General features: G+C 40.7%; 61 protein-coding genes, 1 tRNA gene and 1 pseudogene (1 of these 63 only partly in view). 31 read left to right on the forward strand and 32 right to left on the reverse strand.

The window, feature by feature from the left end:
- The 11 genes from LX73_RS00555 to LX73_RS00605 form a co-directional block, all read left to right on the forward strand.
- Positions 1-14: the end of a phosphosulfolactate synthase gene (locus tag LX73_RS00555; RefSeq protein ID WP_148897519.1), read on the forward strand. Its footprint begins 811 nt before the window's first position; the window shows 14 of its 825 coding nt (coding positions 812-825); its start codon lies beyond the left edge, outside the window; its stop codon occupies positions 12-14.
- Between the two features lie 80 nt (positions 15-94).
- Positions 95-451: a DUF488 domain-containing protein gene (locus LX73_RS00560; protein WP_148897520.1), complete on the forward strand. Its 357-nt coding sequence runs from the start codon at positions 95-97 to the stop codon at positions 449-451.
- A gap of 19 nt (positions 452-470) precedes the next feature.
- Complete coding sequence (locus tag LX73_RS00565; protein WP_148897521.1) at positions 471-1229, forward strand: DUF2249 domain-containing protein; 759 nt, start codon at positions 471-473, stop codon at positions 1227-1229.
- 3 nt (positions 1230-1232) lie between these two features.
- Entirely contained in the window at positions 1233-1982 is a 750-nt protein-coding gene (locus LX73_RS00570) for a Crp/Fnr family transcriptional regulator (RefSeq protein WP_148897522.1), read from the forward strand.
- A gap of 130 nt (positions 1983-2112) precedes the next feature.
- Positions 2113-2715, forward strand: a complete 603-nt coding sequence (locus LX73_RS00575) for a DUF6448 family protein (RefSeq protein WP_148897523.1) — start codon at positions 2113-2115, stop codon at positions 2713-2715.
- 93 nt (positions 2716-2808) lie between these two features.
- Entirely contained in the window at positions 2809-3033 is a 225-nt protein-coding gene (locus LX73_RS00580; protein ID WP_148897524.1) for a heavy-metal-associated domain-containing protein, read from the forward strand.
- Positions 3034-3045: 12 nt separating this feature from the next.
- Complete coding sequence (locus tag LX73_RS00585) at positions 3046-4998, forward strand: heavy metal translocating P-type ATPase (protein WP_148898337.1); 1953 nt, start codon at positions 3046-3048, stop codon at positions 4996-4998.
- A gap of 195 nt (positions 4999-5193) precedes the next feature.
- Positions 5194-5493, forward strand: coding sequence for a hypothetical protein (locus LX73_RS00590; protein ID WP_148897525.1), 300 nt, complete (start codon positions 5194-5196; stop codon positions 5491-5493).
- A gap of 170 nt (positions 5494-5663) precedes the next feature.
- Positions 5664-6752, forward strand: coding sequence for a copper-containing nitrite reductase (gene nirK / locus LX73_RS00595; protein ID WP_148897526.1), 1089 nt, complete (start codon positions 5664-5666; stop codon positions 6750-6752).
- A 44-nt stretch (positions 6753-6796) separates the two neighbouring features.
- Positions 6797-7267 carry a plastocyanin/azurin family copper-binding protein gene (locus LX73_RS00600; RefSeq protein WP_148897527.1) on the forward strand — a complete coding sequence of 157 codons (471 nt, stop codon included), beginning with the start codon at positions 6797-6799 and terminating at the stop codon, positions 7265-7267.
- Between the two features lie 95 nt (positions 7268-7362).
- Positions 7363-8622, forward strand: coding sequence for an alginate export family protein (locus tag LX73_RS00605; RefSeq protein WP_148897528.1), 1260 nt, complete (start codon positions 7363-7365; stop codon positions 8620-8622).
- On the opposite strand, the gene LX73_RS00610 is transcribed toward LX73_RS00605, so the two are convergent.
- Positions 8600-9187, reverse strand: coding sequence for a Dph6-related ATP pyrophosphatase (locus LX73_RS00610; RefSeq protein ID WP_148897529.1), 588 nt, complete (start codon positions 9185-9187; stop codon positions 8600-8602). The two genes, LX73_RS00605 and LX73_RS00610, sit on opposite strands and share 23 nt — an antisense overlap.
- 155 nt (positions 9188-9342) lie before the next feature.
- Between LX73_RS00610 and LX73_RS00615 the strand changes: the two genes are divergently transcribed.
- The 3 genes from LX73_RS00615 to LX73_RS00625 are packed head-to-tail and all read left to right on the forward strand — an operon-like array spanning position 9343 to position 11484.
- On the forward strand, positions 9343-10554 hold the full coding sequence (locus LX73_RS00615; RefSeq protein WP_148897530.1) for a 2'-deoxycytidine 5'-triphosphate deaminase: 1212 nt from the start codon (positions 9343-9345) through the stop codon (positions 10552-10554).
- Between the two features lies 1 nt (position 10555).
- Complete coding sequence (locus LX73_RS00620; RefSeq protein WP_148897531.1) at positions 10556-10768, forward strand: (2Fe-2S)-binding protein; 213 nt, start codon at positions 10556-10558, stop codon at positions 10766-10768.
- Between the two features lie 11 nt (positions 10769-10779).
- Positions 10780-11484, forward strand: coding sequence for an RsmE family RNA methyltransferase (locus tag LX73_RS00625; RefSeq protein ID WP_148897532.1), 705 nt, complete (start codon positions 10780-10782; stop codon positions 11482-11484).
- A gap of 166 nt (positions 11485-11650) precedes the next feature.
- Here the strand turns inward: LX73_RS00625 and LX73_RS00630 are convergent, their stop codons facing one another.
- The 8 genes from LX73_RS00630 to LX73_RS00665 all read right to left on the reverse strand — a co-directional run bounded on the left by LX73_RS00630 (position 11651) and on the right by LX73_RS00665 (position 20711).
- Positions 11651-13543 (reverse strand): S41 family peptidase, encoded by a 1893-nt coding sequence (locus LX73_RS00630; RefSeq protein ID WP_148897533.1) that lies wholly within the window; start codon positions 13541-13543, stop codon positions 11651-11653.
- Positions 13544-13645: 102 nt separating this feature from the next.
- The gene (gene hslU / locus LX73_RS00635; protein WP_148897534.1) at positions 13646-15082 is read right to left on the reverse strand and encodes an ATP-dependent protease ATPase subunit HslU; all 1437 of its coding nucleotides are present in this window, start codon (positions 15080-15082) and stop codon (positions 13646-13648) included.
- Positions 15082-15630, reverse strand: a complete 549-nt coding sequence (gene hslV, locus LX73_RS00640) for an ATP-dependent protease subunit HslV (protein ID WP_148897535.1) — start codon at positions 15628-15630, stop codon at positions 15082-15084. Before hslV ends, hslU begins: the two co-directional genes overlap by 1 nt.
- 214 nt (positions 15631-15844) lie before the next feature.
- Positions 15845-17569 (reverse strand): Rne/Rng family ribonuclease, encoded by a 1725-nt coding sequence (locus tag LX73_RS00645; protein WP_148897536.1) that lies wholly within the window; start codon positions 17567-17569, stop codon positions 15845-15847.
- 524 nt (positions 17570-18093) lie between these two features.
- Positions 18094-19365, reverse strand: a complete 1272-nt coding sequence (gene murA / locus LX73_RS00650) for a UDP-N-acetylglucosamine 1-carboxyvinyltransferase (protein WP_148897537.1) — start codon at positions 19363-19365, stop codon at positions 18094-18096.
- Positions 19358-19867, reverse strand: a complete 510-nt coding sequence (locus LX73_RS00655; RefSeq protein WP_148897538.1) for an acyl-CoA carboxylase biotin carboxyl carrier protein subunit — start codon at positions 19865-19867, stop codon at positions 19358-19360. The genes murA and LX73_RS00655 overlap by 8 nt, the downstream gene beginning before the upstream one ends.
- Positions 19868-19870: 3 nt before the next feature.
- Complete coding sequence (locus LX73_RS00660) at positions 19871-20140, reverse strand: hypothetical protein (RefSeq protein WP_148897539.1); 270 nt, start codon at positions 20138-20140, stop codon at positions 19871-19873.
- Between the two features lie 52 nt (positions 20141-20192).
- Positions 20193-20711 (reverse strand): hypothetical protein, encoded by a 519-nt coding sequence (locus LX73_RS00665; protein ID WP_148897540.1) that lies wholly within the window; start codon positions 20709-20711, stop codon positions 20193-20195.
- A gap of 83 nt (positions 20712-20794) precedes the next feature.
- Between LX73_RS00665 and LX73_RS00670 the strand changes: the two genes are divergently transcribed.
- The 3 genes from LX73_RS00670 to LX73_RS00680 all read left to right on the forward strand — a co-directional run bounded on the left by LX73_RS00670 (position 20795) and on the right by LX73_RS00680 (position 23451).
- Positions 20795-21628: a DUF3108 domain-containing protein gene (locus LX73_RS00670; protein WP_148897541.1), complete on the forward strand. Its 834-nt coding sequence runs from the start codon at positions 20795-20797 to the stop codon at positions 21626-21628.
- Positions 21625-22068 (forward strand): dUTP diphosphatase, encoded by a 444-nt coding sequence (gene dut, locus LX73_RS00675; protein WP_148897542.1) that lies wholly within the window; start codon positions 21625-21627, stop codon positions 22066-22068. The genes LX73_RS00670 and dut overlap by 4 nt, the downstream gene beginning before the upstream one ends.
- Before the next feature lie 96 nt (positions 22069-22164).
- A complete protein-coding gene (locus LX73_RS00680) occupies positions 22165-23451 on the forward strand; it encodes an MFS transporter (RefSeq protein WP_148897543.1) in 1287 nt (428 codons plus the stop codon).
- 47 nt (positions 23452-23498) lie between these two features.
- Here LX73_RS00680 and LX73_RS00685 read toward each other — a convergent pair whose 3' ends face one another.
- Positions 23499-24026 carry a PH domain-containing protein gene (locus LX73_RS00685; RefSeq protein ID WP_148897544.1) on the reverse strand — a complete coding sequence of 176 codons (528 nt, stop codon included), beginning with the start codon at positions 24024-24026 and terminating at the stop codon, positions 23499-23501.
- Between the two features lie 162 nt (positions 24027-24188).
- Between LX73_RS00685 and ccsA the strand changes: the two genes are divergently transcribed.
- From ccsA to LX73_RS00720, 7 genes are all read left to right on the forward strand, one after another.
- Complete coding sequence (ccsA, locus tag LX73_RS00690) at positions 24189-24851, forward strand: cytochrome c biogenesis protein CcsA (RefSeq protein WP_246138139.1); 663 nt, start codon at positions 24189-24191, stop codon at positions 24849-24851.
- A complete protein-coding gene (locus LX73_RS00695) occupies positions 24848-25114 on the forward strand; it encodes a hypothetical protein (RefSeq protein ID WP_148897545.1) in 267 nt (88 codons plus the stop codon). The genes ccsA and LX73_RS00695 overlap by 4 nt, the downstream gene beginning before the upstream one ends.
- A gap of 2 nt (positions 25115-25116) precedes the next feature.
- The gene (locus LX73_RS00700; protein WP_148897546.1) at positions 25117-25521 is read left to right on the forward strand and encodes a cytochrome c maturation protein CcmE domain-containing protein; all 405 of its coding nucleotides are present in this window, start codon (positions 25117-25119) and stop codon (positions 25519-25521) included.
- Positions 25522-25524: 3 nt separating this feature from the next.
- Positions 25525-28014, forward strand: a complete 2490-nt coding sequence (locus tag LX73_RS00705) for a heme lyase CcmF/NrfE family subunit (protein WP_148897547.1) — start codon at positions 25525-25527, stop codon at positions 28012-28014.
- Positions 28015-28207: 193 nt separating this feature from the next.
- A complete protein-coding gene (locus LX73_RS00710; RefSeq protein WP_148897548.1) occupies positions 28208-28867 on the forward strand; it encodes a hypothetical protein in 660 nt (219 codons plus the stop codon).
- Positions 28868-28869: 2 nt separating this feature from the next.
- Entirely contained in the window at positions 28870-29619 is a 750-nt protein-coding gene (truA, locus tag LX73_RS00715; RefSeq protein WP_148897549.1) for a tRNA pseudouridine(38-40) synthase TruA, read from the forward strand.
- Positions 29620-29680: 61 nt separating this feature from the next.
- Positions 29681-29755 (forward strand) — tRNA-Asn (locus tag LX73_RS00720).
- 560 nt (positions 29756-30315) lie between these two features.
- On the opposite strand, the pseudogene LX73_RS13245 reads toward LX73_RS00720, so the two are convergent.
- The 17 genes and pseudogenes from LX73_RS13245 to LX73_RS00810 all read right to left on the reverse strand — a co-directional run.
- Positions 30316-31377 (reverse strand): annotated as a pseudogene (locus LX73_RS13245) (recombinase family protein); the annotation flags it as partial.
- Positions 31378-31492: 115 nt separating this feature from the next.
- A complete protein-coding gene (locus LX73_RS00735) occupies positions 31493-32578 on the reverse strand; it encodes a hypothetical protein (RefSeq protein WP_211359333.1) in 1086 nt (361 codons plus the stop codon).
- A gap of 1 nt (position 32579) precedes the next feature.
- Positions 32580-35327, reverse strand: coding sequence for a hypothetical protein (locus tag LX73_RS00740; protein WP_148897550.1), 2748 nt, complete (start codon positions 35325-35327; stop codon positions 32580-32582).
- On the reverse strand, positions 35320-36303 hold the full coding sequence (locus LX73_RS00745) for an SIR2 family protein (RefSeq protein WP_148897551.1): 984 nt from the start codon (positions 36301-36303) through the stop codon (positions 35320-35322). The genes LX73_RS00740 and LX73_RS00745 overlap by 8 nt, the downstream gene beginning before the upstream one ends.
- A 5-nt stretch (positions 36304-36308) precedes the next feature.
- Positions 36309-40151, reverse strand: coding sequence for a type IIG restriction enzyme/methyltransferase (locus LX73_RS00750; protein ID WP_148897552.1), 3843 nt, complete (start codon positions 40149-40151; stop codon positions 36309-36311).
- Between the two features lie 215 nt (positions 40152-40366).
- Complete coding sequence (locus LX73_RS00755) at positions 40367-40558, reverse strand: histone H1 (RefSeq protein ID WP_148897553.1); 192 nt, start codon at positions 40556-40558, stop codon at positions 40367-40369.
- Between the two features lie 171 nt (positions 40559-40729).
- The gene (locus LX73_RS00760; RefSeq protein WP_170245537.1) at positions 40730-41155 is read right to left on the reverse strand and encodes a JAB domain-containing protein; all 426 of its coding nucleotides are present in this window, start codon (positions 41153-41155) and stop codon (positions 40730-40732) included.
- A gap of 86 nt (positions 41156-41241) precedes the next feature.
- On the reverse strand, positions 41242-41724 hold the full coding sequence (locus tag LX73_RS00765) for a YbjN domain-containing protein (RefSeq protein WP_170245538.1): 483 nt from the start codon (positions 41722-41724) through the stop codon (positions 41242-41244).
- A gap of 72 nt (positions 41725-41796) precedes the next feature.
- Positions 41797-42234, reverse strand: a complete 438-nt coding sequence (locus LX73_RS00770; RefSeq protein ID WP_148897556.1) for a phage replication initiation protein, NGO0469 family — start codon at positions 42232-42234, stop codon at positions 41797-41799.
- Positions 42235-42244: 10 nt separating this feature from the next.
- Positions 42245-43198: a YqaJ viral recombinase family nuclease gene (locus LX73_RS00775; RefSeq protein ID WP_148897557.1), complete on the reverse strand. Its 954-nt coding sequence runs from the start codon at positions 43196-43198 to the stop codon at positions 42245-42247.
- Positions 43199-43222: 24 nt separating this feature from the next.
- Positions 43223-43960 (reverse strand): DUF932 domain-containing protein, encoded by a 738-nt coding sequence (locus LX73_RS00780; RefSeq protein WP_148897558.1) that lies wholly within the window; start codon positions 43958-43960, stop codon positions 43223-43225.
- A 385-nt stretch (positions 43961-44345) separates the two neighbouring features.
- Positions 44346-44870, reverse strand: coding sequence for a hypothetical protein (locus tag LX73_RS00785; protein ID WP_148897559.1), 525 nt, complete (start codon positions 44868-44870; stop codon positions 44346-44348).
- A 111-nt stretch (positions 44871-44981) separates the two neighbouring features.
- Positions 44982-45398, reverse strand: a complete 417-nt coding sequence (locus LX73_RS00790; protein ID WP_148897560.1) for a hypothetical protein — start codon at positions 45396-45398, stop codon at positions 44982-44984.
- Positions 45399-45999: 601 nt separating this feature from the next.
- The gene (locus tag LX73_RS00795; RefSeq protein WP_170245539.1) at positions 46000-46404 is read right to left on the reverse strand and encodes a hypothetical protein; all 405 of its coding nucleotides are present in this window, start codon (positions 46402-46404) and stop codon (positions 46000-46002) included.
- A gap of 93 nt (positions 46405-46497) precedes the next feature.
- Entirely contained in the window at positions 46498-46782 is a 285-nt protein-coding gene (locus LX73_RS00800) for a hypothetical protein (protein WP_148897562.1), read from the reverse strand.
- 152 nt (positions 46783-46934) lie between these two features.
- Positions 46935-47645, reverse strand: a complete 711-nt coding sequence (locus LX73_RS00805) for a hypothetical protein (RefSeq protein WP_148897563.1) — start codon at positions 47643-47645, stop codon at positions 46935-46937.
- Positions 47646-47786: 141 nt separating this feature from the next.
- Entirely contained in the window at positions 47787-48635 is an 849-nt protein-coding gene (locus tag LX73_RS00810) for a hypothetical protein (RefSeq protein ID WP_148897564.1), read from the reverse strand.
- Positions 48636-48897: 262 nt separating this feature from the next.
- Here LX73_RS00810 and LX73_RS00815 point away from each other — a divergent pair, with 262 nt between their 5' ends.
- A complete protein-coding gene (locus tag LX73_RS00815) occupies positions 48898-49785 on the forward strand; it encodes a P63C domain-containing protein (protein ID WP_148897565.1) in 888 nt (295 codons plus the stop codon).
- Positions 49786-49956: 171 nt separating this feature from the next.
- Here the strand turns inward: LX73_RS00815 and LX73_RS00820 are convergent, their stop codons facing one another.
- The 5 genes from LX73_RS00820 to LX73_RS00840 all read right to left on the reverse strand — a co-directional run bounded on the left by LX73_RS00820 (position 49957) and on the right by LX73_RS00840 (position 53366).
- Positions 49957-50238, reverse strand: coding sequence for a helix-turn-helix domain-containing protein (locus tag LX73_RS00820; protein ID WP_170245540.1), 282 nt, complete (start codon positions 50236-50238; stop codon positions 49957-49959).
- Between the two features lie 154 nt (positions 50239-50392).
- Complete coding sequence (locus LX73_RS00825; RefSeq protein ID WP_148897567.1) at positions 50393-51208, reverse strand: DUF2971 domain-containing protein; 816 nt, start codon at positions 51206-51208, stop codon at positions 50393-50395.
- A gap of 39 nt (positions 51209-51247) precedes the next feature.
- Positions 51248-52195 (reverse strand): hypothetical protein, encoded by a 948-nt coding sequence (locus LX73_RS00830; protein ID WP_148897568.1) that lies wholly within the window; start codon positions 52193-52195, stop codon positions 51248-51250.
- A gap of 369 nt (positions 52196-52564) precedes the next feature.
- On the reverse strand, positions 52565-52816 hold the full coding sequence (locus LX73_RS00835; RefSeq protein WP_148897569.1) for a GIY-YIG nuclease family protein: 252 nt from the start codon (positions 52814-52816) through the stop codon (positions 52565-52567).
- Between the two features lie 193 nt (positions 52817-53009).
- The gene (locus LX73_RS00840; protein WP_148897570.1) at positions 53010-53366 is read right to left on the reverse strand and encodes a helix-turn-helix domain-containing protein; all 357 of its coding nucleotides are present in this window, start codon (positions 53364-53366) and stop codon (positions 53010-53012) included.
- A gap of 641 nt (positions 53367-54007) precedes the next feature.
- Between LX73_RS00840 and LX73_RS12870 the strand changes: the two genes are divergently transcribed.
- The 6 genes from LX73_RS12870 to LX73_RS00865 all read left to right on the forward strand — a co-directional run bounded on the left by LX73_RS12870 (position 54008) and on the right by LX73_RS00865 (position 57634).
- Positions 54008-54160 carry a hypothetical protein gene (locus LX73_RS12870; protein WP_170245541.1) on the forward strand — a complete coding sequence of 51 codons (153 nt, stop codon included), beginning with the start codon at positions 54008-54010 and terminating at the stop codon, positions 54158-54160.
- Positions 54161-54243: 83 nt separating this feature from the next.
- On the forward strand, positions 54244-55113 hold the full coding sequence (locus LX73_RS00845; RefSeq protein WP_148897571.1) for a nucleoside triphosphate pyrophosphohydrolase family protein: 870 nt from the start codon (positions 54244-54246) through the stop codon (positions 55111-55113).
- Positions 55114-55143: 30 nt separating this feature from the next.
- Entirely contained in the window at positions 55144-55623 is a 480-nt protein-coding gene (locus LX73_RS00850; RefSeq protein ID WP_148897572.1) for a TIR domain-containing protein, read from the forward strand.
- Entirely contained in the window at positions 55623-56240 is a 618-nt protein-coding gene (locus LX73_RS00855) for an Nmad2 family putative nucleotide modification protein (RefSeq protein ID WP_148897573.1), read from the forward strand. Before LX73_RS00850 ends, LX73_RS00855 begins: the two co-directional genes overlap by 1 nt.
- Positions 56241-56256: 16 nt before the next feature.
- The gene (locus LX73_RS00860) at positions 56257-56760 is read left to right on the forward strand and encodes a TIR domain-containing protein (RefSeq protein WP_148897574.1); all 504 of its coding nucleotides are present in this window, start codon (positions 56257-56259) and stop codon (positions 56758-56760) included.
- A gap of 1 nt (position 56761) precedes the next feature.
- A complete protein-coding gene (locus LX73_RS00865; protein ID WP_148897575.1) occupies positions 56762-57634 on the forward strand; it encodes a DUF4231 domain-containing protein in 873 nt (290 codons plus the stop codon).
- Positions 57635-57671 lie beyond the last annotated feature (37 nt).

The raw sequence follows: 57671 nt of genomic DNA on the forward strand, positions 1-57671 counted from the left end.
CATATAAGGACTAAGATAGTTTAGATGATTCTATTTTACAGGCATGGTTCACCGATACGGTGGACTATGCCTACCTAATTATTCGTTAGAAATTATGGGTAATCAACTGAAAACAAAGCGAATCTATGAGGATTATTCCAAGGATGACGGCTTTCGCCTGTTGGTAGACCGGCTTTGGCCGCGGGGTGTTTCCAAAGAGGAAGCTCGACTTGACAAATGGATCAAGGATATAGCTCCCTCAACCGAACTGAGAAAATGGTTTGACCATGATCCTGATAAATTTGATGAGTTCTCGAAGCGGTATAAAGGTGAATTAACCAATAGGGATAAAACGGTTAATTATTTGCTTGAAAAGGCAGAACAGAAGAAAATAACATTGCTATATGCTGCTAGAGATAAGGACTACAATCATGCAAATGTGTTAAAAGAATTTTTAGAAAAAAAGCTCTAATAAAATATTAAATAAAAATATGCAACAAACTGAAAAAGAACTGGATGTACGTTCACTGATACCAATTAAACGACATGAAAAACTACTGAATCTTTTTAAAGAACTGCCGGCTGGAGATAGCTTTGTATTTATCAATGACCACGATCCTAAGCCGCTCTATTACGAATTCCGATCGATATATGGTGATGTAGTGGGCTGGGAGTACCTGCAGCGTGGCGGACAGGAATGGAAAGTTCGGGTAACACGTACCGAAGCATCACAAGGACGTGAATTCGAAGATGTCTCTACTCTGATGGATCTCCGGGAAGCTGATCCAAAAGACTGGAAATATGTTGTTTTCCACCGTTATGGGATGATGTTAAAAGGAGATACAATGGAAATAATATCTGAAAAAGATCCGGAAGAAATCCGCAATATTTTTAAGAAAAAATTTGATGGTGAATATACGTGGACTTACAAAAAAGACATGCCGGGCGAATACGTTATTCATGTGACCAAAAAAAAAGAAACCGATCCTGCTCTTGAAGATGTTTCAATCGTGAATTCATTTGACGTGCGTTCCCATCCACCCGCCAAGCGCCATGATATGATCTTTGAGGCTTTTGATGAGCTGGATCCTGACGAAGCATTTGTCTTTATTAATGATCACGATCCTAAGCCGCTCTACTATCAGATGGAGGCAGAAAGCGATGAGCCGTTTGAGTGGGAATACCTGGAAACTATGCCCAAAGAATGGAAGGTAAAAATCACTAAGAAAACTGAGCTTAATAACCATTAATATATGCCAGACAAAAGAGAAACCCCGCTTAGCATCCCGTCTTTAGAAGGGCATCATTGTACTGTTGATCTGCGTCTGGAGAAACTGGGTATGGTGCCTTTTTTTGAAGATCTGTCCGAGGAGCAGCTCCGCCAAGTGAATAAAAAATTTACGGCTAATCATTTTGCTAAAGGAGAAGTCATTTATCGGCAGGGTAATACGTCAACCATGTTAAGGGTAGTAGTAGCGGGAAATGTAAAGTTAGTCGCCCATACGTTAGAGGGAGAAGGCGTACTATTGGATATGTTACAACCGGGCGACTTTTTCGGTAATCTCACGGCTGGTAGCAAAGAGGTCTATAATGAAACAGCAGAGACTCAGACAGATGCTTGTATCCTGGCAATTAGGCTTCCTGACTTTCGGGAGATCATGAATCGTTGTCCCTCTGTTGCGATGTCAGTGTTGGATATTACGACCGATCGGCTCAATGAATCCCGACAACGAATTCAACATCTTTCTACATTGCCGGTAACAAAGCGTATAGCTCATATTCTCGTTACCTTAGGCAACAAGTTCGGTGAAGAAAATCGTTACGGACTGCTAATTCAACTTCCTCTTTCTCGCAAAGATCTTGCTGATATGGCCGGCACATCTACTGCAACCACCAGCAGAGTTATGAGTCAATTCCAAGATGATGATCTTATCACATCCGGTCGCCAGTGGGTAGCTATTAAGGACAAGCCGGAACTGTTGCGAATTTCGGCTGAAGATTAAGTTTCCCGCCTCTTTTCTCTCTGTTTTTAAATCCATTTGTACTTAGTTGACCTAGCTCATTTTAGTGCTGTGGCTTGCCTTGTACCTTTTGACTGAACCAAATACACAAACCAAACAAAAGGTACTTGTTATGAAATACTCATCATCATTTTTAAAAATCGCATTAACTTCAATTTTGATCTTCGTATTTATGCTTGGCTTTTCTTCAATCAGTCAGGCACATTGCGATCGCGTCAACGGGCCAGTAGCTGTAGCAGCGAAGCAGGCATTGGAAACGGGCGATGTTTCTAAAGTTCTGATCTGGGTTGGAGAGCAACAGGCCGAAGAACTTCAAACTAAGTTCAAACAGAGCCTAAAAGTCTATAATAGTGGAAAAGAATCCCAGAAACTTGCCGAGCAGTATTTTATGGAGACGACCGTACGGTTGCATCGGGAAGCGGAAGGCATGCCCTATACCGGACTGAAACCCGCCCAACCAAGCTCTGAGGATATTCAAACCGCGGAGAAAGCTCTCGAATCCGGTAATTTGTCACCGGTTACTGATCTACTGGCTGAAGAGATTCAGAAGAAAACGGATGAGCTATATCAACATGCCATGGAGATGGAAGAGAAGAAAGGGCAAAGCGTGGAAGCCGGTCGCCAATGGGTAGACGCATATGTAAAATATATCGTATATGTCCACAAACTGTATCAAAACATCCAGGCCGGACCGGTCCATGGCATTGGGGAATAATAAATATTGACCAAGCGCCTGTCAGGTTTTGATGACCTGGCAGGTGCTTAATAACAGGCAAGTAAAACTTAAAACCTAACAGAGGTAGTTCTTATGACAACGACAAAAACAATATTACGAAGTGATGAGCTAAGTTGCCCTTCATGCGTAAACAATATCGAATCGAACCTGAATCAGACAGAAGGCATTTCTAAAGCTAAGGTTCATTTTAATACTGGACGTATCGAAGTAGAACACGATCCCGATATAGCATCCGAAGAGAAACTGATCGAGGTTGTCCGGCGGTCAGGCTACGAAGCTCATATCTCTCAGTTTTAAATTCATACGATGATGAAATCACTCCAAAAACAGTTACAAAATGCAACAAAACGGAAGAAAGCACTACTAGTCCTCAGCGGTCTGCTTATCACTGCCGGATGGACCGTCGATATCTTTTGGGCTTCGGGTTGGTCGTTTAATGTCTTGATGTTGTTGGCAACAATAACGGCCGGATTTGAGATCGCCCGCCGGGCATGGCAGGGGCTATGGAACGGACATACCAATATTGAACTATTGGTGACTATCGCTGCAACGGGTGGGCTCTTTATCGGTGTGTTCTGGGAGGCCGCAGCTGTTACCTTTCTGTTTCTGCTTGGCGGCTGGCTGGAAGCTCGGACGATGAGCAAGACTCGAGATACCCTGAAAGAGCTCATTAATATGGCTCCGGAAATGGCCATAATTGTGGGTGATGAAGGACGCAGGGAAATTCCAGCCCGTCAGGTCGAAGATGAGATGCAGGTACTAGTTAAACCCGGGTCAAAAATTCCGGTTGATGGTATTGTGGAATCCGGCGTCACAACAGTTGATGAAAGTGCCATTACCGGAGAGCCCATTCCTGCCGAAAAGGAATCCGGCTCAGAAGTGTATGCCGGAACGATTAATAAAAATGGCCGTATTTATATACGCGCCACTAAATCAGGGGCCGATACCACGCTGGCGAAAATAATACGGCGCGTAGAGGAAGCCCAGGAAGAGAAGGCTCCTACGCAGCGTTTCATCGAACGATTTGCAAGCTGGTACACGCCTGGTATTGTGGGATTGAGTATCATCTCCTACCTGTTTACGTGGAATCTAGAACTTGGGCTCACACTGCTGGTGATAGGTTGTCCCGGTGCCTTGGTCATTTCGACGCCCATATCGATTATATCCGGTATAGGCAATGCAGCCAAGAAAGGCATCCTCATAAAAGGGGGCGAATACTTGGAAAATGCCGGGAAGGTGTCGGCGGTAGCATTGGATAAAACGGGTACCCTGACCACCGGTAAACCGAGTGTAACTGAGCTCATTTACTTTTCACAGGAAACTGCTTTAGCCGGTGTAAGTCAGGAGGAAAGTCTTGCGGAAGTACATACGGCTTCTTTGGTGAATGGAAATAATGGGTCGCTACCCTCAGAAGGTGAAGAACTTCTCTATTGGACTGCCATAGCCGAATCAGCCTCCGAACATCCCTTGGCGGAGGCCATTATAGCAGAGACAAACGAAATGACGGATCTCCCGGAACCCGACCAGTTTGAATCTCATACCGGACAAGGAATTGAGGCGGTGTTAGGTGACAATCATATTTATGTGGGGAAGGCCGACTTTCTGAAAGAAAAAGGGATATCCATTGGTGAAGGCATTAATAAAGAGATTCAAAACCTTACGAATAGAGGACGTACCGTGGTATTTACAGCAAGAAATAACAAACTAGTTGGAGCTATCGGGATAGCTGACCCAATGCGCACGGAAACGACGGAAATGATATCCAAGCTTCGTGAAAATGGAATTGAACGTATTGCAATGCTTACCGGTGATGCAAAATCTACGGCTAACGCCATTGCCGGGGAAAGCGGTATCACAGAGGTACATGCGGGGATTCTTCCAGAAGACAAAAACGATATCATCCTTGCAATGCAAGAGGAAGGGTATCAGGTGGCGATGGTCGGAGATGGTATTAATGATGCCCCGGCATTGGCTACCGCTGATATTGGCATTGCAATGGGCGCGGCCGGTACTGATGTAGCCATAGAAACAGCCGATATTGCCCTGATGACAGACAAGCTCATGAATATTCCGGAGGCTTTAAGGATATCAAAACTGACGTTACGGAATATTCACCAGAATGTTGTCATTGCTTTGGTTACGGTAGGTGCATTACTTGCTGGTGTATTTGCAGGATCGGTACATATGGCAGCAGGTATGCTTATTCACGAACTATCGGTTATGCTTGTGATATTTAACGGCATGCGCCTGCGATGGAAGTAGTAATTATACGGAATGACTAGCGAGTGGATTGCAATATTAATAAAAAAGATAAAATAGTATTAAATCTTTATAATATCTTCACATTCAGAATATATACTCAAGTAGAAATTCAGAAAGGCAATTTTTATGAGGAGAACTTATTCAGTCATATTACTTTTTTCATTCTTGGTTGGGGTTGTCCAACCGATTTTGCCTATGATTGAATATCAGTTCTATGAGGGCTGTATATCAGAATTCGTAGCCGAGCAGGAGAATGGAATATCAGTTGATAAACCTGATACAAATACTTCTCAAGATGAATATTCAACTTGGGATAGGTCGGCACATGATCTGCCGCTTCTTAATAACAGTTTTTATCCAGTGGGTATTCATATGGGGTTAACACCCGAGTTGAATACCTTTCCCAATATTAATCGTATACACATCTTTCTTGTTCAGCATCACCTTCATTCGGCCTTTGGGCCTGATCCACCACCTCCGAGGGTTGTTGATTAGAAATACGTAAAACCTTTATCATTTTGTAAAGGTTACTATAGTTGATTTATTGAATACGAGATAGGTGTTGCTAAATTTCAATCAAACCAATTTGTGTACAACCTAGTCAGAGGTATATTGACTACGGCCGATAAAATTATATTTAATAAAGAAATAATGAGGTATTTATTATGAGTTCTGACAAAACAGATAACGGATTTTCTCGAAAACAGTTCATGAAAAACATGGGCGGAGCTATGCTCTCGGGTGGTTTTTTGGCTGGAGCTTTACCGTTTGGTGCTCAAGCAAAAGAGCAGAAGAATAAGCCCAACCTAAAGCCTGCAGCTGTTGAAGCTGACAGGGTGGCTGCTGATCCCACTAATATTCCGGGTCCTATAAAGCGGTCATCGCCTAAAACACATGAAATTGAACTGGAAACTACAGAAGTAGTTGCAGAAATAGAAGATGGTGTGCAGTTTCGCTACATGACGTATGGGGATCAGGTTCCGGGTCCGATGATACGGGTTCGACAAGGCGATACGGTTATTTTAACGCTCAAAGCTTCTGAAAATAACGCGATGCTTCATAATGTTGATTTCCATGCCGTTTATGGTACGGGAGGAGGAGCTAATGCTACGTTTGTGACACCCGGACAATCGAAAACAATAAAGTTCAAAGCAATGTATCCGGGTGCTTATATTTATCACTGTGCTGTACCGCGGTTAGATTATCACATCAGCAGTGGGATGTACGGGATGATTTTCGTAGAGCCCAAGGAAGGATTGCCTGAAGTAGATCATGAGTTATATTTTGGACAAAATGAAGTATATACCCAACAATCAATTGGGGCACAGGGCATGCATGAGTTTGATCACGAAGCAATGCGCGATGAGATTTCGACTTATGTATTGTTAAATGGCGAGAAAAAGGCTATTACTGCTGATCGGCGCGGACCGGTAAAGGTAAAAAAGGGGGAAACCGCTCGCTTATTTTTCGTTAACGGTGGACCAAACCTGTCTTCCAGTTTTCACCCTATTGGTAATGTGTGGACCAAGGCTTGGCGCGAAGGTGCTATTGCCAGTAATCCGGAACGATACGTACAAACCACAGAGATACCACCGGGCAGTTGCGGAATTTTTGAGATGGATTTTCCCGTACCGTCAACTATCCACTTGGTGGATCACGCCTTAAGTCGCGTAGCCAGTAAGGGCATGATGGGTGATATCGTTGTTGAAGGCAAAGATGAACCGGATATTTTCGATCCTAACTATAGTTCATAAAAGTAATTTTACCTTAATTAATTAGAAACTAATCATACAATATCATGTATTTAATCAATAAACTTTTTGCTTCTGTTATCATCGTTATAACAGCTCTTTCACTAACGGCTCCTTCAGCATTAGCACAGGATGCCAAGGTTATAAAGATGAAAGGAACAGATAAATTAAAATTTAGCAAGACAGAGATTACCGCTAAACCGGGCCAGGAAGTGACCGTAAAACTTACAACGGTTAGTAACTTACCGGCCAATGCCATGTCGCATAACTTTGTGTTGCTAACAGCCGGTGCGGATGCAACTAATGTATCACAGACATCAGCTAAGTTTGCCGATAATGAATACATCGCTCCTGAGATGGAAGATAAAATCATTGCTTACACCGATATGGCCGGCGGTGGAGAAACGGTAGAGGTAACATTTACTGCTCCTGAAAACCCAGGGGAATATACTTATGTCTGTACATTTCCCGGGCACTATCTGGCCGGTATGAAAGGTACATTAACAGTTAAGGAATAAGCAGCGAGCCATCCAATACCATTTTGGGAGAAAAGGCTTGTTGTCCTTTTCTCCCAAATCTTTTTAAAATATTCTCATCTAAACAGCGGTTAACTATGTGTTTTTCTTCTATCGACTATTACGGCATTGTGTTTGTGTTATTATTGATGTTGCCCACCACCGTATTGTCTCAGGTTACAATTGAAGGGGAATTCCGTCCGAGAACGGAGTACCGAAATGGGTATCGACAGCTGCGAACTACGGCTACGGAACCTGCCTTTTTTACCTCGCAGCGTACTCGGCTATCGCTACAGTATCAGTCCGAAAATTATAAGGTCAAAGTTGCGGGACAGGACGTCCGCGTTTGGGGAGAAGTCAATCAGCTTCAGGATAATTCAAATGTTAATATTCATGAGGCGTGGGCACGCATTAATTTGTCTGAAATGATACAGCTTAAAATGGGTCGCCAAGAGTTGGTGTATGGTAGTCAGCGTTTGTTGGGCAGTGTTAACTGGACGCAGCAGGCCCGCAGTCACGACGCACTTGTACTTAAGTTTCAACAGCCGCAAGCTCATTTCAGCGTCGATATTGGTGGGGCTTACAACCAAGAGGCTGAAAACGTGTTTGGTAATACATACGGGCTTAACAACTATAAAATTTTATCTTACGCCTGGCTGCAGAAAGGGTTTGGAAGCTGGAATATGTCGGCCTTGTTTCTGACGGATGGATTTGAGCCGCAGCCTGATGCAACCAATTTCCGCTATACCACTGGTGGACATCTTGCCTATGGTAACCAGCCATGGAAGTTTTCCGGTTCGGCATACTATCAGAGTGGGGATGACTTGACACGTAACAATATCTCAGCTTATATGTTTGAGTTCAAGGGTTCCTATTCTTGGGCGTCGTTTCGCTTGGAGGGGGGATACGATTATCTTTCAGGCGGGAAGGCCAGTGATACTAATCCGGCCCGGCACACATTTAATACCTTATACGCTACCAATCACAAATTTTACGGGCATATGGATTATTTCCTCAATATTCCTACTGACACCCAGGGAGGAGGTCTGCAAGATCTGCATTTGGGTACCAATTATGAAATGACCAATAAAGCAGATTTGGGATTAACGTATCACTATTTTGCCTTGGCAAATGAGTTACCGAATTTCCAGAATTCAGGCCAATCGACAGAACAGTATCTCGGATCGGAATTTGATCTGTCGTTTGCTTATCAATTTTCGGAAGATATAAGCTTTAAATTAGGATATTCGATGATGTTGTCAACTTCTTCCATGGATAGGCTGCAGGGTCGTAATGGAAAAGAAAGTCAGCAGTGGGGGTGGGTAATGCTGCAAATTAGTCCGGATTTTGAAAAATAACTTTGGTATGAAATTCTCCATTTTCACCCATAGGGTCGATATTTTCTGATAGATGTTGTAATTGCGTAATAAAACCCTGGTTATATATTTCTCCAACGCTAATTAGGTGGCGGAGATTTTCCCGAACAGCACTAATTTCAATCTTTATGGGGTTGAGAAATAATATTGGCAGCAGTTCATGGATATCTTCTTTCCAGATAGGGAATTGACAGTTTAATCCCATTTGCCCAAAGACTTCTTCGCGCCAGTCTCTGATGTCTTGCAGGTACCAATCACCAAAAACGAGATTTCTAATTTCACTTTCTAATGTATTAAACTCTTCTTGAAGCCGACTCAAGTAGATATCATTTGAACATTTGGGAGGAAGGGCAACGGTAATGAGATCCACGCCTAAATGATCAGCCTGCTTCTTTATATGAGAGAGTCTAATTTGCTGATGGGGGACAACTTGGTTGGTTTCATCAAATGTAGTAAGTAATTGGATAGTGGAATCGGGGTGCATATCGCGATAAAATTGCAGTGCCAGGTAGGCATCTTTGCCGCCGCTCCAAAAAAGAATATCCATATATTAATATTCAGTATATCGAATTCGGTAATCAGAATTAATCCGAGATCGATTCTGAATTCTGATTCCTGAATTCCTATATTAAGCCACTCAATTGAGAAGTAAGGTATTAAAATTCTTTTACAAAAATATCGTCAAATTGTAGAATAAACTTCATGAGCACCAATATTCAAAAAGTTCACTTGCGTACCAAAGGCATCCTGCCCGTCCAAAAATTACGCGTCTTGGCCGAGGCGGGCATCATATCTCATGCGGACGGATATCCGTTGGAAGAAAATCAGTTTCAGCCCAACTCCATTGATCTGCGGCTGGGTGAGAAGGCCTATCGCGTACGATGTAGTTTTTTGCCCGAAGATGAGTCAGTAGATCAAAAAATTGAAAAGCTTAGTCAGTACGATTTTTCGATTACCGACGGAGCCATCTTGGAACCTAACTGCGTGTATATTATTCCGCTCTTGGAAGAGCTGCATCTGCCGTCGCATATTTCTCCGCAAAAAACACTTTTTAACGGGAGTGATAATGGCGTAGGCTATGAGATCATTTCCGGCGAACATCTTTCCGCTAAAGCTAATCCCAAAAGTACTACCGGGCGACTGGATGTGTTTACGCGGGTGATTACTGATCATTCACACCGGTTCGAGGAAATTCAATCGGGATATACCGGTAGAATGTACCTCGAAGTAGTACCTAAGTCATTTCCAATCAGAGTCAAAACAGGTCACCAATTAAATCAGCTACGCATACGCCACGGTCATACAGTGCTTTCTGATCAGGATATTCTGCGCAAACACAGTTCGGCGCCGTTATTATTTAAAGAAGATGGAAATCCAGTGCCAGTGGATGATGTAAAAGTAAATAACGGATTGTTTTTGAGCGTAAATCTGAGCGGCAAAAAAGGAGAAGTAGTAGGATATAAAGCCAAAAATCATCGCGATTATATTGATCTCGATAATATCAATTACTATGAAGTATCGGAGTACTGGGAGCCTATTTATGCTCAGCAAGATGATCATCTGATTTTGGAACCTGAGGCTTTTTATATTTTTGCATCCAAAGAACGGTGCCGTATTCCCAAAGATCTTGCTGCGGAAATGATTGCTTATGACACCGGATCGGGAGAGCTGCGTACGCACTATGCCGGTTTTTTTGACAGCGGTTTCGGCGGTAGGATAGAAGACAAGGGAGCGCGGGCCGTGCTTGAAGTACGTTCACACGATGTTCCGTTTTTGATTGAAGATGGACAAACATTTTGCAGCATGAAGTTTGAGCCCAACACACAAATTCCACCCTATGTATATGGTGACGATATCGAGAGTAATTACCAGGGACAAGAATTAAGACTGGGCAAACACTTTAAACAGGGTTAAGATGAGTTCTCAGAAAGTTACCAAGTGTATTTGTCATGATCAGAGTTTTGAGACGATAAAAGAGTATGCCCGGGAGAAGAATCTTTCTACGATAGATGGGCTGCAGAAGCATGATTTTTGCAGCAATGGCTGTCAACTTTGTTCTCCTTATGTAGAAGCACTGCTTGAAACAGGGCAAACCGAGTTTTTGCCCGGCGAACCTTTTGGGAAGTAAGTAATTAGCCAATGAATATATATTACGCTCCGCCTTCGCAGGTACATTCCCAATTTGTAGAGCTTACCGGCCAGGAAGCTAAGCATGCGTCAAAAGTGATGCGAGCGCGCGAAGGGGATAAGCTTACCGTTGTTGATGGAGAGGGCGGACGGTATGATGGAACTATAGCCCGAATTTTGGATGAGAGCATCCAGATTAATGTCAAAGAATCCGATCGGACTAGCTACCCCCACCCCGAAATCGTACTGGGGTTAGGGATTATTAAAAAGAGAGATCGCCTGGAATTTGCGGTTGAAAAAGCCGTGGAGCTGGGAGCGGCCGAGATTGGTCTTTTTCGGTGTGAGCGGACAGTAAAAGAAAATGTGCGCATGGAACGGTTGCAGTCAAAAGCCCTTTCTGCAATGAAACAGAGCCTCCGCGCCTGGCTTCCCGATATACGATTATTTGATTCGCCAGGACAGCTGGTAGATCATTACCCTGATAGTAATATCTATGTGGCTCATGAAAAGATTAATCCAGATGATCCTGAAAATAGGGCTGATGGTATCAGTACAAAATCACCTCAAAAAATGTTACTGATGATTGGTCCGGAAGGCGGATTTTCTGTTTCTGAGGTCAAAGAGATGAAGGACAGGGGAGCAAAAGTAGTATCCTTAGGGCCAAATCGGCTGCGAGCAGAAACAGCAGCCATAGCTTTTCTGAGTCAGTTTTTATAAATCAAAAAAATCTCTTCTCTCTGAAGACAGATAGCAAATTTGTGCTGGGCGAAATGGTCACTCAGCGATAGACTTATGGTCTCAATTGCCATTCTTTATGTACAGGAGGGGACGGATACAATTAATATTTTTCATTTTTGTTGCCCTGCGTCGGTATAGTATTCCGTTATTTCTGCTTTCCTGGATTAACACTGGCAGAAGCACCATTTTTAAGTTTGGCAATTTCGTCCCACATTGTCATCGCCTCTTTAAGCATGTTGTCAAATACATCATTAATCACGGGATAGTACTTCTTGAGTCCCCAGACCTGTCGTGCGAGCCGAGCTTTAGTAGCACCGCGAACCATCCACTCAACCTGCTGAAAATGATTTTGTGGGATATACAAGGTATCAGACTTAAAATCAGGTTCAGAAAGAGTGTCAGCATTGCTAACAACCATATTACTGTCTTTTAGCATGCTGTACATTTGTTGTACATCTTTATCTTTCCATTCAAACTCATCGCGAAATCGTTGATAGTTGTTTTCCCATTCATTGCGAAATTGATCACCGTTGTGATCAAGATAATTCCGCACAAAGTTAAAGCCGATGCGTTTTCTACGCATATAATTTAAGACAGCTGCTGATTGAGAAGTATCTTCCTGAACGATTTTGTCAGGCACAATACCCCCTCCGCCATAGACAGTTCTTCCACCATCAGTTTTATATTTTAGTGAGTCGGGTACATGTGAAATAAATTCCTCAATATCGCTTTTTGCATTTTGTTCGCGACGATAAATTTCATAGGCATAACTTTTACCGCTTTTCTTACGGTATGGTTTTTGAATGAGCCTGCCTGATGGAGTGTAGTACTTCGAGATAGTTACCCGTATTTTACTTGAGTCAACAAGCTGATACTGTTGTTGTACTAAGCCCTTGCCAAAAGTACGTTGACCCACAATGTATCCGCGATCGTGGTCCTGAATTGCACCACTGACAATTTCACTGGCCGAAGCAGACCCCTCATTTACAAGAACAATTACTGAGGTATTTTTGAATTGTCCATCGCGTCGAGAAAAGTAAGAGCTGGTAAATCGCTTATGCCGGCTTTTCGTAGATACAATTTGTGTTCCGCTGGGAAAGAATTCTTCTGAAATAGCAATAGCCTGTTTCAAGTATCCGCCCGGATTGCCTCGTAAGTCAAGGACAACGCGCTCCATGCCTTCTGCTTTCAGATCGCTCATAGCCGACATGAATTCGCGGTGTGTGGTTTGGATGAAGCGATCCAGTTTAACATATCCGGTTTTGTCATCGAGCATGTACGAAGCTCCCAACGAATACAAGGGGATATCATCCCGTGTTATCGTAAAGTCAATGGGTTCGCTAACATGTGGCCGTTTAATCGTTACGTCAACTTTTGATCCTTTGGGGCCTCGCAGCGTACTTCGAACATCTTCGTTGGTAAATCCAATAGCACTGCTGTCATCAATAGCAATAATACGATCGCCAGACTGAATACCGAGCTCGTCACTGGGTCCGCCGGCGATAGCGGTAATAACAGTTATCGTGTCTTGTATAACATTAAATTGTACACCAATGCCCTGGAACTTACCGGCAAACTGTTCATCTTGTAACTTCCCCATTTGGGGTGAGATATATACCGAGTGTGGATCAAGTTCATCAAACATATGCGAAAGCGCATCCTCGGTGCGCTTGGTCATATTCTCATCGGGGAAAGTATTAGAAATATACAGGTACGCTTCCTCAAACTTTCTTGTTGATTCACTTAAATCGTTAATAGACACATTTTTAAATGTCGTATCAGCCGGCGTACCTTTCAGGTTGGCGGTACTGTCGGAAAGGTTCAGTATGAGTCCCCGAAGGCTATTTTTGTAGAGCGACGAAAGTTTTACCTGGTCCACATAATTATCCAAAATGCGCCGTTGGGTTTGAACGTATTTTTTTAGATTCTTTTGGTGATCATCATCACCTTTCACAATATTTTCTACACCTGCAAACCAAAAAAGCGATAAGAAGAGGAGGATTGCTATATTGGGAGCTATAAATTTTTTAGCGCTCATAATATTCAATTATTGCTAATTACAGTGTACGTTATAACGTAGTGTTATGATGGTATTATTGCTCTCTGTTTCGGAGAATATTTTTTTGTTCGTGGCCACTCCTTACAGAATATAATGACTTAAATCTTTGTCTTTAACAAGATCATCAAGCTGTTTGTTTACATACTCTTTGTCAATAGTGATATCACTGTTGCTAATATCGTCAGGGATAGCAAACAACAGTTCATCCAGCAGCGAAGATAAAATAGTGTGCAACCGGCGCGCCCCAATATTTTCGACCTGCTCATTTACCTGGGCGGCAATAGCTGCTACTTCTTTAAGAGCATTTTCCGTAAACTCTACCGCAACATCTTCTGATGCCAGCATGGCTTGATATTGTTTAGTGAGTGCATTTTTAGGTTGCGTTAGGATATCATAAAAATCTTGCTCTGTGAGTGAGTTAAGCTCAACACGGATCGGGAATCTACCTTGCAGTTCAGGGATCAGGTCAGATGGTTTAGAAACATGGAAGGCGCCCGATCCAATAAATAAAATATGGTCAGTCTTAACCATACCATGTTTGGTTGAAATATTGCTGCCTTCGACGATAGGGAGCATGTCGCGCTGCACACCCTGACGACTTACATCAGGACCGCCACCGCCTTTGTTACTGTCACTTGAAGATTCAGCAACTTTGTCAATTTCATCAATAAATACGATTCCCTGCTTTTGTACGCGCTGGAGTGCTTCTTGCACCGCTGACTCGTGATCAATGAGTTTTTCTGCTTCTTCTTCCAGCAGAATTTTGCGTGCTTCTTCAATAGTGACAGTGCGCTTAGTTTTTTGTTGGCCGCCCATGTTACCCATCATACTTTGCAGATCAATACCCATTTCTTCCATGCCGCCCTGGGGACCAAATACCTGCATCATGGGGGACTTGCCGGATTTTTGCACTTCGATTTCAATTTCACGGTCTTCCAGTTCACCGTCACGTAATTTTTTCCGAAACTTTTTACGCGTACGCTCATTCAGCTCTTTATTTGAAGCTTGGTCAGGATTAAAATCTTGATCATTCGCTTGAAACCCACTGGTGCTATTCCCCGAATCATTTTGAGTAACAGGAGGGATAAGAATATCCAAAATACGTTCTTCGACTATCTCTTTGGCTTCCTCTTTTACGCGATCCTGCATTTCAGTTTTTACCATCTCAATGGCGATATCAGTAAGGTCGCGGATCATGGATTCCACATCCCGGCCTTTGTATCCCACTTCGGTAAACTTGCTGGCTTCAACTTTGATAAAAGGGGCATCGGCCAGAGTAGCGAGCCGTCGTGCAATTTCCGTTTTACCAACTCCGGTAGGTCCGATGAGCAAAATGTTGTTAGGCATAATCTCATCGCGAATTTCCTCATCTGCATTCATACGACGCCAGCGATTACGCAGGGCAATAGCAACAGAGCGCTTAGCTTCGTTTTGTCCCACAATATAATTGTTTAGGGCATCAACGACCTGCTGAGGAGTTAGATTCTTTTGGGTAACAGTTGGTTGTAAAGTGCTCATCAATCTTCCAGTTCTAAAATACTCAAATTATGATTCGTATAAATACAGATATCAGCGGCAATATCCAGTGACTTTTCAACAATTTCGCGGGCAGAGAGGTTCGGTGCATTTTCTTTAAGCGCACGTGCTGCAGACAGGGCAAATGAGCCGCCGCTGCCTATAGAAAGTATTTGATCGTCAGGCTCAATAACATCGCCCTGACCAGAAATAAGCAGTGCTTCTTCCTTACTCATTACTACCAGCAGAGCCTCAAGCTTTCGCAGAAATTTGTCATTACGCCATTCCTTAGCCATTTCTACGGCTGCCCGCTGCAGATTGCCATTATACTGCTTTAGCTTTTCTTCGTATTTTTCGAAGAGGGTAAAAGCATCGGCCGTAGATCCTGCAAAGCCGGCCGCTATTTTTCCATCATATAGCGTACGGACCTTGTTTACAGTGGCTTTCATTACGGTGTCGTCCATCGTGGCCTGTCCGTCGCCGCCGATAGCTGCCTCTCCATTATGGATGATGCCTAATACCGTTGTAGCTTTTAAGTCTGATATACTCATGTAGTTGTCGGGTCGTTCAAATTCAATTCAATCTTATGAAGGTCTGGAAAATATCCAATCGTGTTATTCTATTTGCCGGCTGGGATCAGAACTTTACATCTTTCAAAGAATATCTTACAACGAAAATCCTGAGTGAATATTGAGCCAAACTCAGGACTATAACCCAAGATGACAAGTTAAGCTTTACCAGCCTTGTATATCCCGGGGCTCGGGATTAGTTATAATATTTAGACTTTGATTTATCTTCGGATGGCGATGGTCGCGGCTTACGCGAATCGCGTTCCTCACGGTCGTCATTTTTATAAATCTCTGCCCGACTGCCAACGCCATTACTTCGTTCGTTGGCAATGAGCGCATCAATATCATTTTCTTGCATAACCACATCTGTAATATCAATATCAGAGCCGGCAATGGTCGCTTTGTATTCATTAAGGGAAACCGTGTCGTCAGCAATAAGCGTAATCTTTAGCCAGTAGCGGAACATCCATTTGCGGCGCAGGCTAAAGAATCCTTTTTCGAGATACGCTTTCAAATATGGATTAATGTAAATATCTACTGCACGATAATCAGTCGTCGTGCGGAATTTGCTGAGCCAGGCATCAAGATCTTCAATGATTGTATTCTTCGTAACGACATCTCCTGATCCGCCGCAGGTAGGACAGACATTAGATACCGAATTCACTACGCTGGGACGAATGCGCTGGCGTGTAATTTGGACGAGTCCAAAATCGCTCATCCCAATAACATTGGTTTTAGCGGGATCTTTTTTGAACTCTTTCTTGAGCTCGTCATAAATTTTCTTGCGATTTTTGTTCTTTCTAAGATCAATAAAATCAATGACAATAATACCGCCGATGTCGCGCAGCCGAAGCTGTTTGGCCACTTCGCGTGCCGCTTCCAGGTTCGTCTTCAGAGAATTATCTTCTTGATTGTCTTTTGCGGCATACGGGCCGGAGTTGACATCCACCACGTACATGGCTTCGGTCTGTTCAAAAATGAGATATCCGCCAGAGGGCATACGAACGCGGGGACTAAAAATAGAATCGACATCTTTGGCAATTTTCATGTAGTCAAAAATGTGTTCGCGGCCATTGTATAATTCCACATTGGGAATCATCTGCGGGGCTACTTCGCTGACGTATGACTTGATATTATCGAACGTTTCTTCATCGTCAACCAGTACGCGATCATACTGTTTCGCAAACAGGTCGCGAACCAAGCTTTCAGTCATATCCAGATCTTTATACAAAAGCTGTGGTGGTTCAGCCGTTTCAAGGCGTTCTAAAATGTTCTCCCATTTTTTGAGCACATTCCGCATATCATCTTCGATGGCACCTTTATCTTTACCGCGAGCTACTGTGCGGATAATAACGCCGAACCCGTCTGGCAACATAGATCCCACCAAGCTTTTAAGGCGGTGCCGTTCTTTGTTGCTTTTTATTTTTCGGGATACTGCAATGTATTCGCCCATCGGGATAAGTACAAGAAACCGGCCTGCAACGGTAATATCAGTAGAAATGCGAGGCCCCTTAGAACCTATAGGTTCTTTGACAATTTGTACCAACAGCTTATGGCCGGGCTGCAGAATCTTGCCGGCCCAGTTTTGTTTCTCGTAGTTAGATATGTTCTCAAAATTAGTTTTCTCAAGCTTCTTACGGACGTTTTTTTGAATGGCGTTACGTCCATTAAGCATTTGGACATACTCTTTAAGATGATCGCCTGCATCAGAGAAGTGCAAAAAGGCATCTTTCGGCGTACCCATATCAATAAAGGCTGCCCGAATGCCGCTCATTACCTTGTGAACGTTAGCTACATAAATGTTACCTACAGTACGTTCATTTTGGTCAGATTCTATAAAAAGTTGGGCAAGTTCGTTATTTTCCAGCAGTGCAATACGCGTCTGCTTGCCCGAAGCGTGAATTATAATTTGGTTTTCCATTACAATAATCCTTCACGCAGATGCTGTCCTCCGGATTTTCATCCTTGTCATCAATGATTCAAAAAAGTCTTACAATATGGCAATCTGTAAAATACATCTTAGCGGAGGTTCAGCACCCGCTACATTAAAATTCCTGTTAGGAGAAAATTTGATCAAAAAATGTCAGGGTATTCAGCGAAGGAAGGGGAAACAGTAGATTATTTCAACAGCATGGCGAACGTCGAGCGTTCGATTTAAAGATCAAAAACCAAGTTCCTAAAAAAGAATATTAAAAAATTGAAATAATACTGCTGAAAACATCTAAAACTACACAAAAACTTTAAATCCTTCGTACACTGAATATCATCAATAAATACCACACAAATATACAAGTAGTTTTACTATTATGTAAACGGTAATCTGCCGGCTGTGATACGATTAATGGTTTTAAGTAAACTATTCGGAGAATTGGTTGTTTTCTCAGCTTATCGTATACCTTATGATATTATGTATGCGTGAATGTATACTGCCCCCTTATCTTCTTGTTATTCCTCTTGTGTAGCCCGTGTGATGTTAGCTCCTACATTGGTAAGTTTTTGCTCCAAATCTTCATAGCCACGATCAAGGTGGTAGATACGCAGTACATCCGTCTTTCCTTCGGCAACCATGCCTGCCAGCACCAGACTTACACTGGCCCGCAGATCGGTACTCATAACGGAAGCACCTTTAAGCGTGGTTTTACCGTTAATCCGTACCGTATTTTCTTTTACATTCATTTCAGCGCCCAGCCGTACAACTTCGGGCACGTAACTAAATCGATCATAATAAACTGTATCAGTAACCGATGATTGACCGTCAGCTTGCGTCATCATGGTAGCCCACTGGGCCTGTAAATCGGTAGGGAAGCCCGGATATATTGCCGTTTCTATAGAGGTAGGATTAATTTTTTCAGGCGCTTTAATATGAATGGAATCTCCGTTGATATCCATATCGACGCCCGTCTTGCGAAAGGTCTCAGGAAAATGACCCAAGTCGTCAACATCTACATTTTCTAATGTTACATTTGATTGCGGATGCATAGCGGCACCAATCATAAAAGTACCGGTCTCAATACGATCGGATGCATTGCGGATATGAGCTCCCTTGAGACTGTCAACGCCACGGATAGTGAGCGTGCTAGTGCCGATGCCTTCGATATTGGCCCCCATTTCGGACAGTTTTTTGCACAACAGCACAACGTCAGGCTCTTTGGCGGCGTTTTCAATGGTAAACTCTTTTGCTCTGAGTACTGAGGCCAGCACAAGGTTCACTGTTGCACCGACACTGCTGGGTTCCAGCTTAAAACGGCCGCCTTCCATCATCTCAGGAGCATTGGCCAGTACATATCCTTCTTCAAGATCGATTTCGGCACCCATGGCGCGCATGCCGTCGAGGTGCAGGTCAACGGGACGCGGTCCCCACGCACAGCCGCCGGGTAGTGATACTTTTGCTTCTCCATATTTACCCAGTAGGGCACCCAGCATATAAAAAGAGGCGCGCATCTTACGGACCAGCTCGTAGGGCGCTTCCAGGTGCGTCAGATTTTTGGGATCGATAGTAAGTCTCCCATCATCTTCATCAAAATCTACGCGGCAGCCGGTGACCCGAATTACGTTATTAAACGTATAAATGTCGCGCAGTTTGGGAATATTTGTAATGGTGGTCGGCGAATCGCCGAGAATAGCTGCTGCCATTAGTGGCAGGGCAGCATTTTTAGATCCGCTGATTGGAATAGTGCCTTGCAGGGGAGTAGGTCCTTCTATAACAAATTTATCCACTTGCTTCTATCTCTAAAATTAGTGCGTCTTTTTCTAATGAATCTCCTTCAGCTATGTTGATAGATACTACTTTGCCATCGATGGGCGCTTTTAGCTCATTTTCCATTTTCATGGCTTCGAGGATGGCTACGGGCTGTCCAAGTTCTACTTCGTCGCCTTCAGATACCAAGACTTCCAGAATCTTACCCGGCATGGGAGCGTTTAGCTCACCTTCACCAATTTCTCCGGCCGTTTTAAAACCTAGCCTGTCAAGCAATAGGTCTTGCTCATCTCGTACCGTAACTGAATGCCAGTTGCCATTGAGCGTAAACGTTACCGTATGCTTGTCGTATGATACATTATCAATTTGGTACAGTTTTGTTCCCATCCGTAGTAGGTAACGCCCATTCTTTTGCCGGCTGAACTGATAAGATTGGTGCTGGTCACCGAATACTGCTGTATTATCGTCTTCCAGCAGTTCCAGTTTGGTTACTTTGTCATCGAAGGTTGCTTCAAATTCCATAAGTTAGTGTGATTTTATTTCTCCAAGTCCTTTGCTGGTAGCCTGAAAGGTAAAATCTTGCAGGTTATCGGTATCATAAAAGCTGGTGAGCGAAATTTTATTGCCGCTCCGTTCGTATGCTTCAATAAATCCAAAGCTAAGCAAATTGATAAGATCATCGCGCAGCTCACCGTGCAGAAGTCCCGTTTCTTCCAGAATATCCTGATATTTTTCCGGAAAAATAAGTTTTTCCAGTACGCGCTTTTCTGTTTGTGATATCTTTCGCTTGCTCATAACTGCTTATCTTAAAAATCATGAAAATAGCAGGCCGACAGGGATTTCCCAATTATTCAATGCGAACATCTCCGTAGCTTATCAGGTTTTGCTTACCGTCGTAAATAAGGATGCGATACAAACCTTCCTTTGTGGTATTCTCAGCGATGTTACTCCCTTCAAGGGCAATGGAATTAAAATCAATAAGTTCACTTTGATCTAACTGTCGAAGCAGGGGAAATTGGGTATCAGTAGGTAAACGAAATTTTCGAATTACGATGACATTAACAGGATCTGAGACATTGAATTCTATTTGTAAATTAAGAGTACTGTTATAAGGCAGGGGATTAGGATGGGGAGGGTCAGACAGTTCAGAGCTGATGGAAATCAGCCGATTATACATTGGGCCCACCCGCCAGTCATCGGGATCAGTTTGGCCAACAATTTCACCATTGCTATCGGTCTTAGTGATTTTATCCGGAGTGGTAAGTGCTCGATTTTCAAAATCGCGCTGGTCGTTGCTTTTGGAGCATCCCATAAGCAATAAGACACTGAATACAGTAATCCAAAAAGCAAATTTGTTGATAATCATAGCTGGAGCGGCATAATAGCATTTCAAATTAAGCAGTATAATATCGAACTTTGGGAACTTATTTGAAACTAAATTATCATATTTTGGAGAGTTCACCAATAGCCAAACGATCAACTATTCTCATTTTATTTTGTCTGCTTTGCGTAGGGATTACCAAACAAGGTTCTGGGCAAGACTTGTTGTTAACCTATAACCACTCCGAACGTCCACCTACAATGGATGAGATGCTCGAGTGGAAAGAGGAGTTTACCTATAAGGTTAAGTACGGATTTTTTAAGCTCGGCCAGGTGAAGACGCAAATTGTGCGTGATACCACTTACCGCGGTCATCATCTTTGGTGGCTGCGAACAATTATTACCTCTAATTCCAGTATTCCTTTTATAGGGGAAGAAGAAAATCATTATAACACCTTGTTTGTAGCTACCGACAGCCTGCCCCATACTAAACTTTATTGGAGGGATAATGTTGAGGAAGAAGAGTTTAATGATGAACGATATCGTTTTGACTATGAGAATGAGAAGGTTTACGCTTCGGCAAAAGGGGCCGCGGTGGATACGTTTAAAGTAACGGAGCCGTCTAGTTCGGGGCAGCTCATTTTTTACTATTCGCGTTTGTTTGCAGGTCGTAATGAAGAATATCAGCTGCCGGTATATATCCAGCAGCAAAAAGGATATATCACAGCCAGGGCCACATCAAGAATGGAAACGCGCGAATATGAAGCATTTAAAAAGCCGGTTGAAACTTATTTTACCAAAGGAAATGCCGATTTTGAAGGCCCGTTTGGCTTTACAGGGGAATTTAAGTCCTGGTATGTTACGGATGACTTGCGCGTGCCGGCCGAAGCGCATGTCAAAGTTTGGCTGGGCAATGTAAAAGTGCGACTAATTAACTATAAAAAAGAACGACGTAACCAATGAATATACCGTTTAAAAAATTATCACATGCAGTGGACTTGCCACTGCCGTCTTACGAATCTGAATATGCCGCAGGCATGGATCTCCGCGCTGCTCTTACCGAGCCTATGACCCTGGCACCGGGCAAGCGGGCATTGGTACCCACCGGATTAAAGATGGCACTTCCCAAGGGATATGAAGCCCAGATTCGCCCCCGAAGTGGATTGGCTTATCGAAACGGTATTACCATGTTGAACACTCCGGGTACCATTGATGCCGACTACCGTGGGGAGCTGAAAGTACTGGCCGTAAATTTGGGTGAAGAGCCGTTTAAGATTACCCATGGAGATCGTATAGCGCAGATGGTTATCGCTCCGGTTATTCAGCCTGATATTGATGAAGTGGACACGCTACCCGAAACCGAGCGTGGAGAAGGCGGATTTGGCAGTACAGGAGTTCAATAGAAAGTTAGAACGTATTAGGTCGAAAAGATTGCTAACTGAGAATTGGAACTCAGTTCTTAAGAAGAAACGTAGAAAAATTCAGTCTGTAAACCGCCAGTGCTCGAGAATATACGTCCATATATTGACTTAGTTTCCAACAATCGGGATTACCGCCGGTTGTGGCTTAGCCAAATTGTATCTAATTTCGGCGACTGGTTTGGCATCTTAGCAGTTTATGCGCTCATCACGCGCTATTCAGATTCTGAGTTTTTGCTAGGATTAATCATCGTGGTCAAGATGTTAAGCCTGGCAAGCTTTTCACCCTTTGCGGGATATTTGACGGATCGATTCGATCGCCGTCGAATTATGATAGCATGCGATCTGCTTCGGGGACTTTTGGTAGCGTGTTTATTACTTGTAGTCTCATACGAAACGCTTTGGCTTGCCTATGTGCTTACCGCTCTGCAGATGATGTTATCTGCCGTTTTTGAACCGGCCAAGACCTCGTCCATTCCCAACGTTACCACCAAAGAGGAGTTGGTAGATGCTAACGTACTATCTTCGGCCAGCTGGAGCATAATTTTTACAATGGGTATGGGATTTGGCGGCCTTGCTACGGCATGGCTGGGTACTGATTTGGTATTCATCATTGATGCTCTTTCGTATGGACTGTCGGCCTGGTTTATTTATGGTGCAGTTATCCCGCAGGAAAAAATGTCGGAAAAAGAATTACACCGAACGAGAAATCCACTTGTGGGTATCAAAGAAGGATTTCAATATTTACGAGATAACCCACAGGTACTGCGTCCTACGTTGGCCAAAGCTTGTTTTACTATGTTCTTAGGGGCCCTTACCTATATGCTGATCCTGGTATCCGAGGAGGTGCTGCTTATGGGCAGTGTAGGGCTTGGACTATTATACGCCTCTCGCGGTGTGGGAACGGGGATTGGTCCAATTATTGGCCGACGTATTTTTAAGCAAGAGAGCGGTTGGATACGTGCCATGGGGTTTTGCATGATGTTTGGCGGATTGATGTATGCTGTGGTGGGATGGACCACGAGTTTGGTGGTGATGCTGGTGTTTGTATTTATTGCTCACGCGGCCTCGGGTGCCAACTGGGTGATGAGTACCGTACTTCTTCAGCGCCGCACTCCTGATACTTTTCGAGGGCGCATCTTTAGTACGGAGTGGCTGCTGTTTACAGTGGCGCAGTCAATATCGGTTATGGCCGCTTCATGGATTCTTGAAAATGGATGGCTCACCATTCAGCAGACTATGATAATATTTTCGATGCTGCTGAGTTTAGCCGGAGTTTTTTGGCATCAAACGCTTACGCAGGATGAGGATCACTATCAAGAGGGCGTAGAGGATTTAACAACGGCGGGAACCGTAGATCATGCTTAATTGGTGTTATGCTTATATCTGCTATAAATGACTAAATTAGAGGCGGACTATTCAAAATGCTTTTTTTCCTCTTTGTAGTCCTCGTCAGAAACCAGTCCTTGTTGCCAAAGTCCGGTAAGGTAATTCATCTTCTCCATGCTCCCGGGATTGTGTTCCGGTTCTTTGGGTTTGCTTTCTTCTTTCTCTTTGTGACGCTGTTGCTCGGCAAAAATAGCTTTTTCAAGCAGTTGTTTTATCTTTTCAGGACCTTCAAGTCCCTGCAATGTTACAGAAGAAGCTGAAGTTTGCAGTATAATGTCACCAACGCCCATCTTTCGTTGGATGAAGGTTTGATCAACCCGGATTTTCTTAATATTGACCAGATCAATATGCCGTTCGTATTTCTTGCCCTGAGAGGTAAGCTGCGTATCGCTGAAGGTATAAGAATAGGTATGTTGTTTTATGTATACCCAGTAGAGGCCAATGAACCCAATACCCAAAAGGGGGATACAAAGTATAGATAGCAGGTAGCCAACAATGTGGTTTTTCCAGCTCGGCTCAAGCGTAATTGTGCTGTCGTTAAACTGTTTAGACATAAAACTAAAGGTTGATGATCAGGAACGTACAACAAGTATATTAAGTTAGGTAAATTTGATAAAATACAAAGTGAAATCCCTAAGTTTTTCCAAACAAATTTCATATATTATCACGCTTCTTAACGGCTGGGCACTGCTAAGTTTGTAAACATGTAGATGAAGATGAAACCGTGGAAATATATTGTCGCTCTCTGGATGACCGGAGTTGTTATTGCAGGATTTCTGATCCCAATTCCAGAAATTCCTATTCTTAAAGAATCAGCACGGAATCTGTTTTTGCACGTGCCTATGTGGATGACGATGTCGGTTTGTTTTGCGCTGGGACTTTTTTACAGCATCAAATATTTACACGATCCCGATTTGTCTGTTGATCGCAAAGCCGAGACGACCACACAGATAGGATTAATTTTTGGAATTTGTGGACTGCTGACCGGCTCAGTATGGGCGCGGTTTACGTGGGGAACTTGGTGGACGTTCTCGGAGCCTCGTATGAATCTGGCAGCCCTGGGGATGATGATTTATGTGGCTTATTTTGTACTGCGCACCGCATTTGACAATCCCGAGAAGCGTGCCAAAATTGCGGCTGTCTATAATGTATTTGCCGCAACAACCATACCGTTTTTGTTATATATTATCCCCCGCCAGTTACCCAGCCTGCATCCCGGGGCAGATGGCAATCCGGCCTTTAGCGAAATAACAGCGCCGGAACTCCGCTACATTTTTTATCCGGCCGTTATTGGATTTATTGGGCTGGCAATTTGGTTGATTGATATCCTAAACCGGTATAAAAAGGTTAAGTACCAACTAGAACAACAAGAACTATGAATTTTTCTTTGATACAGCTACAGCAAGATACTGTTGCGGCTGCCGATACGCTATCGGAGGCTTATGCCTCCAAATGGGAATCCTCGTCGGGACTTGAACAGGCCGGTCCGTTGATGCAGACGTTGGCCTCACATGATCTTATTTTTATTGTCTTAATTGTAAGTCTAATTATTTGGTTGGTATTGCTTTTTTTCATTATCCGTACGGATAAAAAAGTGGAACAGCTCGAAGACCAAGTTGAACAGCTAAATACAAGCGATTAGTTATGAAACCGAAACTTATTATCGGTATTGTGGCTATTGTCGGGTTTACCTCTCTATTGATGTACAACTTTGGCAACAGCATCAGCACCTATGTGAATTTTGAACAAGCTTCTGGCATGGAAGGAGCCCATGTAGTGGGTACCTGGGACGATTCTCAGCAGTATGGTTTTTCCATGGAATCTAAACAGTTTTCATTTTATATGAAGGATCAGGAGGGTAATACGCGGCGTGTGGTCTACCCTAAGAGTAAACCCAACAATTTTGAGCAGGCAGAGAAGCTGGTTGTAATTGGAGAGATGGAAGACGGTGTGTTTTATGCCAACGAGATGCTAATGAAGTGCCCCTCGAAATATAACAACGCTGACGCTGCTGAATTTGAAAAGGCCAACACTTCTAAAAGTTCCTGATTGATGATTGAGACGTTTGGTAAACTTTTTGTCAATGCATCATTTGTATGTACCATTCTAGCTGTCATTGGTTATTTTATATATTCCCGCAATAATCGCAATACTTACTTTCGAGTATCAAACTGGCTGTTTGGCATCCAGGGAATATTCTTGTTGGTAGCCTCTGGGTTTTTGCTGTACATCATACTGACCCATCAGTTCAACTTTTATTACGTTTACAATTATACCAGTAGCGACCTGCAGCTCAAATACCTGATTTCTGCCTTCTGGGGCGGTCAAGAGGGTAGTTTTATGCTGTGGGTTTTATTTTCCACCATACTTGGTCTGGGGCTTATGAAATGGACTGACGAGCCGTATCGCGGTCCTGTACTCTTTTTCCTGGCGCTTACCCAAGTGTTTTTATTGTCAATGGTATCCGGCATCTCATTTGGTGACTTTACGCTCGGAGCATCACCCTTCCGGTCATTGGCCGAAGCCATGCCCAACGCACCTTTTTTGCAATCCAATCCCGATTTTGTTCCGCAAGATGGTAAAGGGTTGAACGATCTGCTTAAAAGTCCCTGGATGATGATTCATCCGCCCATCTTGTTTGTAGGATTTTCAATGATGACAATTCCGTACTGCTTTGCCATGGCTGCCCTTTGGAAGCGGAAATATCATGAGTGGGTTAATCCCGCACTGCCATGGACGCTCGGTGCAAACGTAGCACTGTTAACGGCGATCTTTCTCGGTGGATACTGGGCATATGTCACGCTTTCATTTGGCGGTTATTGGGCATGGGATCCGGTAGAAAATGCCTCTTTTGTACCATGGCTGCTGGGCACAGCGGGAATTCATACCATGATTATCCAGCGCAAGAGTTCAACTTCCCAGAAAGCCTCAATCATCTTTGCCATACTGGCCTATGTAGCTGTCGTCTATGAGACGTTTTTGACGCGTTCGGGCGTGCTTTCGGATGCATCGGTACACAGCTTCGTTGACCTGGGGCTGTATAATCAGCTGGTAATATTCATGGTAGCCGTGACGGCTATCGGACTTGGGTTGTTTTTCTATCGTTACAAAGATTTACCTTCCCAGGAAAAAGAATCGAAACTGCTGAGCAGAGAATTTATGACCTTTGCCGGGGCTATGGTCCTGTTTCTACTGGGACTGGTAATTATCTTGGGGACAAGTTCTCCCATTATCGGCCGACTTTTTGTAGAAAATCCCACTCCGCCGGAGGTTAGTTTTTATAACGAGTGGACGATGCCACTGGGGATGATTGCGGCTGTACTGACTGTATTGGGACAGTACCTCTTTTGGAAACGTCAGGATGCTGAATCATTAGCTTATGAACTTACCTGGCCGGTAGCTGTAAGCTGTGTAGTTGCACTGGCATCAATCATCATAGGGGATGTTAAAAATATTTATTATATGGTGTATCTGCTTACGGCGTGGTTTGCGCTTATCGGCAACGGCGTAATAATGGTTCGTCTTATCAAGAAGAATAGCTTACTTATAGGCGGAGCATTATCGCATGTGGGCTTTGCTGTTCTGTTGCTTGGTATTCTTGCATCTTCGGCCTATAACACGAACTTGCTTGACGAGTCAATGGAAAAATACAACGCCGCCATTGAACAGGGCAAAGTGACGGACGAGCAAGGTTTTAAGAAAACACAGAAAGTTAATTTTTTGGAGCTGAAACTTAATCAGCCCAAAATTATTGGTGATAAATATAAAGTAACATACCAGGGATATACGCTAAAAAACCAGGAACGTTCGGGGCAACAAGAGTATCAGATAAAGTTTGAGCCCGCCGACGGTAACGGTAAGCAATTTACATTACATCCGCAGGTATATCCTATGCTTTCTGCTTCTTCGCGATCAAATATTCAATGGTCGGTTGATCCGGATGTACGTGCTGGATTATTCAGTGATACCTATCTGTATGTATCGGGTAGCTCATATGTAGAGCGTAAAAATGAGCAGGCTAAAGAAAATGCTCCTCAAACAAAGCCTGATTCAACTGCACAAGAAGATTCGGTGGCGACACAAAAAATATCGGTTGGTAAGGGTCAAACCATTGCTATTGGTCATCTGGACCTGAAATTCCATGATTACAGTAAGGCCACTGATGCCGAATTACAGGATAGTACGGCCGTAGCGGTACGCGCCAACCTGGAGGTTTGGGAGCGCGGTAGTGACAATTCCGTTAATCTGAAGCCGATGTTCTCGGTCTATAGCAAAAACGGTGAAAACTGGACGTATGCACCGCCGGTTGCTGTTCCCGGCTATAAAGATGCAACGATACAGTTTTCGAGCATTGATCCATCCAACGGTGAGATTGAGCTTACCGTGCGCGGTATTGACGAAAAAGTACAGCAGGAATGGGTGCTGCTGGTGGCCGAAGAAAAACCATTTATTTCGGTAGTATGGCTGGGTACATTTTTGTTGATGGCTGGATTTAGCGTTTCCATTTTCCGACATTGGAACAGAGAACGCAAGGAATATTAAGGGTTAAAGAATACATAACAACCTGATGTCATCCTGAACCTGAGCCGCGAAGCTTTAGCGTAGTGGTACTTACTTTCAGGATATTCATAACCTGGTTGAAATTTGGAGCTGGAAAAAGACCATGGAAAAATTCTCAAAAGGAAGATTCATTTTTTGTCAGTCCATTTACCTTTGCCAATTTTAGTTAAACGTAATGAAGTTACTGCTTTCACTTTTACTTTTCTTATCGGTATTTGCAGTGAAGGTGGTTTCTCAACCCATGTCGGAAACTGAAGAAGCAATACCCGATCCTAAAGTAGCCTTTCTAAAATCAATGGCCGTACCCGGTTGGGGGCATCACTATGTGGATAAGTCGAATTGGCGCAGGGGCAAATTTCATTTAGGTGCCGACGCAGTTCTGCTATTGAGTTATTTGGGATTAAGGATCCACTCCAACAATGTGCAGCAGAACTGGTATTCTTATGGCAGTACCAATGCCGGGGTTCCTATCGAGGGACGCAGTCGTCGTTTTCAGCTGGCGGTGGGGGATTTTAATAGCCTCCGAGCTTACAACGATTTTCAGGCTCGCAACCGAAACTGGAATAAGCTTTTTAAAGATCGCCCCGCAAATCGCTGGCAGTGGGCTAATGATGAAGCCCGATCTCAATATAGTAGCCTGCGAAATCGTTTTGAGCGGATAGATCGGCAGCTGCCGGCTTTGTTAGGACTGATGGCTCTTAACCGTGTAATAAGCGGTATCAGCGCATTTAACCGTGCAAAGAAAAAAGCTGATCAGCTGTCCCAAAGTATGGTTTATGTAACGCCATATCGTTACAGCCAGGGTATTATGGCTAATTTTCAAATCCGTTTTTGATTATGCCGCGATTTAAAATGCTGATTGAGTTTAAGGGTACCAACTACTGCGGATGGCAAAAGCAGCCCAACAATGTAACCGTCGAAGAAGAAATAGAATCAGCACTCTCCCAAATTTTGCAGACACCTATTGATATCATAGGGCAGGGGCGCACCGACAGCGGAGTGCATGCCGAGGGACAGGTCGCTCATTTTGATTATCCCGGACAGTTAGATGCTGACCGGTTGCTATTTGGATTGCTTGGTGTGTTGCCGCACGATATCGCGGTTTGGGATTTAGAAGAGGTAGATGCCGATTTTCACGCTCGTTTTGATGCTCTTTCGCGGCGGTATCGATACCAAATTGCACTGCGCCCGATGCCGCTGTTGCGCTCCACTTCGCTGATGGTGCTTGAGGATTTGAACCTGGATGCCATGCGCCGGTGTGCTGAAGTAATTACAGGCACGCATAACTTTGACAGCTTTACCAAGCCGGATAATGAAAATCCCGATTCTACTTGCGAAATTTTGCAATCCGGTTTTAGGTTAGATGGCTCACTTCTTACTTATGTTATTGAAGCTAATCGCTTTGTCCGCCATATGGTTCGGCGGCTGGTAGGCACTATGCTGCAGGTAGGCAAGGGTAAAAAAACAGTAGCTTATTTTACCGATTTAATTGCGTCTCCAAGCAAAGATAAAAATGCGCACGGCTCCGCTGCAAAGGGATTGATTTTAGAGGCAGTCGATTATGGAAACGACCAAAAAAGTTCTTGACTTATCTAGGGGTAAACTGTTATATTTGTCTTCTGTTAAAAGCGATTCGCGAATTACATAATCCTCGGTAGCTCAGCGGCAGAGCAATCGGCTGTTAACCGATCGGTCGTAGGTTCGAATCCTACCCGGGGAGCCATTAAAAGACGAAGTGCGAACTGGAAGTGACTTTTCACTACCAGATTCGCACTTTTCTATTTTAGGCCACTCTGCTTCCAGCTTTTTGTCAGCGATATATTCTACTTCAATCATGCCGGTCTTATCTCTATCTACGTTGGAGGTAACCCTTCGCACTAATGCTTTAATGTGATCTTCGCGCTTATCAGGATCGCCATTTTCCCACTCCTCAATGAAATGCTTGAGAATTTTTTGGTACGATTTCGTGTCAATGGTTTTTTGATCGGACAGTCGCTTTTTCTCGCTTGTACAAAATTCTAACTCATCCTCGTGCTCTTCTTTTTTGAGTGCCAAATTTTCGAGCTGTTCTAAAAGAATCTCTTCTGAACGGTCTCCGGCGTCTTTGGTCAAGAGTTTCTTCGTCTTTGTAATATCTTTTGAGGTCGATTTAATCTGTTGATTCAGGCGCTTAATTTTCTTCTCCAATTTTTCAATTTGAGACTCCCCTTCAAACTTGGATCGCTTCTTTACAGCTTTTAGAATCTCAGGCTCTTCAAAAAGTAGCTTGAAGGTATTGAACACGAAATTATCAAGAGAGGGGACAGACAAAGGTTTTGGAGCATGGCCTTTGGTATTACCTTCGCGATTCTTTTTCAGGCACTTGTAGTAGTAATATTTCTTGCCGCTGGATTTTTTTGTACTCGTCGTTGTTAGGCTACTATCACAAAGCCCACATTCTGCAACACTTGTTAAAACGGCGGGCGTATCTGTCTTATCATATTTCTTAGGTTTGATCCGGTTACTTTCCAATACTTCTTGAGCCTTATCGAACGTTTCCTGTTCAATAATTGGATCGTGCTTGCCTTCAAACACATCGTCATTGTGTTCAATTTTCCCTAAGTAAACCTGAGACTTTAAGATTCGAAGTATTTGTCTTGATTCGTATTTATCACCTCCACGAGGTTCACCCTTACTGGTGACCCAATCTTTGGTCGTGTAACCATCTTTGTTTAAAGATTGTGCAACCTTGGTAGAAGACTTGAGTTCAAAATAGCGGTTGTATACTTCTTTGACTTCTTCTGCTTCCTTCTCATTTATCTGGAGAACTTTTTTATCTCCTACATCATATCCCAGGGGAGGGTATCCACCTTGCCAACGGCCCTGTTTGGCTGATTCCAACATTTTTTCTTTGGTACGCTGGGAGTTCATATCTCTTTCGAATTCAGCAAATACTAAAAGTAATCGTTGAAGCGCTTTGCCAGCGGGCGTTGAGGTGTCAATCTGTTGCGTAACTACAGCAATATTCACGCCGTGCTCATCTAGTTCTGATACAAGTTTCAGGAAGTCATGCAGGCTTCGAGATACGCGGTCCAACTTGGTTACTACCAGAAGATCAAATTCACCGTCTTTGGCATCTTTTTGCAGACGTTTGATACCAGGTCTTTTAAGATCTTTGCCCGATTTCATATCCTTGTAAATTTCATGGATTTCGTAATCCTTAGATTCTATCTGATTTCTGTTATTGATCCATGCTTTACATTGACTCTCCTGACCATCTAACGAGCTGAAATCATTTTCTGATTGCTCAACGGTCGATACCCGGATGTAGATGGCTACTTTTTTCTTTTTAGTCTTCTTGGCCATAGGATAGCGTTCTTTGGATTTTGTAAAATACTAATAACGCATTTTTTGAGGTCAAATTCACGGTGATATGGTGGACCCACAGATCAGTAGGAGAGAGGGGGATTCATGAGAACTTTTAAAATCCGTCTGGAACCAGATCCAGCTGATTAATACTCTCGTTGACGTACTCCAAGTTTTCATGGACATCCAAGACTTCTTTGTAATCCCAGAGCTTTAGCTTGTCTCGTAGACCCGTTACACCCTCAGCATGATCTTTGATCTTTTCCAGTTGTTTCCTGTCAGATACAGCCACCACACCCTGAACGGCAGGATTATTTAACGACTTCAACAGGTTCACAATCAGGCTATCAATACTTCCCTTGGTCTGCACTTCGAATACATATATTACGCGCCCCATATTGCCAATAGTGGATTCCCAGACGGTATCTACCTGCGAACCGGCTGCTATTCTACGTTCAATATTTGCATTAAAGCCTAACCACTGACCGATATTGCGAATTTTGTCTCGAATATCATTATGGATAAAATCCGAGGCATCATCTTCCAGGCTTTCTTCTTCGGCGTCTGACTGAGATTTCTTTCCGGAATTAGCTAACACTTCTTCTACCTGTAGCTCATGCCAGATGAAGTAATCGACCATCAGCATAGAATCATCCTCAAAGCCTGCCTTTCTTAGTTCCTGGGCAATATCTTTTTCAATCTCACAAAGCTCTTTGTACTTCTCACCGTCTAATTGATAGTCATACTTGGGCAAGCCATCCACACCCAAATAATTAAGACCTACCTCTGCCCGGCGATTCCAGACGATGTATTTGTTGGGATGGGTTTTACAAAGAATCTCACTGATCATGGCTGGCCCCATCCCCTTAATATTCTTGCGGAATCGATCCCAGCGGCCTTCGATGGGCTTATTAGACCACAACAGTTCTACCAGCTCTTCCTTGAGATATTCCAGGCCATTATCTTCTACTAGATTATCTGTGACATACCGTTTATTGCCCCAGATCTGCATGGCCCAAAGCGGGGAGATATATTCGTACAGATCCTCTCCGTCCATGCTTCGAATTTTTTCCTGATCATACCCCTGGTATTTGGCAATATGCTCTTGGCGCTCGGACCAATCTTCTTGAAATTGCTCGGAATTATCGGCTTTCTCTTGTTGGTAGTTCTGGATGTGTTTTTGGAGTAATTTCTTATTCATTTTATAATTTCCTATCATTAATTTTTTCTAAATGAGTTGCAATAAAATCTCTCTTCTTACTTAAATAGTGTTCATTAATTTGTTCAACTTTTTCATTATAGCCTGATTCTTTCAAAACTTGTACTATATGTTTGATATGCTCTTTATCATAGTCTGGTGTGCAATTACTAAGCATTGAAATATAAATTTTGGCTATAGAATCAGGATTTTCATTCACTAGTCTTGATAGTTCTTCTACTAAATAGGGAGCATTATAATTTAGGCAAGCAAAGGGAGCACTTTGTAATAGATATTGTTCACTTTTATCATTAATACCTTCAAGATAGGTAGCCCAATAATTGAGGTTAGATAATGTTTTTTTGAGCGGCTTATCTTGTAATTTTTCGTATAGTGTATCCCAAAGTTCTAAAACTTTTGCTTTTAGTTCGTCATCTAATTTTTCTCGAAGAGTCCAAATAAACCAAGTTAGTTTTGCCAGTTCTTCATCATTCCATCTTTTTATTAATGATGATATTGCATCTGACTCTTCGGCTCTAAAATAATTTAGACCGGCAAACTCAAGTAGCCGTTTCTTACTTTCAAATTTAAGTTTTTCTTCATCTAAAGCCTTGGTAAAATGATTAGCCTCAACTAAGTACTCAAAAATACTATGTAAATATTTTGAGTAACTGTATCCATTAATTGCTGCTTTCCAATTTACTTCGTTTGCCGTGGAAAATATTTTATCAAGATTCTTCTCTACCCAATCTTCACTTAGATAAATAACATTAGGTAAATACCTTGTAATTAATGCATGAAACTCAAAGTTGTTATTTTCTAAATTTGCTAATTCAGCATTATAATAGCTTTTGAGATCATCCCATGCTTCTCGATGATTTCCTTTTGATTTGTCTTCTAAACGACATTTTCGTAAGGAATAATTTATAAGAGCCTCTACGGCATGCCCCTTGTTATTATTTATAGCTCTATTCACTTCATCTGAAGTGGATAAATTCTCATCATCTTCAGTATCAATATTAGTTAATAAATTATCCAGGGTATCATCAATGATTGGCAATAAGTCCTCTTGAAATGCATGGTCATCAGATTTAGTCCCCTCTGTAATATATTTGCAAATAGCTCTGATAGTTATTGAATGTCCCTTTTCATAAAGGTCTGTTCTTGTCTCTGTTATTTGTAAACAAGCATTTAGTGATTTTTTTAAATTATATGTCATCTCTTCATTCCATAGTGAAGAGAAAGCTTTTATTAACTGGCTTAAGTAAAGATCTTTAAGCTTTATAATGTCATCTAAATTGGAGGTAAATTTATTAGGATTAGATTTTATGCTTTTGAATAATTCATTTGCTAAACCACGTTTATTGGGGCCTTTCCAGTTTCTCTTATCTTCTTCGAACTCATTTAGTAGTTCAACTAATTTTTTAGCTTCATAGGTAATAAGATCTTGGGCAGAAATTGGACTCTTATCTTCAACAAATCCTGACTCCATATATGAGGAAAAGTCTGGATGAGATGGTTCTTTTCCCAAAACCTCATAGCATTCTTTATATAAACGAGCGGCATCTGAATTATTTGAATCTTTAATAGCAGATAGCCACTTTATCTTATTATATGCGATTTGCTCTAATTTATATTCATCATCTGTGTAATCATCAATAGATGATATTATATCAATGACATTATTTTGTGAATCTTCCTCTAAGTCCGAGAAATGTTCTTGAAGAAACCGGTATACCTCATGTTGATATTTATAATTGAAGTAATCTTCTTGTAGAAATTTATGGGTTAACTCATGTAACTGATCCCAATTTTGAGTTACTTGATGAATAGCGATTCTTTTAAAAGTGATACGCTCTGATTCAAATAAAGCATCTATATGCTTTTTAACCTTTTCTACATCCCCAGATTCTAATAACTCTGTTAGAAAGTCACGAATTGATGCAATTAATAAATTCTTAGCTTTTTGAAACCCAACTTCATTTTGTTCGTGATCCTCTATCGCTGGTCGCCAAATATTTGAATAAAGGTCCTCATCGGACTTATCAAATATAAAATCTAATTTGGTCTCTAAAGTTTTAACGGCATCTAATCCTAACTTTGCAAGATCCTCTAAATTATTTTCCAATACTTTTTTAACTTGATAATCATCACCAAGAAAAGAGAACTTTTCCGCTTGATACTTGGATTCTTCATTTGCTTTTATCTCAACTAATAATTCGAATAAAGAATGCGCTGTATCTTTGCGATCAGAATCTATTAGGTTGATTAACAGGTTATTACCTAACTCATCAACTATTAAACCATTATCAAAAGTATCTTCAAACCATTTACTAATAATTTCTTCTATAAACTCTTTTTTAATGTACAAGGGAGGAATATTAGAAAGAATCTGTGCAAAGTACCACCACGTTCTAAAATTCCTTTTTAATGGAACTTTCTCGTAAGTTTCTAAAGTAACTGCTTTTATAAAATCTAAGTATTTTCCTATATACTCATCATTCTCTGCTTCAGATAGTTGACTAGATGTTTTAAGTAGATATTTAAGGACATCCCATGTCGGTATGCTATAAAACCCTTCTTTGTCTCCCGGTACAGGTTCTGGATTTCTTTCGGGATCTAAGAACCCTCTTTTTTGTAGCTCATCAAACCATTTTAAACCTTCTATTCGTTCAAAGGTATAGAACTGAAGTTTTTCATCCTCCTCAAGTAAGTCTAATAGTTTTATTTGCTTTTCTGTTAATTCACTCATCTTGTATTGCCTCATTTGCAAATCTTATCTTTTTAGAAGTAGGAGTCGTTTCTGAGTTAATTTTAACCCCCCATTTGGCCATTATGTCCTCTAATGCTGAGTAATGCTTTTGATCCAATGAATACAATAGCATTTCAATATTAAAATTTTCGGAATAGTATTTTTTAAGTTGAGCATAGGTATTTTTTTCATGACTAAAACAACCCTGCAGCCAAAATCTGGTTCTTTGTTGTGTTCTAGAATCTTCAGATGAATCTTCCGACTTTGCAAGTATATATTCCAATAACTCAAGCTCCTGCAATCCATAACCAACAAAAAGGATCGTGAAAAAACCGTCAAATAACATCTCTAAGAAATCCCGAATCCCACTTTTCAAGTCATTATCGTAATAATAATGGTTTAAATAATCTTCTGTAGTTATGACAAGTTTTTCTGTACTTTCGCTTGAAAAACTACCATGAAGATGAACGACCGTATTAGGCTCAGAAAATGAGTCCGAATTAATATTGGAAGGATTGTAGATAATATTTTTATCAATAATTTTTCTTTCTCTTGCTTCATCCTGTGATTCAAAAGGCTTATGTATTGGTTGGTCTAAGTAATCATCATAGTTTGTAGTAACAAAATGTGAACCAATACCCAGCAGATGTTCATAAATTTTGCTTTCAGTAGAGTCTTTTTCAGAGGGCATAACTGATTTTTTATAATCAATTTCTACTCCTTCTTCTTCAGCCAAAGATCTCGCTATAGACAATCTTTTACGGGGATCTAGATTACTCAATTGGTCAATAAACGCGTAATCAATTATTTCTTTCTTTCTAAGTTGATTTAATACATTATCAGCAAATTGATTCCAATTTGCGGCGCCCATACTTATAGAGGGACCTGTACCTATAAATAATACTAAGCGATTATCTTTTGCTGCCTCAATTATCTCAGTGGGTGGTTCAGGTATGTTTTCAAGTTTCGAAGCCATATACACTAACCTATACTCTCTTCTATTATAGCAATTTCCTCTTCACTAAGTCCATAAAGCTCATACACAAGCTGGTCTATTTCCTCTTCCAGCTTGCTAGTATCAGCATCAGAGTCTTCCTTTTTGGCGGTGAGGATTTGATCTACTAAAGATTCAAACTTAGACTGCAAAGTATCATTTAAAATGATCGGTATATTTTTTAAATATTTATATATGAGCTGATAGCCATTACGAATTTGAGTACAGTAATTAGAAATCAAAAACCATCCTAATTTTGAATTCAATATGGCTAAAAGCTGTTTATCTGTTTCTGAAACAAACCAAACAGCACTATTGCATATATGACCATCTAAGTCTAATGTAAAAGCTGGGTTTACTTGGAATTTTAGATAGAGAAGTTTAGGTGATTTAAACTCTTCAAAATAATCACAGGGTCTTAGTTCCCACCAATATTTGCCTTGATCATATCGTTTTTTAGCATCATCAGCGTATGGTTTTAAATGATTAGCTACTCCTGGATATGATTCTTTAAGCCAAACCCATTTATCTTCTACATTTTCTGTTGTCTTTTCATCCGTCCATCCACTTGGCATAAAAATTATATACTGGGACGAATTTAAATGAGAATATTTTCCAACATCCTTGCCTCTCAAATAGGGAAATATTACTTCTTCACTTTTGCGATCCTCGTTTAAAATTTCATTCCTTTTTTCTTCATTAATCACAAAAGCATCATCCAGCCCAGAAATCACACCACGAAATATATTACCGTCAACTATCTCCTCAAGCTTCTGCGCTTTATTTTCAATTTTACTAAGAAATTCTTGTTTACTTTTACCAATTAGAGACCAAGTCTCTTTTTTTAATTTGTTTTGATCAACAACAAATCTTTCGTTGGTAATCAACTTTTCAAGATCATCAAATTTAAGGTTCTCTACTTCTGTAGCTATAAAATCTTGATTCACTTTACTTTTTGTTATTTGTAACAGACAGGGATATGCTGTGGCTTCTTGGAATACAGGTAGATCACCAAAATCAATAATTGATTTAATTTGATACTGTTGTATCCATGTTCGGAGGGGCTGGCCATAACTAGCTCGCATCCATTTATTAGATACGATGTAATGGAAATACCCGCCATTTTTTAGAATTGTTAATCCCCTTTGAACAAAATATTGATATAAATCAGCATACCCGCTGTAGACCTGATAATTTTCTTTTAAATAAGGTTTAATTTCTTTCAGTAATTCCTGTCGTATATATGGCGGGTTCCCAATCACCGCATCAAAACCGGTAAAGTTCCCGTCCTCATCCAGTACTTCGGGAAACTCAAATCGCCATTCAAACGCCTGATCGTAAAAGGTAGCGCTTTCCAGCTCGTCCAATTCCTCTTCAAGCTTTCCAATTTTCTTCTTCGTCTTTTTGATCTTTTTCTGCTCCTTTTTGCTCTTCTTTTCGCCTTCAAAAAGGTCCAGCTTGGCCTCTTTTTTAATCAGGATTTCGCGCTGTTTCTTTAGTTTCTGTCGGACGGGGTGCAGTTCTTTGAGCCCTACGGAGAAACTTTCCTTAATAGAGCTGATCTGCTCTTTCAGCGCCCGTTTGTCCTCACCGTCACCGGTTTCCTTGTAGCTGCGGACTGCCTGCTTGTATTCCTCAATCGTCAGATCATCATTGTTGGCCAGAATCTGGGAAAGGTCCGCATCCAGGTCAAAACGGCTGACCAGCGAGTTCCCCTGCTTAATATTGATGTCTATATTCGGCAATACTTCTAAGGCCTGGAAGTCGGTATCCTTGCGGTAGTAGGCGTGCTTGAGCAGCTCAATCCAGAGGCGCAGCCGGCAGATATTGACTGAGTTGGGATTGATATCCACCCCAAACAGGCAGTTTTCAATAAGAATATTTTTCTCCCGAAAGAGAGCCTTTTGCAGGCGCTGGGTGTCGCTGCCTACGCTGCGCTCAACGCGGCCATTTTCTTTAAACTCTGAGGTCACCCGGTATTCGAAAAAGGGATCGGACCCCCATGCAATACTCAGCTCGTCGTTATCCACGCTGATATCCACATCCCGAAAGCGATGGTTATCCTCGTCTACAAAAATGCGGAGGTCGTTTTTTATAGCGATCAGCTCGTTCAGGGCCGAAACCAAAAAGTGACCGGATCCGACGGCCGGATCACAAATGGTGATGCTGTTTACAATCTCGTTGGCTTCCGGATAGGGGACTTCATATCGGGCAATTTTATCAGCTACCTCCTCAACGGACTTACAGTCCCAGTCCTCGTAGGCTTCATTAAATTTTTGCACGACCGCCCGACGTATGGTTTCGCTACACATGTATTCGGTGATATAGCCAGGGGTGAAAAAGGAACCATCTTTGTACCCGTTAATCTTCTCGAAGATGCGTCCCAGCACCGAAGCGTTAATCAGGGTTTTGGCTTCTTTCTGTACTTCGGCCGTACCTTCCGTATTGAAGTTATACGCATCGAGGAATCGCAGCAGGTATTCGAGGGTGGAGAGAGATTTGCCTTTCAACTGTTGGCCGTCCTTGTCGGTGATTTTACTTCGATTGTGCACCGGCATTTGAAGGCTGTCTTCCAATGCAGAAATCGCTAGCGCATCGCCCTCAATATCTGACACATCAAACAAAGAGCTATTCAAATAAGGAATATGTCCAAAGTGTCTGTTGATGCGATCCGAACGCTCATCATACTTTCGAGCCAAGACCTGGAAGAACAGTTTATTAAGTTCGTCGTACTCTTCAATATCCTCATGGCTCAGAAAACGAAATCGATCCTCCTCTTTGTGATATTTATAAAGCTGAGCTTCCAGCAGTTTTAGAAACAGGATGCGGTTAATCCAGGTAATCAGCAGCTGGATCGCCACATTGAATACCTGCTCTTCTTCACTGTCGCCAAACTCTGACTTGTTGGACATCCGAGACAATACGCTCATGCTTTTGAGCTGGGTGATCGTATTCTCGATGAGGGAGGCATGCTGGCGGTTTTCCTCATCCAGCCGGGTAATGTAGTGGGTGCCTTTTTCTTTGTACTCTTTGAGCCCCATGATGTAGAGCAATTCCCGATAAAAGCCTTTATTCAGCTCATTGCTGTCGCTGGCAAAGGGTTCTTTAAGCAGATGCGTAGGCGTAAACAGTTTAAAAAGTGGAACCAACTTTTTCTGCTCATCGCGACTCAGTTCTTTTTTATCCAGCAGCTTGCGATAATTTTGGATATCAACCTGTGCAGCTTTGATGCTAACATCGAGGTCTTCGATAAACTCCGATAGGTGATCATACACAAACTGGGTACCCGAGCTTACTTTCTGTCCCTTTTTCCATTCTTGATACCAGTCTCGTAGCTTTTTAGAATTATAGAAATATCGCTCGTAATCTTGGGCATCAAAGATAAACCAATTATAAACATCAGTAACAATAACATACTTAATATCTTCATTCCCGTTATCGATGCGTTCCCGCAGGTAATAGAAGATAGACTGTTGAAATCCCTTCTTATTAACGTCCTCTTTAGTAATCATCTGGGAACGATTTGAAGGCCGTTTAGCCTCAATAATAACCCCTACATCCGACTTCTTGGATTCGCCATTATAAATAGCCAGATCTTGATCCTTCTTGGTGTTGATGTAATACTTTTCCTCAAAATTAGTGTTGTTGAGAAACGGTTTAATCAACCCCTTGAGATGTTCTTCGGATTCTCCATCTTCCACAGCATCATCTGCTTGGTTTAGTAGTTTTAGCAGTCGCTGCCGAAAGGATTCAAATTCGGTTTCGGTAATCGTCTCTTGAAGGAAAGCGTTATCAACGGCTTTTCGTGCGGTAATCGTCTCTATTTGCATGCTTTACTTGTTAACTAACCAACTTTTTGTTTGATCTCATTCTAAGGACTGGAAGGGGAACAAGCAAAAAAGGAAATGCTTATCTGGAAAGGGGAGATATTTGTTTAGATCTAGAACTTCATTTTCTTTTAACTGTAGTTCACGTTTAAAACTAATGAGAAAAAGGGATACGGAATAACCCGCATCCCTTTTCATACTCCTACTCGATCTTCTTCCTAAATTTCTTTGGCTTCGTCTACAGAAGCTTTCTTATAGGGAGTTAATAACTTCTTCAAGTTATTGGCAGCTTTCCTGGCTCTGCGACCAGCAGCTTTATTATCCTTTTGATCGAAGTCTTCGTGATTCTCTACTAACTTTTCCCACTCTTCTTTCATTTGATTGAAGAGACTAGCTGTGCTTTCATCCATAATTATGTTTTGTTTATTTGTTTTAAGTAGATGGTCAAAATAAATATATACGAAAAGATAAGTAGAGTATGCAAATATGAAACTTTCAAAAAGTTGATAATTGGATAATAGAAATGAACTCTAAAATCTTAACCTAAAAGAGAAGGAGGGAGGTCCTTCTCTTTATATGCACTATAGTATTCCCTTCGCCCGCAGTGACACATAGCCATCAGCGGTGAGAATGATGTGGTCGTCCAGGGTAATGCCCAGCATATCACCAGATTTCTTAATCCGCTCGGTCAGACTTTTGTCGGCCTTCGATGGATTCAGATTTCCACTGGGATGATTATGCGCTACGATAATTGAGGTTGCTGTTGCTAGCAATGCCACCTGAAATATCGCTGAGGGGTCCACGATTGTTGCTGAACTACCGCCCAGGCTTACCTTACTCCAGCCAATGCAGCGTTTACTAGTATTTAGCAAGAGCACCACAAATTCCTCCTTCAGCTGGATATGACCCTCGTTCCAAACTTCCCGCAGTACCTCCACGGCTTCATCCGGACTTGTAACCTGCGGAAAAGTCTGGGGAGATTTCTCGGTTTTATAGGACAGCTTCACTTCGGCTAGGGCCGGTGAGGTTTCAATGACTCGGTGTTCTGAATTATTCATTCCTATGATACCCCTGTCTGTTTTTGGGTTAGGATTTAATTTAGTTCGGGTCTGGTTCCAAGTACGGCGTTGCCGTGGGCATAGTCCGGTAGCTCATCATTGTAGATTACCGATAAGATGCCCGGAAAATGCGTCTCCATTTCATCGAAGGCCATACCGAGGCTTACATTCAGCTGGTAGCGGATATGACTGTTATCCTCCGCTGGGTCATAGCGCAAACTGCTTTTATACGCTAGTGTCCCATCGCTGAAGTCCAGCATGATATTGCCCTCGTAGCAATGGAAATTGGCCCGAGCGATATACTCTGCAATCTCGCCTCTCTTCGGCGGTGGTACTTTGATGGGAGCATTGAGCAACAATGTCACATTCTGATACTCACTGGATATGATAATCGTCAGTCGAAATGTTCCGCTTTCGAGTTCAAATTCTGTGAAGTACAGCACGTCGCCATCTTCATCATACTGCTTGCTAGCTGGTATTCCAGCTTCTTGCAGGTACTCATCTATTAGGTTTTCCATGGCTGTCATTTTTAAAGGGTTGAAAGAAATAAGTAAGGGAGCCTCGATTGGCTCCCTCTGTGAATTGGATGATCAACGGTCTTTAATCCGCGTGTAATTGCCAGACCCCTTGAAAATATGATCGTCATTAGGCGGCATGATGCTATCGACCCGAACGTAATTATCATGTTGGGTTAGAAGCAGCATGCAAGCTTGGCCTATGATCTTCTCAAGATTAAAACCCTGAGAAAGCTCGTCATCGGAAAAGGGTTGCCCGCGCCAACGCTGAAGCTCTGCTCGGAGATTGCTCTTCGGATGCAGGCTTTTGGTGAAGACACTGGATAGAATAAAGTGCTCTCCTTCGCTGTTGGTTGCCTGAAGCTCAAAAATTAGACTCAGCTCGTGCCGTTCCCCAAACTTGTTCTGCTGAATCCCCCTATCCCACACATCCATACAACATGCGGGTTGAAGCCCGGTCGGGGCCAGTTCTTTTTGTTTGGATTTGGGTTTGATAACTAATGAATTGTCCATAGTGTTCTCCTTATTTAATTCTGAATATTCTGATTTTATTGGTGTTTGCGTACTCTTTATAGAGCTTGGGATAGTCATCCTTAAAGTCGGATGTGCTGAACCTTCTCCGATTTGATGACTTCCATGTGGCAAGTCGCTGGTTATTTCCATCCAGAAGGGTTTCCGTATCACCCATAAACTCTTTGAGGTCGTGCTCGTACGAGCTTTTAAGATCTTTGAGCTGAGAGATGCGCTCCCGGACATTCTTAAGAGCGTTGTAACTCCGTCGGATGCTATCGGTCGCCTGTTTAGAGCTGTCAGGTTCGGAGTCTGGGTAGGCTATTTTGAGATCCTCCGAGGACTCCATTGGTGGGGCAATGTCTCCCTCGACGTGTTTGACCCACCAGCTGGAAAGCTTCTGGTTCATCTCAGCGATCATGCTGTCGTCTCTGAGTATTAATAAGGGCGGTGGGTATGTGGCAGAGTCCCTGAAAAACAGTTGTAAATAGCAGTAATCAAGATTAAGCACGTTTAAATAATGCATCACTTGGCACTGGTATTCAGTTGGTACGTCATCCCAATCTGCTAAGACAGGTATACGGCTTTGCAGCGTACACTTGATCTCAAGTATACCTCGTTTTGAATGTTTCTGATTTGGTTCGATAATACCATCCACGTTAGCGGACAGCATTCCCAGCTCTGGGTCAGAATGAATAAACATCTGATCGGGCTCGGTGACCTCAAAGCCGGTGCGCCTGGAAAACTCGGTGCGCACCTGACCCTCCCACTGTCGTCCGAACTTCATCACCGGGTTATCAGCATCGAATGAGAACCGACCCGTCTTTTCGAGCCACAGCATGTATGGCGACTTCCATTTGCTCATTCCTAAAGCGACTGCAGCGTCCGACCCGCCCAGAAATGACGTTCTAAGATCCCGCCATTGCTCGTAGGTCTTCTCGGATACATCTATAGTATTCGCATTCATAGCATTTTGTTTAGGCTTAGGATTCTAATTTAGGTACAGCCGTCGGGTAAGCTCATGGAGGGTGCTGTGGCGCTTGATCACATCTTGCGGCGGGCTGCTCTTAAGAGCTTCGGTAGCCGCGTTATAACCACTCCACAGCGACTCGGAGGCAAACTCCTCATGGGACGGCTCCCATATTTCCCGGTAGGCCTTCGAAGACTGGGTAGGTGATAGCACGCCCTCACCGGTAAGGATGCCAAGGTACTCGAACTTCTCTTGGCGCTGCATCGGGACTTGCTTCATCTTCTTCACATCGTCGCTTAGTTTGGTGAACTGATGCTGGCTTTTGTAGATAGCTGTAACAATCTGATCATGCAGCTCTTGGTTCATGGAATTCCCGGTATGTTTTCGCATGACTTTGATATCCCCCGCAAACATGAGGTTATCACAGACAATAACCGAGGACCCTGTTACCAGGCCAGCACTCATAGAGCGGTCGTAAGAATTTCTGATTCCGAGAGCGACCTTTACATCACTATGTTGCTCCGATGAATTCCGGTACGTCATTACGCCAAACATGCGCTTCCCTTCATTGCTTAATGCATAATGATCTCCATCGAACTGGTAGCCTTTCAGCAGATCAGATGCGATGGTTAACGTGTTGAGCGCGAAATCGTAATGATTTAGTGGGGTGTAGGTGTCGGTTTTAGGCGGCTCTTCAACGGCCAGTAGCTCTTCGAGACTGCACTGCTGAGATCCGCATTGGGTTAGTAGTCCATTCATAGTATTCTCCTTTTTTAGTTGTTAGAAATTAGGTATAGCACTGCCATTGGAGTCGAAAAAGGGGCAAATGCTAAGATAGATTGGTCGTGCCTTTAAAAAGGCATAAAAACAGAAAAAGACCGCCTATTAAGAGCGATCTTTGGTTTCTTGGTCGGGATTCTCTCCAAAAACGATCACGTTTATGGCCGTTTCTAGAAATGTTATCCCAGCTCGGATTAAGTCTTTCATGATTTCTTACCTCCGGTGACGATAATGACGATCACCTTTATGATTAGCTTTTTTAGCATTGGTATAAGTCAGATTAGGATTGGGTTGTTTGAAACAAAGGCTGCTTATAGCCTGCTTCAATATTCTTATACCAATAAATGGGAGATTCTGAGACAGGCTAAGTTAGATATCGCACATACAATATAATTGATAATATGGCCGCTAATACAAGTTGATGGGAATGTTCCATATCATCGAAATGATTTTGCTCTCTTTTTATAGCTGCTTTTATCCTTCCAGTAGCTGCTTTCAACAAATCAAAGTCATTGTATTGTTTAAGATGTCCTTGTTCAAGTAGGTAATCATATTCTGTCTCTATTATTTCATTTTTTACAAATTCTACCCATTCGCCTTTAAGTTTAAATAGCCTTTCATTGCTTTGTTTCTGGACCTTCTTTATAACCCTGTCTTCATATTCGTGATAATTATCGGGTGGATTAATACGATTCAAATGAGCTAATAACTCATTCAGCTCCTCCGTAAAACTATTTTCTTCTGGAATATACTGGCTATTCTTGCTATCCCAAGTTAGTTCCCAATGCGGGTGGATATGAGAAAGTGGTTTTAAGGCTAAAAGGTCTAGGTATGTACTTTCCCCGAAAAATGCATGCGCATCAATCTTTTCTTTTGATTCTTTTTCCAAAACAATGAATGAAATTAATTGTGAGCCAAAATTGTAGCAAATATTACTTAAAAACTCAGAAAAATAAAAAGGCCCCCAACATTTCACTGGGAGCCTTTTTGCTAATTGGGATTAATTTTTCTTTCGATAGTAATCGGCAGTTGCCCATCCGATCGTTTCTGTAACAGAGACAGCGGTAATGCCATTTACAGCATTACCAGGTCCAGGTATGTACTTAGTAGCTTGACCAGCCATTTCTCTGCCTAGAACAGTAGCTATTTGGGATTCAAATAACGCCATAGCTGCAGATTTATCAATTGATACCCCAAATTCCCCAGCAATTTCGATAATCATCTGGATCTGTAAAGCTCCCAATATGAATCGGTCACCTGGAACTGGGGCGGTAACTAAACCTACTGTGCCTGTTTCCGCAGCCGTTCCATGGATTATGTATGCGAGTCTGGTTTCTCTATCGTTGAAGAAGTGTTTTATATTATTGATTAGCATGTAAGCCTCACTTTTATGACGAAACGAGGTGGGATTTCTCAAAGAGAAACGGTTTCATCTGAAAATAGATATACCCGTAACGTCGGTTATTGTTTCGTCAGAATTATGTAGGAATTACCTGGTTGTTGGTAATTGGTAACCCCCGCTATTCTAACTGTTAAACCGGATATATCTACTTATTGATAGGAGGGAGCACTTTATTATAAAGCGTGTCACTATCAAACCTAGAAAGAGGGTTTTAAGATGAGCAGAGCTGCTTTTATAGCAGATTAGTATGGAAAAAATATGAAAAGAATGGCTTTATTTCAATTTAGTAGCCCTAATTCATAAATCAGAGAGGGATAGTAACTCGTAAGCTTGTCGGATTTATATAAAGTGGAAGGATAGCAGCCCGCTTGCATAGCGGGCTGCTTATTTTGTAGAACATTTATTTACCTCTAAAATAAGGCAAGATAGCTGTCGGTCGTTATCCAGATATCTATCTCAGATCGAGTGTGAAGCCACTGTTAGCTTGGCTGGTTGTTGGTAAGGAATCTTGGAATTAGTATTTGCAGATTTATTTTTCAGAGTATGGACAACCTACATCATTCAAAAAAGGATTGTCTGATTGATATTTTCCTTTTTGAAGGAGTTGTATTAAATCCTACATAAGACGCTCTATGGTTTCTGGTTCGACCGAAAATTCTTTAGCAACGTATCTAATAGCTTCCGACCACGAATTACCGTGATTATGGAGTGGCGACCACTTGTTTAATATCTGGTCTTCAACTTGGTGTACTACCTCATGCCATAGTTCCACTCTCCAGACTGGCCATTCCATTGGATGCAATTTGTTCCATTCTTTAGGGGGGAAGGAAGGTTCTCGAAGCGATGATGTGCCCTCGCCTGTCAAAGGGAGAATAAGCTTATCCGGACTATAGCCCGCTGTTGCGTTATTTTTCGATGTACTGAGATCTGTTTTCTCATTCGAATCCTCTTTATACTCATATACGTCTAGTGGGACTGGCTTTAGATCCAGCTTATTGCAGAGGTTTTGGTACTCTTGCATAATAAATTTGTATTTAGACATCACTTACGAATTGACTTAGTTTCAGTACAACAACCTTGTTCAAAATGATTTTAATCTACTTCGTGTCTACAATTATCTAGGTGTAATAAGTTTTGAATAATCTTGGTTCCTTAAAGCATCAATAAGAGTTGGATTATTTGAAATATAATATTCTTTTTGCATCTCGTAATCCCCCTCAATTGTGACTCGTAAAGCAATATTTGATAATTTTCTAGCATACTCTGAGCTTGATTTTTTTAATGAATAGTCTCGAACAAATTTGGAAGAATTATAAGGCAAGGAAAACTTAAGTGAACCATGATCACTTAAGTCTTTTCTTCTTGGATGAATCGTTACTGTTGCATGATCATATCCCATAATTTGAAACTTTTTTAGATTAATTTTCTAATTACTCTAACGGTCCTCACTAAGATGCGCACGGAGTAAAGCTTATCTTTATTAGATAATGAACGAGAGGCTAAAAAGCCAAAAGTCGGCCAACCTAAGCGAGTTATGCCAACTTACTTTAGTTAGTCATTTAGAATCATCTTTATATAATCTTTGCCTAAGGAAAACGATTTACTCTTTTGGGAAATATCATTGTCAGATAAAAATTGATGAATTTGATTAATCATCAATTCTACAGTTTTAAGAGAATTTTCTGCGGCCTCAATAGTAAGACCTAAACCGTTGGGATCATTATCCTTAATATTCTCAAGAGTTAATTTTTCATCTCGTTTATGGTGCACTAATGCATTTCGGAATTTCAATAATTGAATAAAATTCTGAAATGGTTGTCTCCCTGTTTCGAATGTATTTTGGGCAATTTCTTGTGGTAGATCTGTCCACTTATCTTTTATTTTTTTCCAGACGAAAGTTTCAAAATCACTTTCTGATAATACTTGTTGTGCAATTTCATTAATGTGGGCTTCCAAAGACGTTACTGATGAAATGTGTACTAAGGCGACGTGTTCAATATATTTTTCAAGATTTTCTCTAAATATTTTCTCAGATTCTTTGATCTTTGATAGTTCCTCTTGATCTGCTACAACTGCTATATCAATTTCATCACCCCAGTCATTGCGAACAAATTCCTCATACCAGTCTGAGGAATTTAATTTATCAAGTTCAGAATCAACTTTTTTCTTAGCAGTGTAGGCATTTTCTAAATTTTCAGAAGCAGCACGATAAAATAGTTCATCTACTCCCATCCAAAATCTTGTGTCTGGCGATATATCCATGATGAATTAAGTTGGTTTAACTGTCCAGGGCTTAAGGTGCAGGCGCCAATTTGTTAAAATTGTTTACAAATGAAAGAGTAAATATAAAAAGAGAGGTTGGCAAGAATTGGCGAGGCCTATCCGTTTAATGCGCTAATTAGGTTAGTTTGCTAATTCGATACATTTAAAAGAGGCTCCATTATCTATTGATAGATAAACGTTAGCAAAATTACCGATATCAAACTTTATTTGTTCAATGCCTTCAATGTATTTCTCTAAATTCATTTCTCTTTGTGGATCACATAATAATAACCACCAATCATTCTTTTTTAGCTCTTCACTACTATATTTTTTTGACTTAGATGAGATTTTGCTATTAATCCTTTCTTCAAGTTTATCAATTTTCCAATCATCAGATTTGTAGATTCTATTAGGATTGATAAACCACTCAAATTGCTCTGAATCTTGTAATCCTAAGCTATTTAACTTTGCAAATATTTCATCATCTTCATTTCGAATAAATAATGATTCCGTATCTCCTGTTAAAAAATCATCAATTTGCTCTTGAATAGTCTGTTTAACATGGTCATAAATTTTACTTTGAGAAGCTCGGGTAGAGAAATCTGGAATGGTAATTTCTGATGAACCTAAATCAGCAAATTCATTGCCGGGAAATAAATAAAAAACCACTCTTTTATTAGGCAGTTCTTCTCTTAATTCAAAGAATACTTTATCTATAGATTCCTTAATAGTTTTTAAAAAACTATTTCTCTTAATTATTTCATCGAAGACTAGAGTCGTTATTTCTAAACATATAGTATCCTCATCAATTTTTATGAAGTAATCGGGTGGATCATCCTCGTTTCTATGTAATTCAATATCATCTCTTTCCTTTTTTTCTGAAATGAAATCTAAAAAATTGAAAGCTGGACCGTGTTCATAAATATAATCAGGATCCTCTCGTCTCTTTTTTGCTAATTCAAATAACTTTTGGAAGTCTTCTGGATCCATAATAATGAAATTAACCTAACGAAATTGTGCTTAACCGGTGCACAGATTAATGAGAATTCAATTTTCAGTTTACTATCTGGAACTCAGAAAACAAAACGAGCTGGAAATAAGCAATATACGTCCGCTTAATGCCCTTCTTATGTCGCTGAATATTAGAGTTTCTAAATTTTAGCTTATTTAATTGCTAAGGATGGTCATGTCAGTTATATTTGTTCACGTGACCAACATTATCCCACCGGTTCAATTATAAAATGATACTATTATGTCAGAAGATTATGAAATTTACCACGCGTCTCATCGTGGCTATTTAAAATTAGGAAATGAAGAGAGTTATGTTGAAATACCCTGTGCAGTTCTTGAAAATGAAAAGCGAATAATTTCGCAAACAGGATTGTTTGACGCGTTTGATAGACCTAGAAAAGGAGAAAAAAGACTTGAAGGGTTACCATCAATAATTGGAGCTAAAAATCTGCTCCAATTTGTAGATGAAGAAGTACGAGAAAAATCTAAACCTATTCATTACTATCATACAAATGGAACGACTGCAGTTGGTTATGATGCAGAATTAATTCCGCTAGTATGTGAACTTTATTTAAAAGCTGACGAGGCGGGCGTTGCGGTAGCTTCCCAAGAAAGTATAATAGAACATGCGCGTATTCTCGTAAGATCTTTGGCCAAGGTCGGTATAACAGCCTTGATTGATGAAGCTACAGGTTATCAATACGACAGAGAAAAGGATGAGCTTCAAAAACTTTTATCCAAATATATAGCAGAGGATTTTTTAAAATGGCAAAGTAGATTTCCCAGAAAGTTTTACAAAGAGGCTTTCAGATTACATGATTGGGAATATGATCCAATGTCTTTAAAAAGACCAGGTTATCTTGGGAAATTTACTAATAAATACGTTTACGAGCAGATGCCACCAGGAGTACTTGAAGAACTAAGAAAAAGAAATCCAACTAATGAAAAGGGAAGAAGAGCAAGAAAGCATCATCAGCACTTATCACCAGAAATTGGGGTACAACACTTAGAGCGACATCTTACAAAATTAATAACTGTGATGGAGCTATCCGATAACGTCAATCAATTTGAGTCAAATTTTCAAAGAGTATTTGAAAACAATCATCAACTTACTCTTGAACTTGATTAAAAGCGGCCTAACGACATTGCGCTTAACCGGCGCACGAATTAGTGTGAATGCGATTGCAGTTTACCAGTTGGTGGCCGGAAAATAAAACGGGTAGAGGCCAGGCACCTCGAAGCCTTGCGCGTAGGGGGTGTGAGGCACGTCCGGGTTGAAGCGCTGGTTATACTTACCAACTTACTTGGAAAGCTGTTCTTTCCGATATTCTTCTGGAGTTATTCCGACTTTGATATAAAATAAGGTTGAGAATTCTTCGGGATCTTTGTATCCAATCTCGTTTGCTATTTCAGCAATTGGTATTTCCTTACATTCAGGATTAGATAGAATTCGTTTTGATGCTTCAATTCTATGATGATTAATATAGTCGGTGGGAGTTTTACCAACTGCATCTTTGAACTGTTTAACAAATTCGTCATTCTCATCTAACCTTCCACTGGAAAACCGATTTGTAAAATCCATAGTGTTTGGATGCATTATTTATTGAAGCGGTAAGTAAAACGACCTTGCGTATAAGGTGCAGACGCCAACGTGTTAAATTTTTACAGTTGATAAACTAACAATAAAGCTGACAAGATAGCGAGGCTTGCCAGCTTATTTTTTGATTATAGAGTCTTTATAGCGATTCAATACATACCTCCCCGTCTATAATTTCAGCTTCTAATATCCTTATGTGACTGAGTTCATCAGGTATGGATTTCATCAAGTCATCTTTCTGTTTTTTAGGCATTTTAGCACCAATTATTAAACAGTTGTAGGAACTAGCAGGGACTTCAACTATTCTATCTTCTTTAGACATAGTTGAAGAAGAAAATATGTGCGTTCTATACTCTTTCTCGAACTCCCACTTCTCAAGTTTTTTAAATACTTGTAAATAGTGTTGCTCTTTATATGAATAGAATGGGTGAATTTGTGGTAGCTCTTTTACATAATCGACTACTCCACCACCACCGAGTGATTTAAATAAAGATTTAGAATTGAAACCTAAACAAAATCCTCTATGATAATTTGAATATTTTTCCCACATCTGAGAATTTCGAGGCTCAGCAGTTAAACTCAATATCCCGATACGCTCATCATATTCTTCAAACTTTTTTTCTTGCATCTTTTTTAGCTTTGCAGGGGCTCTTAATGGAGATTTATCAAAGTGTTTCTTAGCCCATTTAATATGTTCACTATTTGAAAAATTTGAATTTATTGATTGAGAATCAGACAAATATTTTTGAAAAATATCTTCATCAGTTAGTAAGTCATATCTAATTTTATTTTTGCAATCTAAAGGATCTTCAAAAGAGGTAGGAGCAGCAAAGTAAACTTGCTTCTCTGTCAGAATAGTTTTGTGGTAAATATTATCCCAACTTCTATACTTGTATAATATTTGAGGTATTGAATCGAGATCATCAATCGTTTTAATGCCAACGTTTTTAGTCATTATTGACTACCAATTAATTAGGTAATGAAACGCATAGTATTACATTTCATAAACCGATTCTATTAATTTATCAACATCTTGGTATTCCATTAATTCAGCTACCAATTTAAAAGAGGTCTCTATTATTTTTTCTTCTGAATCTAACAATTTCGCTAACTCTTTTGCCTCATCATATTCGTCTAAAGCTAATGAATTTAAAATTCCTCTTACGATTGGTTTTACAGCATCTGATTCTTTATCAATGACGTTATTGTATTCCAATTTTGAAAAAGGTCCAGGAATTAAATAGGCGAGAGCATTTTCAAAATTAACGGTTACTTCTCCCTTTTCTTCTAATAGTGAATCTTTGATTAAAGATAGATCTAATGCTTGGGTCACAGCTTTAGCTAAAAATAAAGACCCAGCCTTGGCACCTAAAGAGCCTAGTTCGTTACATTTCTTGGGGGAAGTTCTATAACGTGCACAGTAGCTTGAATGATGTTTTACAAATTCCAATTTTAAAAGTTCGTCAAGCAATATTTCTTCTTCCAACATTAATTCAAGACAATAGTAACCATTAAAATAATGGGTATCATTTTCTTGATTATACCACCAAGGCCCATTCTTTAATTTTGGTTTATATGCTTTTAGGTTAGGTTTTTCCTCATTTGTAATTAAGAATCTACAAGCTGGAATATCATAATCAATAGATTCAATCCAGTATATATTTTTTCCATCTATAAGTTCATCAATATTAAATTCAAAACTTACATTGCCATATCTATAACCAATACCCCATTCATTTGGGGATAGCCAACAAACTTTCGTTCTTGTAGATCTTAGTTTTGATTTATCTGTAATTAGTCTCGGTTTAATTTTATGATCTTGGATAATATTTATCGCAGTCGAGATATGGCATACATGTCTTACATTTGAAAAGGGCTTACAACTTTGGTTAAAACGTGTACGTGTAGGTTTACCCACTTTAAATTTCTCAAATTCACTCATAAGTACTATAAATTATAATACAACCCAGTCTTATTTTATAATTAATAGTAGCCAAGTATTGTAATCATAATATTACTAAATGACCAGTAAGGGATTGAAACCCATAAACTTATGGTATAATCCATATGTAATTTAATAGCTTTTAAAAAGATAACATTTATGCATAATGAAATTTATTTGTAAGGATTTACACTCTTGCTTATGAAATGTATTTAGAGTGTTTATTTCTGACTATAACCGGATGATTACCCGCTACCTTCAAAGGGGACTATCTGAGGAGCAGGCTTTTAAGTTGTTGAGGTATATGGTTTTACATCCGGAGGTGCTGGAGAGGCTGCAGACCTACTACTTTTGCTGAACGATGTATAGCTAATAAGTTCCTGTAACCAGGGATTCCTTTTCCTCTTTAGAATATTGCTTGATCTCATGCTCACGTTTGCAAGCCTCGGAGCGATTAGGATGCTGCTCAACAAACACTACAGCTCTAGGCTTTTGAGCCTGAAGATATTTGGCGCCGTTACCCTGTCGATGCTGGTGCCAGCGTCGGATCACATGGTTTGTGGAACCGGTATACAGGCTTCCATCGGTGCAACGGATTATATAGACGAACCATGTTTTCATATAAATGTAAAAGATCAGCTAATAATTATTTAGATAATAAAGAAGTAGTGGAGCCTACTAATATTAAAGTTATCTGGGATTAATATGGTTATTTCTCAGATGTTCTTCTATTCCATCCCTATGGAATGCAACAACTTTCTTTACGAAAAAGATGATTACTTTTAAAAATCGTCGCAAGTAATTTTATTGAGTTTTATATTTCGTATTTAGGAAGATCTCTTAGTTTTTCCTCAGCAATATTTTTAATTCTGGCCAAAAGTTCTCTGTATTCAACAGTTGGTAGTAGAACGTGACGGACGTCTAGGGAACCATATATCAAATATTCGACAGGTTTCTCTAGTATTTTTGATAACCCAGCTATTTCAATATAGGAGGGAGGGCGTACATCGTCTTTTTTCCACCGACTAAGATATTGTGGAGGTATACCAACCTTATCAAACACTTCTGACACGGTATATTGAGAGTCCTGTATTTCTTCTTTTAAAAGATCAGCAAATTCGTCAAGCTCTAATGGTACTCGATTTTTTTCAATTTCTTTTGCTTTGATCATTTCAATTTATTTTAAGCTATCACAAGTGTTGGTTATTCCATTGAGGTACAGGCCATATCTCATTATGTATTTTAATCTTTCTTGGATGTTTACTTTGGACTGATGTTTAAGTCAGATCTAAGCAAGTTACTCAAATTGTTCTTTCCTTCACGAACAGGCATTTTCTTTGATTTATACAGCACATTAAATAAACAGATATCTTTTTAGAAACGAAGCAGGTTTAACTTATCTAATAGTTAAAAAATTTGTTGATAACATGGTACACAATTTAATATTAGTTAATAATAATGCCAAATTTACCTTGCTATGAATAAAATAATCAACTTAAGTGTAATTAAAGGGGGTTAATTCAAAGATTAATTGTGGATAACTTACCCATTTTGTGGAAAAGTATTTGGGGTTTTTACTTGACCCCAATTATAGGCCCCTTATATTGTTAAGTGATCAAAAGAAAAGCCCGTTCGATGCTGGAACATCAAACGGGCTTATAAAAAACTCCTTTGGTAAGGAAAGTAACTTGGGAACTAGCGCCCCAAGTGTTTTTTGACTAGCGCTCGCAAAAGTATTAAGCCTGCTAACGCCTTTTGTCTATTGGCAATTATAAACAGGCTTGTGCTTTGTTGCAACAACAAACTTGTAAAATGTTTGGAGGTCCAATCATGGAAGATTCCAAAGATTCTGAGCATGAGCCTGGAAAGAAACTCATCTTTCGGGCTTATTACGTGCATCCAGAAACTGGAGAAAAGATTTATCCAAAGAATGGAAATGTTTTTCCCATTTGGGTAGACGAATAATAAGCTAACAAATAGTAATAGACCCTCCCGCTGGTTCGGGAGGGCTTATTACTCTATTAAAATTTATAATTGCCAGAAATGTCATGGATTTAAGAGAATATCAAATAAAATCAAAGGATACGGATCAGAGACCCGGTTCTGATAAACTTATCAACTTTTTAATACCCATCTTGGGATTAGTAGGAGAGATGGGGTCAACAATATCAGAATTTAAAAAAAGGTTGAGGGATGGTAAATCATACCGTGAGTTTAAACCACATCTTGAAGAAGAACTTGGAGATGTATTGTGGTATTTGTCCAATATCGCGACGAAAATGGATATCGATCTTGAGAGTATTGCACAGAAAAATATTGAGAAAACACAAAATCGGTGGAAGCTTAATGGAGGGGCTAGTTACGGCCTATTTGATGAAGATTTTCCATCAGATGAACAGCTACCCAGACAGTTTGAATTAGAGTTTAAGGAGACTATAAATGGTGGTGACACAAAAGTAGAAGTCTACCTTGATGGTAAACAGGTTGGAAATCCCCTCACTGACAATTCACATGAGGATGATGGATACCGATTTCATGATATCTTTCACTATGGTTTTGCCGCATATCTTGGTTGGTCTCCAGTATTAAGAAAATTACTTAAGGTAAAGAGAAAAAGTGATCCCCAAGTTGATGAAGTGGAGGATGGGGCAAGGGCAGCAATTATTGAGGAGGCAATTTCTTCTTATATCTATCCCTTTGCAAAAGAGACGAACTTTTTTGAAGACGTTGAAACCGTTGACTATGAAATATTGAAAACAATCCAACGCCTAGTAGAGCCTTTTGAAGTAGGACAAAGAACTTTAAAAGAGTGGGAGTATGCTATTTTAGAGTCTTACAAAATATATCGCTACCTCCGAAAAAATAATGGAGGAAAACTCCATGTAAATCTGAAAGAACGATGCATCAATATAATTTGACTTGTTTACTTTAACTAATCATATAACATTATGGATAAGACAAAAAATGTATTCATAAGTCATCACAGCAAGGATGAAGAAAATATAAGTAAGCTCAAAAAGCTATTAAGAAAACAAGGCTATCAGATAAAGAATAGTTCTATAGATAGTTCTAAGCCTAATCAAGCAACAAACAAAAAGTACATTAGACGGTTGTTAAGAATGCGTATACAGTGGGCCGGTACTTTCATTTGCCTTGTTGGCCCGGAAACACACAACCGTGATTGGGTTAATTGGGAAATAGACCAAGCTCACAAAAAAGATAAGCAAATAGTCGGTGTTTATTTGCACGGAGGTACTGAAAATGATGTCCCAGAAGGTATTAACCTATATGGTGATAGTTTGGTGCCTTGGCGATCTGAAAAAATTGTTGATGCTATTGAAGATAATCTAACAGGAGAAGAAAATTGGTGTGATCCGGAAGGAAATCCAAGAGAACCCGTTAATACAATTACACATTTAAATTGTTAATGAGATTTAAGACATACATAGTAGCCCGCGATTATGGATTTGCTCCAAACCCATTCGGGAGATACTGTACTTTAGCCTGTTGTAAGCAGAGAATTCGAAGAAACCTGAATGTTGGTGATTGGATTTTTGGAACCGGCTCTAAGCAGAAAAATGCTGAGGGCAAGCTTATATTTGCAATGAATGTTACGGAGAGAATGACATATCAAGAATATTGGGAAGATCCACGATTTGAATATAAAAAACCTATAATGAATGGCAGCTTAGTTCAAATGTATGGTGACAATATCTACCATAAAGATGACAATGAAAATTGGACACAAGAAAATTCTCATCACAGCTATGAAGATGGAACTGTGAACGGATATAACTTAGAAAGAGACCTAAGTGGCGATTATGTATTGATTTCTGAAAATTTTTATTACTTCGGGAACAGTGCCATTGATATTCCGGAGAATTACCAAGATGAAATGTGTGTATCTGGTCAGGGACATAAGAATGTAGACCAAGAAATTGCGCTCAAATTTCTAAGTTGGCTTTCAGATAATTATGAGCCTGGTAGACATGATGACCCCTCATTATTCACGGGTACTTTCGAAAGGTATGATGGGATAAGCTAAATAATTTTTCAATACTATGAGCTATAGAAACAAAACTTACGTGGTATTTGACGGCGATAATGATATGTGGGCCTACTCCTATATGAAAGGGTGGAAAAGTAATGATAACATTGATTTTGATTTTCATGATGCTCATGATATTGGGGCTCTAACAAGACGAGCTCAAAATGAGAGTTACATAAAATCTGAACTCAGGAAAAGATTTAAAACCGCTAAACAGATTCTTGTTTTAATTGGCAAGAAAACAAAGAATCTATACCGGTTTGTGAGATGGGAATTAGAAATGGCTCAGGATCTAGACTTGCCCATCATAGCTGTTAACTTAAATGGGAAAAGGGGGCAAGACGAGGCACTTGTACCACCGATCATTAGAGATGAATATGTGGTTCACATTCCCTTTAAAATGGAAATTATTAAATACGCTTTAAATAACTTTCCGGGAGAATATCATAGGAGACAATCATCTGATTCTGGTCCCCGATATTATAATGATTCTGTCTATCGCAAATTAGGTCTTTAATATGCAAAATCAAGACTATCCAGCTTTATTCCAGGCAGCAGATACTGGTTCAAAGCGTACCCAATGGTATCATCATTTAACCGTCAAAGGCTATTTAGGCTGTTTAATTATTGGAGCATGTTTCTCTTTTTATGGGATAAATAATTCCACTCTAGCAATAGTAGCAGCAGTTGTGTTTTTCATTGCTCTAGCCTTATCAATTTTAATCACTACTAAGAATTTTGAAAATAGCTGGTATAATTGTCGGGCTTTGGCAGAATCCATTAAGACAAGTACATGGAAGTATATGATGAGGGCTGAACCATATGAGGATTGTGATGATGTACAAATAGTAAAAAGCGAGTTTAGAAACTTACTGAAGGGTTTATTAAAAGAGAACAGAGAACTTTCATCTGATTTTGCGGGAGAGGTTAGTGATAAGGAGCAAGTTACTGAATTTATGAATACAGTCCGGAACATGGATTTGAATGATAGAAAAGATTTTTATTTAACTCATCGAATTGATGAACAACGGACTTGGTATACCAAAAAATCGAAAGAGAACAGTGATAAAAAAGCATTATGGTTTGGTCTTTTAATCCTCTTCAATTTCTTAGCTCTTATATTGGTAATCCTACGAATAAAATTGCCCCATTTGCCATACTTCCCAGTGGAGATTTTAGTAGTAATATCGGGAGCCTGTTTGACTTGGATGCAAGTAAAAAAGTTTCAAGAGTTATCCTCTGCATATTCACTCACGGCTCATGAAATTGGTACAGTAAGAGGAGAAATCGAGAATGTAGATACTGAGGAAGAGTTTTCGGACTTTGTTAATGATTCAGAAAATGCTTTTTCACGTGAGCATACACAATGGCTGGCTAAAAGGATTCATTAAAATTTTCTTTAGTAGGCAACTTTTAATTTTTTAAAAT

This window comes from Fodinibius salinus (genome assembly GCF_008124865.1).
Classification (GTDB): Bacteria; Bacteroidota; Rhodothermia; order Balneolales; family Balneolaceae; genus Fodinibius; species Fodinibius salinus.

Coding starts and splice junctions, on each gene's coding strand:
- LX73_RS00560 (WP_148897520.1), top strand. CDS start 95: ATGGGTAATCAACTGAAAACAAAGCGAATCTATGAGGATTATTCCAAG.
- LX73_RS00565 (WP_148897521.1), top strand. CDS start 471: ATGCAACAAACTGAAAAAGAACTGGATGTACGTTCACTGATACCAATT.
- LX73_RS00570 (WP_148897522.1), top strand. CDS start 1,233: ATGCCAGACAAAAGAGAAACCCCGCTTAGCATCCCGTCTTTAGAAGGG.
- LX73_RS00575 (WP_148897523.1), top strand. CDS start 2,113: ATGAAATACTCATCATCATTTTTAAAAATCGCATTAACTTCAATTTTG.
- LX73_RS00580 (WP_148897524.1), top strand. CDS start 2,809: ATGACAACGACAAAAACAATATTACGAAGTGATGAGCTAAGTTGCCCT.
- LX73_RS00585 (WP_148898337.1), top strand. CDS start 3,046: ATGAAATCACTCCAAAAACAGTTACAAAATGCAACAAAACGGAAGAAA.
- LX73_RS00590 (WP_148897525.1), top strand. CDS start 5,194: ATGATTGAATATCAGTTCTATGAGGGCTGTATATCAGAATTCGTAGCC.
- nirK (WP_148897526.1), top strand. CDS start 5,664: ATGAGTTCTGACAAAACAGATAACGGATTTTCTCGAAAACAGTTCATG.
- LX73_RS00600 (WP_148897527.1), top strand. CDS start 6,797: ATGTATTTAATCAATAAACTTTTTGCTTCTGTTATCATCGTTATAACA.
- LX73_RS00605 (WP_148897528.1), top strand. CDS start 7,363: ATGTGTTTTTCTTCTATCGACTATTACGGCATTGTGTTTGTGTTATTA.
- LX73_RS00610 (WP_148897529.1), bottom strand. CDS start 9,187: ATGGATATTCTTTTTTGGAGCGGCGGCAAAGATGCCTACCTGGCACTG.
- LX73_RS00615 (WP_148897530.1), top strand. CDS start 9,343: ATGAGCACCAATATTCAAAAAGTTCACTTGCGTACCAAAGGCATCCTG.
- LX73_RS00620 (WP_148897531.1), top strand. CDS start 10,556: ATGAGTTCTCAGAAAGTTACCAAGTGTATTTGTCATGATCAGAGTTTT.
- LX73_RS00625 (WP_148897532.1), top strand. CDS start 10,780: ATGAATATATATTACGCTCCGCCTTCGCAGGTACATTCCCAATTTGTA.
- LX73_RS00630 (WP_148897533.1), bottom strand. CDS start 13,543: ATGAGCGCTAAAAAATTTATAGCTCCCAATATAGCAATCCTCCTCTTC.
- hslU (WP_148897534.1), bottom strand. CDS start 15,082: ATGAGCACTTTACAACCAACTGTTACCCAAAAGAATCTAACTCCTCAG.
- hslV (WP_148897535.1), bottom strand. CDS start 15,630: ATGAGTATATCAGACTTAAAAGCTACAACGGTATTAGGCATCATCCAT.
- LX73_RS00645 (WP_148897536.1), bottom strand. CDS start 17,569: ATGGAAAACCAAATTATAATTCACGCTTCGGGCAAGCAGACGCGTATT.
- LX73_RS00655 (WP_148897538.1), bottom strand. CDS start 19,867: ATGGAATTTGAAGCAACCTTCGATGACAAAGTAACCAAACTGGAACTG.
- LX73_RS00660 (WP_148897539.1), bottom strand. CDS start 20,140: ATGAGCAAGCGAAAGATATCACAAACAGAAAAGCGCGTACTGGAAAAA.
- LX73_RS00665 (WP_148897540.1), bottom strand. CDS start 20,711: ATGATTATCAACAAATTTGCTTTTTGGATTACTGTATTCAGTGTCTTA.
- dut (WP_148897542.1), top strand. CDS start 21,625: ATGAATATACCGTTTAAAAAATTATCACATGCAGTGGACTTGCCACTG.
- LX73_RS00685 (WP_148897544.1), bottom strand. CDS start 24,026: ATGTCTAAACAGTTTAACGACAGCACAATTACGCTTGAGCCGAGCTGG.
- ccsA (WP_246138139.1), top strand. CDS start 24,189: ATGAAACCGTGGAAATATATTGTCGCTCTCTGGATGACCGGAGTTGTT.
- LX73_RS00695 (WP_148897545.1), top strand. CDS start 24,848: ATGAATTTTTCTTTGATACAGCTACAGCAAGATACTGTTGCGGCTGCC.
- LX73_RS00700 (WP_148897546.1), top strand. CDS start 25,117: ATGAAACCGAAACTTATTATCGGTATTGTGGCTATTGTCGGGTTTACC.
- LX73_RS00705 (WP_148897547.1), top strand. CDS start 25,525: ATGATTGAGACGTTTGGTAAACTTTTTGTCAATGCATCATTTGTATGT.
- LX73_RS00710 (WP_148897548.1), top strand. CDS start 28,208: ATGAAGTTACTGCTTTCACTTTTACTTTTCTTATCGGTATTTGCAGTG.
- truA (WP_148897549.1), top strand. CDS start 28,870: ATGCCGCGATTTAAAATGCTGATTGAGTTTAAGGGTACCAACTACTGC.
- LX73_RS00735 (WP_211359333.1), bottom strand. CDS start 32,578: ATGAATAAGAAATTACTCCAAAAACACATCCAGAACTACCAACAAGAG.
- LX73_RS00740 (WP_148897550.1), bottom strand. CDS start 35,327: ATGAGTGAATTAACAGAAAAGCAAATAAAACTATTAGACTTACTTGAG.
- LX73_RS00745 (WP_148897551.1), bottom strand. CDS start 36,303: ATGGCTTCGAAACTTGAAAACATACCTGAACCACCCACTGAGATAATT.
- LX73_RS00750 (WP_148897552.1), bottom strand. CDS start 40,151: ATGCAAATAGAGACGATTACCGCACGAAAAGCCGTTGATAACGCTTTC.
- LX73_RS00755 (WP_148897553.1), bottom strand. CDS start 40,558: ATGGATGAAAGCACAGCTAGTCTCTTCAATCAAATGAAAGAAGAGTGG.
- LX73_RS00765 (WP_170245538.1), bottom strand. CDS start 41,724: ATGGAAAACCTAATAGATGAGTACCTGCAAGAAGCTGGAATACCAGCT.
- LX73_RS00770 (WP_148897556.1), bottom strand. CDS start 42,234: ATGGACAATTCATTAGTTATCAAACCCAAATCCAAACAAAAAGAACTG.
- LX73_RS00775 (WP_148897557.1), bottom strand. CDS start 43,198: ATGAATGCGAATACTATAGATGTATCCGAGAAGACCTACGAGCAATGG.
- LX73_RS00780 (WP_148897558.1), bottom strand. CDS start 43,960: ATGAATGGACTACTAACCCAATGCGGATCTCAGCAGTGCAGTCTCGAA.
- LX73_RS00795 (WP_170245539.1), bottom strand. CDS start 46,404: ATGCAAGAGTACCAAAACCTCTGCAATAAGCTGGATCTAAAGCCAGTC.
- LX73_RS00800 (WP_148897562.1), bottom strand. CDS start 46,782: ATGGGATATGATCATGCAACAGTAACGATTCATCCAAGAAGAAAAGAC.
- LX73_RS00805 (WP_148897563.1), bottom strand. CDS start 47,645: ATGGATATATCGCCAGACACAAGATTTTGGATGGGAGTAGATGAACTA.
- LX73_RS00810 (WP_148897564.1), bottom strand. CDS start 48,635: ATGGATCCAGAAGACTTCCAAAAGTTATTTGAATTAGCAAAAAAGAGA.
- LX73_RS00815 (WP_148897565.1), top strand. CDS start 48,898: ATGTCAGAAGATTATGAAATTTACCACGCGTCTCATCGTGGCTATTTA.
- LX73_RS00820 (WP_170245540.1), bottom strand. CDS start 50,238: ATGGATTTTACAAATCGGTTTTCCAGTGGAAGGTTAGATGAGAATGAC.
- LX73_RS00825 (WP_148897567.1), bottom strand. CDS start 51,208: ATGACTAAAAACGTTGGCATTAAAACGATTGATGATCTCGATTCAATA.
- LX73_RS00830 (WP_148897568.1), bottom strand. CDS start 52,195: ATGAGTGAATTTGAGAAATTTAAAGTGGGTAAACCTACACGTACACGT.
- LX73_RS00835 (WP_148897569.1), bottom strand. CDS start 52,816: ATGAAAACATGGTTCGTCTATATAATCCGTTGCACCGATGGAAGCCTG.
- LX73_RS00840 (WP_148897570.1), bottom strand. CDS start 53,366: ATGATCAAAGCAAAAGAAATTGAAAAAAATCGAGTACCATTAGAGCTT.
- LX73_RS12870 (WP_170245541.1), top strand. CDS start 54,008: ATGTTTGGAGGTCCAATCATGGAAGATTCCAAAGATTCTGAGCATGAG.
- LX73_RS00845 (WP_148897571.1), top strand. CDS start 54,244: ATGGATTTAAGAGAATATCAAATAAAATCAAAGGATACGGATCAGAGA.
- LX73_RS00850 (WP_148897572.1), top strand. CDS start 55,144: ATGGATAAGACAAAAAATGTATTCATAAGTCATCACAGCAAGGATGAA.
- LX73_RS00855 (WP_148897573.1), top strand. CDS start 55,623: ATGAGATTTAAGACATACATAGTAGCCCGCGATTATGGATTTGCTCCA.
- LX73_RS00860 (WP_148897574.1), top strand. CDS start 56,257: ATGAGCTATAGAAACAAAACTTACGTGGTATTTGACGGCGATAATGAT.
- LX73_RS00865 (WP_148897575.1), top strand. CDS start 56,762: ATGCAAAATCAAGACTATCCAGCTTTATTCCAGGCAGCAGATACTGGT.